This window comes from Acinetobacter terrestris, from assembly GCF_004331155.1.
GTDB lineage: Bacteria > Pseudomonadota > Gammaproteobacteria > Pseudomonadales > Moraxellaceae > Acinetobacter > Acinetobacter terrestris.
Window position 1 is genome coordinate 57672 of the sequence record NZ_SJNZ01000013.1, and the last position, 47351, is coordinate 105022.

The 47351-nt window shown below is 40.6% G+C and carries 47 protein-coding genes; 25 read left to right on the top strand and 22 right to left on the bottom strand.

The annotated features are described in order from the left end of the window. Positions 1-38 precede the first annotated feature (38 nt). Both E0H81_RS16405 and E0H81_RS08925 read right to left on the bottom strand, forming a co-directional pair. On the bottom strand, positions 39-185 hold the full coding sequence (locus tag E0H81_RS16405; RefSeq protein ID WP_131318283.1) for a hypothetical protein: 147 nt from the start codon (positions 183-185) through the stop codon (positions 39-41). Positions 186-467: 282 nt separating this feature from the next. Next, positions 468-917, bottom strand: coding sequence for a GNAT family N-acetyltransferase (locus tag E0H81_RS08925; protein WP_131318285.1), 450 nt, complete (start codon positions 915-917; stop codon positions 468-470). A 135-nt stretch (positions 918-1052) separates the two neighbouring features. Between E0H81_RS08925 and E0H81_RS08930 the strand changes: the two genes are divergently transcribed. The 3 genes from E0H81_RS08930 to E0H81_RS08940 are packed head-to-tail and all read left to right on the top strand — an operon-like array spanning position 1053 to position 3029. After that, positions 1053-2057: an adenosine kinase gene (locus tag E0H81_RS08930; RefSeq protein ID WP_131318362.1), complete on the top strand. Its 1005-nt coding sequence runs from the start codon at positions 1053-1055 to the stop codon at positions 2055-2057. Between the two features lie 14 nt (positions 2058-2071). Continuing rightward, on the top strand, positions 2072-2383 hold the full coding sequence (locus E0H81_RS08935; RefSeq protein WP_171458589.1) for a Rieske (2Fe-2S) protein: 312 nt from the start codon (positions 2072-2074) through the stop codon (positions 2381-2383). Positions 2384-2411: 28 nt separating this feature from the next. After that, positions 2412-3029, top strand: coding sequence for an OB-fold-containig protein (locus E0H81_RS08940; protein WP_131318289.1), 618 nt, complete (start codon positions 2412-2414; stop codon positions 3027-3029). Positions 3030-3155: 126 nt separating this feature from the next. On the opposite strand, the gene E0H81_RS08945 is transcribed toward E0H81_RS08940, so the two are convergent. Next, positions 3156-3857, bottom strand: coding sequence for a YidB family protein (locus E0H81_RS08945; RefSeq protein ID WP_131318291.1), 702 nt, complete (start codon positions 3855-3857; stop codon positions 3156-3158). Between the two features lie 110 nt (positions 3858-3967). Further along, the gene (locus tag E0H81_RS08950) at positions 3968-4438 is read right to left on the bottom strand and encodes a DUF6231 family protein (protein WP_131318293.1); all 471 of its coding nucleotides are present in this window, start codon (positions 4436-4438) and stop codon (positions 3968-3970) included. Positions 4439-4470: 32 nt separating this feature from the next. Between E0H81_RS08950 and E0H81_RS08955 the strand changes: the two genes are divergently transcribed. Next, positions 4471-5343: a DUF2797 domain-containing protein gene (locus tag E0H81_RS08955; RefSeq protein ID WP_131318295.1), complete on the top strand. Its 873-nt coding sequence runs from the start codon at positions 4471-4473 to the stop codon at positions 5341-5343. A 60-nt stretch (positions 5344-5403) separates the two neighbouring features. Here E0H81_RS08955 and E0H81_RS08960 read toward each other — a convergent pair whose 3' ends face one another. The 3 genes from E0H81_RS08960 to E0H81_RS08970 all read right to left on the bottom strand — a co-directional run bounded on the left by E0H81_RS08960 (position 5404) and on the right by E0H81_RS08970 (position 8304). Next, on the bottom strand, positions 5404-7272 hold the full coding sequence (locus E0H81_RS08960; protein ID WP_131318297.1) for a SurA N-terminal domain-containing protein: 1869 nt from the start codon (positions 7270-7272) through the stop codon (positions 5404-5406). A gap of 133 nt (positions 7273-7405) precedes the next feature. Next, on the bottom strand, positions 7406-7678 hold the full coding sequence (locus tag E0H81_RS08965; RefSeq protein WP_004651791.1) for an HU family DNA-binding protein: 273 nt from the start codon (positions 7676-7678) through the stop codon (positions 7406-7408). A 158-nt stretch (positions 7679-7836) separates the two neighbouring features. Further along, entirely contained in the window at positions 7837-8304 is a 468-nt protein-coding gene (locus tag E0H81_RS08970) for a phasin family protein (RefSeq protein WP_131318299.1), read from the bottom strand. A gap of 192 nt (positions 8305-8496) precedes the next feature. Between E0H81_RS08970 and E0H81_RS08975 the strand changes: the two genes are divergently transcribed. The 8 genes from E0H81_RS08975 to fdx all read left to right on the top strand — a co-directional run bounded on the left by E0H81_RS08975 (position 8497) and on the right by fdx (position 14657). After that, the gene (locus tag E0H81_RS08975; protein ID WP_131318301.1) at positions 8497-9144 is read left to right on the top strand and encodes a hypothetical protein; all 648 of its coding nucleotides are present in this window, start codon (positions 8497-8499) and stop codon (positions 9142-9144) included. A gap of 112 nt (positions 9145-9256) precedes the next feature. After that, on the top strand, positions 9257-9730 hold the full coding sequence (locus E0H81_RS08980) for an Rrf2 family transcriptional regulator (RefSeq protein WP_067865715.1): 474 nt from the start codon (positions 9257-9259) through the stop codon (positions 9728-9730). A gap of 1 nt (position 9731) precedes the next feature. Then, entirely contained in the window at positions 9732-10949 is a 1218-nt protein-coding gene (locus E0H81_RS08985) for an IscS subfamily cysteine desulfurase (protein WP_131318303.1), read from the top strand. An 86-nt stretch (positions 10950-11035) separates the two neighbouring features. After that, on the top strand, positions 11036-11422 hold the full coding sequence (gene iscU / locus E0H81_RS08990; RefSeq protein WP_004651785.1) for a Fe-S cluster assembly scaffold IscU: 387 nt from the start codon (positions 11036-11038) through the stop codon (positions 11420-11422). A gap of 37 nt (positions 11423-11459) precedes the next feature. Continuing rightward, complete coding sequence (gene iscA, locus E0H81_RS08995; protein ID WP_131318305.1) at positions 11460-11780, top strand: iron-sulfur cluster assembly protein IscA; 321 nt, start codon at positions 11460-11462, stop codon at positions 11778-11780. 108 nt (positions 11781-11888) lie between these two features. Continuing rightward, positions 11889-12404: a Fe-S protein assembly co-chaperone HscB gene (gene hscB / locus E0H81_RS09000; protein WP_131318307.1), complete on the top strand. Its 516-nt coding sequence runs from the start codon at positions 11889-11891 to the stop codon at positions 12402-12404. 38 nt (positions 12405-12442) lie between these two features. Next, complete coding sequence (hscA, locus tag E0H81_RS09005; protein ID WP_131318309.1) at positions 12443-14305, top strand: Fe-S protein assembly chaperone HscA; 1863 nt, start codon at positions 12443-12445, stop codon at positions 14303-14305. Between the two features lie 13 nt (positions 14306-14318). Then, complete coding sequence (gene fdx, locus E0H81_RS09010) at positions 14319-14657, top strand: ISC system 2Fe-2S type ferredoxin (RefSeq protein ID WP_131266446.1); 339 nt, start codon at positions 14319-14321, stop codon at positions 14655-14657. A 69-nt stretch (positions 14658-14726) separates the two neighbouring features. Here fdx and E0H81_RS09015 read toward each other — a convergent pair whose 3' ends face one another. From E0H81_RS09015 to aspA, 5 genes are all read right to left on the bottom strand, one after another. Continuing rightward, on the bottom strand, positions 14727-16190 hold the full coding sequence (locus E0H81_RS09015) for an adenylate/guanylate cyclase domain-containing protein (RefSeq protein WP_131318311.1): 1464 nt from the start codon (positions 16188-16190) through the stop codon (positions 14727-14729). A 66-nt stretch (positions 16191-16256) separates the two neighbouring features. Then, positions 16257-16691, bottom strand: coding sequence for an HIT domain-containing protein (locus tag E0H81_RS09020; protein WP_067865690.1), 435 nt, complete (start codon positions 16689-16691; stop codon positions 16257-16259). Between the two features lie 233 nt (positions 16692-16924). Next, positions 16925-20383, bottom strand: a complete 3459-nt coding sequence (gene mfd / locus E0H81_RS09025) for a transcription-repair coupling factor (RefSeq protein WP_131318314.1) — start codon at positions 20381-20383, stop codon at positions 16925-16927. Positions 20384-20538: 155 nt separating this feature from the next. Continuing rightward, positions 20539-20910: a hypothetical protein gene (locus E0H81_RS09030; RefSeq protein WP_131318316.1), complete on the bottom strand. Its 372-nt coding sequence runs from the start codon at positions 20908-20910 to the stop codon at positions 20539-20541. Positions 20911-21058: 148 nt separating this feature from the next. Further along, the gene (aspA, locus tag E0H81_RS09035; RefSeq protein WP_131318364.1) at positions 21059-22501 is read right to left on the bottom strand and encodes an aspartate ammonia-lyase; all 1443 of its coding nucleotides are present in this window, start codon (positions 22499-22501) and stop codon (positions 21059-21061) included. 477 nt (positions 22502-22978) lie between these two features. Here aspA and putP point away from each other — a divergent pair, with 477 nt between their 5' ends. Then, positions 22979-24514, top strand: a complete 1536-nt coding sequence (gene putP, locus E0H81_RS09040) for a sodium/proline symporter PutP (protein ID WP_131318318.1) — start codon at positions 22979-22981, stop codon at positions 24512-24514. Positions 24515-24581: 67 nt separating this feature from the next. On the opposite strand, the gene E0H81_RS09045 is transcribed toward putP, so the two are convergent. After that, positions 24582-25073: an Lrp/AsnC ligand binding domain-containing protein gene (locus E0H81_RS09045; protein WP_131266452.1), complete on the bottom strand. Its 492-nt coding sequence runs from the start codon at positions 25071-25073 to the stop codon at positions 24582-24584. 119 nt (positions 25074-25192) lie between these two features. Between E0H81_RS09045 and putA the strand changes: the two genes are divergently transcribed. The 4 genes from putA (at position 25193) to E0H81_RS09065 (ending at position 32291) form a co-directional block, all read left to right on the top strand. After that, positions 25193-28963: a trifunctional transcriptional regulator/proline dehydrogenase/L-glutamate gamma-semialdehyde dehydrogenase gene (putA, locus tag E0H81_RS09050; RefSeq protein WP_131318320.1), complete on the top strand. Its 3771-nt coding sequence runs from the start codon at positions 25193-25195 to the stop codon at positions 28961-28963. Between the two features lie 297 nt (positions 28964-29260). Then, positions 29261-30343: a tRNA (uridine(54)-C5)-methyltransferase TrmA gene (gene trmA / locus E0H81_RS09055; protein WP_131318322.1), complete on the top strand. Its 1083-nt coding sequence runs from the start codon at positions 29261-29263 to the stop codon at positions 30341-30343. A gap of 251 nt (positions 30344-30594) precedes the next feature. Continuing rightward, complete coding sequence (locus E0H81_RS09060) at positions 30595-30822, top strand: hypothetical protein (protein ID WP_131214408.1); 228 nt, start codon at positions 30595-30597, stop codon at positions 30820-30822. 224 nt (positions 30823-31046) lie between these two features. Then, complete coding sequence (locus E0H81_RS09065) at positions 31047-32291, top strand: outer membrane protein transport protein (protein ID WP_131318324.1); 1245 nt, start codon at positions 31047-31049, stop codon at positions 32289-32291. Positions 32292-32469: 178 nt separating this feature from the next. Here E0H81_RS09065 and E0H81_RS09070 read toward each other — a convergent pair whose 3' ends face one another. Further along, a complete protein-coding gene (locus E0H81_RS09070; protein WP_131318326.1) occupies positions 32470-33228 on the bottom strand; it encodes a phosphodiester glycosidase family protein in 759 nt (252 codons plus the stop codon). Between the two features lie 165 nt (positions 33229-33393). Here E0H81_RS09070 and E0H81_RS09075 point away from each other — a divergent pair, with 165 nt between their 5' ends. Then, positions 33394-33930 (top strand): lecithin retinol acyltransferase family protein, encoded by a 537-nt coding sequence (locus tag E0H81_RS09075; RefSeq protein WP_131318328.1) that lies wholly within the window; start codon positions 33394-33396, stop codon positions 33928-33930. Between the two features lie 182 nt (positions 33931-34112). On the opposite strand, the gene E0H81_RS09080 is transcribed toward E0H81_RS09075, so the two are convergent. Continuing rightward, positions 34113-34559, bottom strand: coding sequence for an SRPBCC domain-containing protein (locus E0H81_RS09080; RefSeq protein WP_131318330.1), 447 nt, complete (start codon positions 34557-34559; stop codon positions 34113-34115). A 282-nt stretch (positions 34560-34841) separates the two neighbouring features. After that, entirely contained in the window at positions 34842-36569 is a 1728-nt protein-coding gene (locus E0H81_RS09085; RefSeq protein WP_131318331.1) for a glutamine--tRNA ligase/YqeY domain fusion protein, read from the bottom strand. Positions 36570-36735: 166 nt separating this feature from the next. Here E0H81_RS09085 and E0H81_RS09090 point away from each other — a divergent pair, with 166 nt between their 5' ends. The 3 genes from E0H81_RS09090 (at position 36736) to E0H81_RS09100 (ending at position 38691) form a co-directional block, all read left to right on the top strand. Then, positions 36736-37245 (top strand): peptidylprolyl isomerase, encoded by a 510-nt coding sequence (locus E0H81_RS09090; RefSeq protein ID WP_131318333.1) that lies wholly within the window; start codon positions 36736-36738, stop codon positions 37243-37245. Between the two features lie 128 nt (positions 37246-37373). Continuing rightward, a complete protein-coding gene (locus tag E0H81_RS09095; RefSeq protein WP_131318335.1) occupies positions 37374-38093 on the top strand; it encodes a UDP-2,3-diacylglucosamine diphosphatase in 720 nt (239 codons plus the stop codon). A gap of 178 nt (positions 38094-38271) precedes the next feature. Then, positions 38272-38691: a hypothetical protein gene (locus E0H81_RS09100; protein ID WP_131318337.1), complete on the top strand. Its 420-nt coding sequence runs from the start codon at positions 38272-38274 to the stop codon at positions 38689-38691. A 76-nt stretch (positions 38692-38767) separates the two neighbouring features. Here E0H81_RS09100 and hpaI read toward each other — a convergent pair whose 3' ends face one another. Beyond that, complete coding sequence (gene hpaI / locus E0H81_RS09105) at positions 38768-39559, bottom strand: 4-hydroxy-2-oxoheptanedioate aldolase (RefSeq protein WP_131318339.1); 792 nt, start codon at positions 39557-39559, stop codon at positions 38768-38770. A gap of 345 nt (positions 39560-39904) precedes the next feature. Between hpaI and nfsB the strand changes: the two genes are divergently transcribed. Further along, positions 39905-40558, top strand: coding sequence for an oxygen-insensitive NAD(P)H nitroreductase (gene nfsB, locus E0H81_RS09110; protein WP_131318341.1), 654 nt, complete (start codon positions 39905-39907; stop codon positions 40556-40558). Between the two features lie 310 nt (positions 40559-40868). Here the strand turns inward: nfsB and E0H81_RS09120 are convergent, their stop codons facing one another. The 4 genes from E0H81_RS09120 to E0H81_RS09135 all read right to left on the bottom strand — a co-directional run bounded on the left by E0H81_RS09120 (position 40869) and on the right by E0H81_RS09135 (position 44614). Further along, positions 40869-41732 (bottom strand): EamA family transporter, encoded by an 864-nt coding sequence (locus tag E0H81_RS09120; RefSeq protein ID WP_131318343.1) that lies wholly within the window; start codon positions 41730-41732, stop codon positions 40869-40871. A 96-nt stretch (positions 41733-41828) separates the two neighbouring features. Further along, entirely contained in the window at positions 41829-42866 is a 1038-nt protein-coding gene (gene fba / locus E0H81_RS09125) for a class II fructose-bisphosphate aldolase (RefSeq protein ID WP_131266467.1), read from the bottom strand. A gap of 122 nt (positions 42867-42988) precedes the next feature. After that, the gene (locus E0H81_RS09130; RefSeq protein ID WP_131318346.1) at positions 42989-43261 is read right to left on the bottom strand and encodes a hypothetical protein; all 273 of its coding nucleotides are present in this window, start codon (positions 43259-43261) and stop codon (positions 42989-42991) included. A gap of 165 nt (positions 43262-43426) precedes the next feature. Next, a complete protein-coding gene (locus tag E0H81_RS09135) occupies positions 43427-44614 on the bottom strand; it encodes a phosphoglycerate kinase (RefSeq protein WP_131318348.1) in 1188 nt (395 codons plus the stop codon). A 140-nt stretch (positions 44615-44754) separates the two neighbouring features. Here E0H81_RS09135 and E0H81_RS09140 point away from each other — a divergent pair, with 140 nt between their 5' ends. From E0H81_RS09140 to E0H81_RS09150, 3 genes are read left to right on the top strand one after another with little or no spacing between them, the layout of a single operon-like run. Next, a complete protein-coding gene (locus E0H81_RS09140; RefSeq protein ID WP_131318350.1) occupies positions 44755-45138 on the top strand; it encodes a DUF2237 family protein in 384 nt (127 codons plus the stop codon). Beyond that, on the top strand, positions 45138-45731 hold the full coding sequence (locus E0H81_RS09145; RefSeq protein ID WP_131318352.1) for a Maf family protein: 594 nt from the start codon (positions 45138-45140) through the stop codon (positions 45729-45731). The genes E0H81_RS09140 and E0H81_RS09145 overlap by 1 nt, the downstream gene beginning before the upstream one ends. Positions 45732-45746: 15 nt before the next feature. After that, a complete protein-coding gene (locus E0H81_RS09150) occupies positions 45747-46916 on the top strand; it encodes a ribosomal protein uL16 3-hydroxylase (protein WP_131318354.1) in 1170 nt (389 codons plus the stop codon). A gap of 231 nt (positions 46917-47147) precedes the next feature. Here E0H81_RS09150 and E0H81_RS09155 read toward each other — a convergent pair. Next, positions 47148-47351, bottom strand: a 204-nt coding sequence (locus E0H81_RS09155; RefSeq protein ID WP_155519703.1) for an IS3 family transposase, incomplete at its 5' end; no start/stop codon positions are given.

Genomic DNA, 47351 nt, shown 5'->3' on the forward strand with positions numbered 1-47351 from the left:
TCCGATTGCCTAGTGGCTGACCATTATAAATATGGTCATTAAGTTTTAGAAGGGATTTGAATAACCAGTAAACCGATAAAGAATGCCGCGAAAATAAAGGTACTAATCAGGGATCGCAAATTTAAAGACCTCAATACTGCATCATCTCCTGTTTCACCAAAGATTATGGCAAAAATTTGAGTCATCCAAAAAAGTGAGGTTATTTGAGAAACTTTAGAAATGTGAGCGGCAATATTTTGTTATTGATTCATCAGTCTGACTCAAGCGAGATCTTTACTGAGATATTCAACTGATACACTTAACTCAAGATTAAAATTTAAAGCTTTTTTTTGATTTTATGGAATCTAATTAAAACAATTAAACACTCGTCCGTGAAATTTAAAAGTGAAGGTAGCTCATGACGCTGCTGAGTCTATATACACCCCCACAGCATCATGACCAAATGTAATCATTAACCAGAACAGAAACTAGAGCAGATATTTGAAGTAACTATAATTCGGATGGTTTTCAACACACACATAATTTTGTTTTTGATAAAAATTTGCTGCAGATTTTGTGTCTGTATTTAGACATAGTGCAGAAAAATTTGCGCGGGCATTTTTTTCCAGATGCTGCAAAAGCTGTTTACCGACACCATGCTTACGATATTTCGGCAATACATAAAAACGACGTACACGACCAATACGAGCATCAATTTCGTTTTCATTCCACTGCTGATTTAAGCCACCACAGGCGATCAGTTTCTCATCATCATAAACAAAAAGAAGAAATTCCCCGGGTTGATCAAACCTGTTTTTACCACTTTCATACTCTTCAATCAATTGATCAATAAGCTGGAATCCTTCTTTCTGAGCTTGCTTGGCTAATTCTGTGATTTGTGCAGGTAATTGTTCAGCTTTTGCAATCGTGATATTCATCTAACCTTCCTAATCCTTTCCTATAGTGCATTTTGTACGAGCATCAGTCATATATTGAATTTTATTCATCAATCTACAGCAATCATGAGCATTGGTGTAAACTTAGCGTTTTATTTTGAAATGTGAATGAAAGACATGACAACTGTTGATCTTTTTGCAATTGGTAATGCATTAATCGACCAAGAATTTAAAGTCTCTGACGATTTCCTGATTCAACAAAATTTGCAAAAAGGCACTATGCAGTTGACTGATGGTGAAACACAAGCAAATTTATATAATAATTTAAAAGAAACGCAAGTATACAAAGGTCAAGCATCAGGCGGATCTGCTGCAAATACCACCGTTGCTTTTAGTGCTTTAGGCAGTAAGGCATTTTATGGATGCCGTGTCGGCAATGACGAACTTGGCCGCATTTACCTTAAAGGCTTAAATGAAGCCGGCATTCAAACCACTGAAAAATCTGTCAGTGAAGGTGTAACCGGTACCTGTATGGTCCTGGTCAGCCCTGACTCTGAACGTACCATGCATACTTTCCTGGGTATTACTGCAGAACTCAGCGAAGCGCAAATCAATTTTGAACCTTTAAAAACAGCAAAATGGCTGTATATTGAAGGTTATTTATCGACCAGTGATACTGCACGTAAAGCAGTTAAACAGGCACGTGAAATTGCCAAAGCCAATGGGGTAAAAATTGCATTAACTTTATCAGATCCGGCGATGGTGCAATATGCGCGTCAAGGTTTGGATGAATTGCTTGATAATGGCGTGGATTTATTGCTGTGTAACCAGCATGAAGCCTTAATGTATACAGAAACTGATTCAATTGAAGCTGCATTGGCTAAATTGCAATTAAAAAGCAAATACACTGTCATTACATTATCTGCAGAAGGTGCTTTAATTTCTGATTCAGAGCAAACTTTTAAAGTTCCAGGTCGTGCGGTCACAGCAGTCGATGCCAATGGTGCCGGTGATGCCTTTGCGGGTGCTTTCCTGTATGCATTAAATGCAGGCTTAAGCCTTAAAACTGCTGCTGAATTGGCGATTTTGATTTCAAGTGAAGTCGTTTCCCAATTTGGTCCACGCCTGAGTGTAGAAAATTACGCCGAATTATTAAACAACTTCCAAAAGGAATGTGCATAATGATTAAAATTGCGATGACGGAAGAAATTCCTGAACGTGAAGCGCGTTCATATGAAACGCCGGATGGTGATACCATTTTCATTACCCAGCGTGATGGTACATTTTATGCCTATCAGAATGTCTGTCCACACTTGCAGGTCGAACTGGAATTTCTAGAAAACCAGTTCCTGGACCGCGATCAGGAATATATCGAATGCTCTACACACGGAGCACTATTTCTGGTTGAAACCGGTGAATGTATTTCTGGCCCTTGCCAGGGACAATCGCTTGAAAAAGTAGAGATTGATGTGCATTCTGATGGTGGAATCTACCTCAACGAAGAATAAATAGAATACACCCTACTGGAATCTTGCCATGCTTGAGTTTTTACAGAACTATGACTTAATCCCGTTTCATTTAAGTTTATTGGCTTTAGTTTTGCTCAGCATGGCAGAGACCATCGGCTATTACTTTAATATTCGACCTACGCAATATCTAAAGAAACTGTCTCCAAAGAAAATCTCTGAATCACCTTTGCTGAATGTTAAATTTTCTAAAACACTGATTGTGGTGTTTTTACTGATGAACTTCAGCTTTTCTGGGTACTTTCTTCAGCTTTGTGTTTATACCCAGCAACAGGAATTTCTGCCCGCGTTTTATTTGGTGATTCCTGCACTCATCATTGCAATCTTCTTCACTGTATTTATGATTCATTGTCTTGATCAAGTCATTAAACCTAGGCTCACCAGACAACAGGTGAGTTTGCTTGGACGTCTAGCCACAATATCAAGTGGCAATGCTCGTCCAGGCTTTTCTGCTCAGGCTCGGGTGAGAGATAGCTTCGGTCAATTGCATTATGTTCAGGTTGAGCCAGAATTTGGTGAACTCGAATTCCAGTCACAGATTATTTTAATCCGCTTAAAAAAGTCACACTATATTGCTAAAAAAATATCCAAATCCAATTCGCTCTTTAGCATGGAAAATCATCAATGACATTTAAGTCTTTTGGTTATAAGTTATTTAGGTTATAGGTTATTAGATTAATAACCATCAAAATTAAGTTTTGATATAAAAAGACCAGTCAAGTCAGCAACTCAACCGGTCTTAAAAGCGACAACATTAACGTTTAAGGAAGCCAGAAATCAAGTTCATGACTTGTTGAATATCTGCATTGGCTTCTTGTTTATTGGTTTGTTCACCTTGTGGGGTCAAGGAATCGATAATCTGCGGTAAAACCTTTGAAATCGCACCATAAATATCTTGCTTAGGCACTTGGGTTTCCTGAGCAACCTGTTCCACTTCCTGCTCATCAAACAAGCTTTGAACCTGTTGCTGATCCACACTGGCATTTTCACCCGGGCCTGTAGACACCCAGTCATCGACCTGTTTATTTAAGCCCATGCCTTTTAACTTATCCAAAGCACCTTGTATACCGCCTTGCTTTTGAATCCATGCCAGAACCAATGGCAATACGGCAATGAGTAAAGTTTTTGTGCCTCCACCGCCTAAACCGCCAGTTTGCTGCCTTGGCTGATTTTGTTGCGTGCCACTCAGATGCCCCAATACGGATCCTAAAATTCCGCCTAAACCGCCTTGTTGATGTTGCTGAGATTGCTGGTTAGGTTGAGATTGCTGGTTGGTTTGAGATTGTTGCTGCGTATTGTTACCGCCCAACTGCCCCAACACCGAAGCTAAAATCCCACCCAAACCGCCTTGTTGCGGTTGTTGTTGATGTTGGGATTGGGAGTGGGATTGATTTTGCTGGTTGCCGCCCAAAGCCTGTTTAGCCAGTATTTCTACAATATTACTCAGGTTTGTCATCGTATCGTCCTTTTATTGGCTTAAGAAAAGCATACGATGCTTTCAAATCCTGCAATGAGGGCAAATTGTTAAGTTTTGCAAGATTTGGAAAAGAAATAAAGGCTTGAGTTTTACCAGCGGAATTTATTCCAGTTTTCCGGGTTCGCCCAAAACTTGGAATTAAACCAGTCCGGCACATGCTTATAGGTCAGAATATTAAATTGCCACAAAGCAAAATCGCTATCGTGCTGGGTTTTATCAATCAGTTGGGTAAACCCTAACGAACGTAATAACTTCTCATCCTGCAATTGGCTGACCACCACAATGCGTTTCGCCATCAAATCACGTAATTTGACCAGCAATTGCGATTTTTGAATATTTGAAATCTCGAGTAATTCTGGTGAATTAAGTAATACTAAACCCAAGTCATATCGCTGTGTAAAAGGCAGACTTAAAAACTCAGTTACGGTAAAATAGTGCCATTGAATTGATTGATTGTTGTCGTATTGTGCAAGATTCTGGCCAATACACAATGCAGTTTGAATAGGCTGTTCCTTAGATAAATCGTCTAGCATTGAAGCAATGACATTTTGTTCAGCCATAACTGCATCCTTATTATTTGAGAGAGTATTTCATGGAACTACAAGGCATTTGCCATAAAATGCATGCCGGTCTAAAGGACCCTATTGTAACTGATCAACAGACCTGTAAGGCAAATGTAGAATATAAATTTGTGCTGGATCGCGCTGAAATCGACCTTCCATTTACTTTGGGACAAGAAGTCGAAATCGAATGGACAGGCAATATTTATTGTGTTTCATGCGGCAGTAAAACGCCCAAATCCTATGCGCAAGGCCACTGTTTTAAATGTTTTAAAACCCAAGCCTCATGCGATATGTGCATTATGAAGCCTGAGACCTGCCACTATCATCTGGGCACTTGTCGCCAAGATAGTTTTGCGCGTGAAGTCTGTTTCCAGCCGCATATTGTTTATCTGGCCAACTCCAGCGCATTAAAAGTAGGCATTACCCGTCAGGGACAAATGCCGACACGCTGGCTCGATCAAGGTGCAACCCAAGCCCTTCCGATTATGAAAGTGGGTTCCCGCCGTCTATCAGGCCAACTGGAAATCATGTTTGGAACACAAGTTGCAGATAAAACCGATTGGCGCAAACTGCTCAAAGGTGAAGCTGAGCCACTCAATTTGATTGAAGTTCGCGAGCAACTGATTGAAGAATTTGCTCCGAAAATTCAAACCATTCGTGATGAATTTAGTCAAAACCTCGAATTCAATGAAACCATTGAAGTGTTGGAAGATGAGCTTCCACGTGAGTTTGTTTACCCGGTCGATGAATATCCTGAAAAAATCAAATCACATAATCTGGACAAAACTCCGATTATTCGTGGCAAATTATTTGGGATTAAAGGTCAATACCTGATCTTGGATACTGGCGTGATTAATATTCGCAAATACTCAGGCTATGAACTTAAGCTACGTGCTGAATAGAAGTTTATTTAGCCCATAAAAAAACCTGCATCAATGCAGGTTTTTTTATTTCATAGAGAATTATTTAATTTTCGCATGTGCTTTTAAATATTCAGTGTAATCATCCAGTTCTTGTTGACCACGCAGCTGCTGGTACAACTTGGATAATTCATTCAACTGCTCATCAGTTAAAGCATTAGCTGTAGTCTTGTTTACATTCGACACGGCCACAACCACCAGCTCATTTGGCAATGAAGCTGTGGTGACTGACCACATGCCTGCTTTCGGTGCTGGAACACTGAATGCTGCACGTTCAATCTCACGCTTCAAACCTTGTGAACGGGTAAATACACCGGCACTTTCAAATGCGATGTTGCTTTGCGCCAAAACAGTTGCAGCAGGTTGCGATTTAAAGCCATTTAATGCAGTTTGAATTTTCGCTTTGGCAGCATCAATTGCTTTTTGTTCAATAAGTTTAGCTTTTACACGAGGCGTTGCCTCTGCCAAAGTTTGCACACCGGCAGCATGGTAATTACGTACTTTCACCCAAACGGTATCGCCATTGGCTAACTGGATACTGCTTGAGGCATTACGATCCCCATTTTTCACATCATCATTAAACAGCTTAACTTTTACATTCGCATCGCTCAGTACAGGATGTTGAGTCGCTAAAGTCATGCCTTTGATCGATTGAACAGTTACACCTTTCACTTCTTGTGCAACCACATCCAGTGCATCACTACCAATAACCATTTCATTCAGACCATTTACCGTATCTGAAAAGGCATTTGCATATTTGTTCTTTTGCAATTCCGCCAGCAAACGTGGTTTTTCAGTTTCGAATGAAGGAAGCTTAATAGAAGGCGCTTCTGTTTCAATTAAATGATAACCATATTGGGTTTTAACCGGAGCGGAGACTTGCGCTGATTTTAAAGAAGCCACAGCCTGGTCAAATGCATCACCAAATACACCTTTGGCATATGCGTCTACTACACCGCCTTTAGCTTTAGATTCAGTATCATCTGAATATTGTGCAGCTGCTTGAGCAAAGCTCATCCCCGCTTTAATTTTCGCAGCGACATCATTGGCCAATTTTTTCGCCTCTGCATCTGAACGCGTATCTGCTGCAATTAAAATATGCTTCACTAACGGTTTAGCATCTTTCTTTTGCGCCTCTACAAATGTTGCATAGGCTTGCTGTAATTCTGCCTCTGTCACTTGCGTATTCGCAGGCGCAATATTCGCTGGTGTCAATACCACATAATCCACATCCACGCTTGCAACTTGTTTAAATGAATTTTGATGCTTGTTGTAGTAAGACGCAATTTCTTGAGGAGTTACCTTTACATTTTTCTTATAGTCATCCAGTTTAATGCTTGCAAGATGCAATGTACGTTGTTCAGTTTGCAAATTCGCAATCTGTTCAATATCCAGTTTGCTCACCAAAGCATAATCCATAAATGTTGAAGTCAACATTTTTAAGGCATGGTCTTGACGCAAATTGGCAATTAGGGCTTGACTGGTCATCCCCACTGAACGCAAATAATTTGAATACAAGCTTTCAGAAAATTTACCGTTTTCTTGAAAACTCGGTTGTTGTGCAACCATCTGCTCAATCTGTGCATCACTTAAGGAGATACCCAGCTCTTCTGCTTGTTGCAATAACAAGGTACGAGCCACCAATGTATCCATCGCTTTATTTTGAATAAAAGATTGATTCAATAAGGTTTCGTCACCATTGGCATAAGCCAGATACTGTTCTTTAAATGTTTTGGTCAGTGTTTCTAGTTCTTTTTTAGAAATTTCTTGGCCATTGACTAATTTTGCTGTGTCTTCTGACTTCCCGCCACTAAAATATCCTTCAATACCTACAAGTGCTAAAGGGGTCAAAAACAATACAAGCAAAACTTTGCCTAACCAACCCTTAATAACTTTACGAAAAGATTCCATAAGTATTCCAATATTTTATTTGTGAGGGATTTTACCCGAAAACCCACAATGAATGAATGCGTTCAACTCGTAAATCGCCATTATTAATAAAAAAACGCGCCTAAGTCGGCGCGTTTATCGGCTTTAAAAAAGATTAAGCAACAGAATCTTTTAAACCTTTACCAGCTTTGAAGCTAGGAACCTTGCTTGCTTTAATTTCTAAAGCTGCACCAGTCTGTGGATTACGACCAGTACGTGCTGCACGTTCTTTTACGTTGAATGTACCAAAACCAACAAGTGTTACAGTATCACCAGATTTAAGTGCTTCAGTAATTGAAGCAATTGTCGCATCTAAGGCTTTACCTGCATCAGTCTTAGACAATCCCCCTTTCTCTGCAATTGCATCGATTAATTCTGATTTATTCATGAAGATTACGTCCTCTTAATATCGTTTATTTAAGGTCTAAGGATTCCATAACACCTTTATAGCAATGGTTCAGGGCAAAACGCAATACTCCGGATATCAATTTCTGCAAAATAAATGCGAAAAAAATTGTTGAAAAATGAAGAAAAAGCAAAATTGTTTCATTTTTTTACAATTTGCGCTTTTAAAAGCTTGTTTTCTTCAACCAAAAAATCGACCTTGCTATGTAGTTGTAATATGAGACTTTCTAAATGCTGAAGATCTTTTACCGTCACCAAACCAATCCGGTTTAAAGAATGGTTCACACTATGGTCAATCAGCTTCTCAACTTTATCTTTGGTGTCAGTAACTGACTCCCGGGCTTTCTCTGAGACTTTTTCTACAGTTTGATCAGCAATTTCCGTAGTTTTAGACTCCAGTTCCTCACCAACTTTGACTAAAGAGTCAAATAATTTATTTCCTTCTTCTTCTGCACGTGAAAAAGCACCTAAACCAGCCAGCCAGATTTGCTGAGTGTATTTACGGAAATCCAGCCCGGACTTACGCCCTACACGTAGTTTATTCTTTGTTTTATCAGTATTTTTCTCTAGTTGCTGTTCATCATCTTGATCTTTTATTTGCTTATCCATTCCTTCCTTCTCCTGGTTGTTTTATGTACTGCCAAACAAATTTATCCATAAAATACACTGATAATAGCAAATTAAATACTTGATCGATTTGCTAAACTGTTCTACAAAGCAAGATTATTATGTATTTGGTTTAAAGTCCTGAAACATATTTAACGAGCTAGGATGCTCTATTTCAGGTAAGGATTGATTTTTATGAGTGAATCGCAACAAAGTCAAAATCAAAAGCACTTGTTGCTCACAATGGCGATGATTGTTCTGGAAACAGTTTTTACACTCATCTTGAAGCATGATCGCGTTATTGGTTTACAGGCTAAAAAATTTATAGATCGAAAAGTTGCGATTAAAATTAACAGTTATTTGCCTTATTTTGATTTTTACATTCAATTTACCGAGAATGGTGTTTTATTTGATACCAAAGCGCCGGAACATGCCGTAGATCTGGATATCCGCACCACCTTCATGGATTTAATTAAAGTCTTTGTATTTGCAAGTCGTCCAAGTATCAAAAAAATGCGTATTGATGGCGACCTGACTTTAAAAGATGAATTTCGTGATTTAGCTTTACTTTTTAGTTTTCCAAAAGTTTTATCCGACTGGAAACAATGGCTGAGTGAGCCCACTGACGAGCAAGAGATTATTGCCTCGAAAAAGCGCATTGTACCTCTTTTGGAAAAAATTGACCTGCAACGCTCAAAAATCAACAGTTTGGAAGTTGAAGTCAAACAATATCAAAACCGTATTCGTCGTATTAAACAAAAACAGAAGAGAATCAATATTGTCTTTAGTATAACAACCGTGCTTTTGATTGCGTTATTAGTGTATAATTTATGGCTAGCATAAACATATAATTTTTCTTATAAAAAGAAACATTTTAAAGCCTCATAAAATACTTGACTATTTTAGTCAGGATTCTTAAAATCGATACATCTAGTCTTAACATGTGTATCGAATCATGCGTCTTACTACTCGCGGTCGCTACGCAGTGACTGCTCTACTTGATTTAGCTTTGCAGCCAACTGAACAAACGATCACGCTTGCTGAAATTGCAGCTCGTCAAACTATTTCTGTTGCTTATCTTGAGCAGTTATTTGCGAAATTAAAGCGTCACGGCTTAGTTTCTAGTGTACGAGGTGCCAACGGTGGCTACCATCTTGCTCGTCGCGCTGATGAAATCACCATGTTAGAAATTATTGAAGCTGTAAACGAAACAGTCGATGCAACGCGTTGTGACCATAAAGGCAACTGCCAAAATGGTGCAATGTGCTTGACTCATGATTTATGGCAAGAACTCTCCGACCACATCGCCGATTATTTAGCAAAAATTACGCTTGCTGATCTTGTAGCACGTGACAACGTACAAACCGTTGCAATTCGTCAAAATTCACCAAGTTTTGATTCAGCCCTTTTATCGGTTACAGGTATTTGACATGAAACGTCCGATTTATCTTGATTATGCAGCAACTACTCCTGTAGACCCTCAAGTTGCAGAACGTATGATGGAATGCTTAACATTCGATGGTACTTTCGGTAATGCTGCATCTCGTTCTCATGCTTATGGGTGGCAGGCGGAAGAAAAAGTAGAATATGCACGTGAACAAGTTGCCAATTTAATTAAAGCAGATCCACGTGAAATCGTGTGGACTTCTGGTGCAACTGAATCTGACAACCTTGCATTAAAAGGTGTTGCACAATTCTATGCCTCTAAAGGCAAGCACATCATTACCAGCAAAATTGAACATAAAGCAATTTTAGATCCTTGCCGTGAACTGGAAGAAGAAGGTTTTGAAATCACCTATATTGAGCCAGAACCAAAAACCGGTTTAATTACCGCTGATATGGTTAAAGCTGCGATTCGTCCAGATACCATTCTTGTTTCCCTGATGATGGTGAACAACGAAATTGGTACCGTGACTGATGTTGCTGCAATTGGTGAAATCACCCGTGCACATAAAATCTTTTTCCACGTCGATGCGGCTCAAGCTGCCGGTAAAGTTGAAATTGACCTTTCAACCATGAAAATTGATTTGATGAGTTTCTCTGCTCATAAAATTTATGGCCCTAAAGGCATGGGCGCGCTGTTTGTGCGTCGTAGTCCGCGTGTTCGCCTTAAAGCTCAAATGCAGGGCGGCGGTCATGAACGTGGTATGCGTTCAGGCACCCTTCCAACTCACCAAATCGTGGGTATGGGTGAAGCCTTTGAACTTGCAGGTAAAAATCTAGTATCTGAACAAAACCGTCTGCGTGTATTACGTGACAAACTTTGGAACGGCTTACAAGGTTTAGAACAAGTGTTCTTAAATGGCCACCCTGAATACAATGTTGCAAACTATCTCAATGTCAGCTTTAACTTTGTTGAAGGCGAATCATTGATGATGGCACTGAAAGATGCTGCGGTATCTTCTGGTTCTGCATGTACTTCTGCAACACTTGAGCCTTCTTATGTGCTTCGTGCATTAGGTCTGTCTGATGAGCTTGCTCACAGTTCGATTCGTTTCAGCTTCGGTAAATATACCACTGAAGCAGATATTGACCATGTACTTGAAGTGACCAAAGCTGCTGTACAAAAATTACGTGATCTTTCCCCTCTTTGGGATATGTACAAAGATGGCGTGGATTTGTCTACAGTCGAATGGGCTGAACACTAATTTATTCTTGGCATCTTATAGAATTTCATTAAGATGCCCCCATATTAATTCTTATCAAGGCTGACCCCGAGGTTTGGAGACGCATCATGGCTTATAGTGAAAAAGTAATTGATCATTACGAAAACCCCCGTAATGTTGGTGTTTTAGATAAAAACGCTGAAAATGTTGGTACAGGTATGGTCGGTGCACCCGCTTGTGGTGACGTTATGCGTCTTCAAATTCAAGTGGATGACAACGGTGTCATTGAACAGGCACGTTTCAAAACTTATGGTTGCGGATCTGCTATTGCTTCAAGCTCGCTTGTTACTGAATGGCTTAAAGGTAAAACTTTAGACCAAGCACAAGCAATCAAGAACATCGATATTGCAACTGAACTCGCGCTTCCTCCAGTAAAAGTACACTGTTCTGTACTTGCTGAAGATGCAATTAAAGCTGCTGTTGAAGACTACCGCAGCAAAAAAGCTAAAGCTTAATGGCTTTAAGTTTTGAATAAGGAATAATGGAGTTTTCATGATTCATTTAACTGAAAATGCTGCAACTCATATCAGCAATTACTTGAAAAATCGCGGTAAGGGTGAAGGCATTCGCGTTGGCGTGAAAACTTCAGGCTGTTCTGGCTTGGCATATGTACTCGAATTCGTTGATGAAATTGATACACATGACCAAGTATTTGAACAGTTTGGTGTTAAGGTTTTCGTTGACCCTAAAAGCAGTGTCTATTTAGAAGGTTTGGAAATGGACTATGTGAAGAATGGCTTAAACGAAGGCTTCGAATTTAACAATCCCAATAAAAAAGGTGAATGTGGTTGCGGTGAATCTTTCACAGTTTAATCAACCTCTTCCATCCTTTTAAAAAATTAAAACAGTGTAAAATACACTGTTTTAATTACATTTATATTTGCAGTTATTTTTATAGAACTTTCGCGGATCAAATCTCCCATGAATCATTTTGAGTTGTTCAATCTTCCTGTAGCACTCGATATTGATTTAGCAGCTTTAAAAAATGAATTTTTAAAATTGCAGCAACAATATCACCCCGATAAAGCTGAAGACAAAGATCAGGCATTGATCAAGTCAAGTGAAATTAATCAGGCGTTTAAAGTTTTATCTCAAGTTGATAGTCGTGCGGGATATCTGCTTTCGTTAAAAAAACAAGATCATCTGCTTGATCAATCCATCAGCGATTTTGATTTTTTACAATCTGCGCTGGAAATTCGTGAACAGTTGGATGAAGCCCACGCTGCCGACGATTTGATTTCACTTAAACAAGAAGTTCAACAATGGATTGACAGCTTGGTTCGTGAATTTAAAATTGACTACACTGAAGAAGACTGGGCTGAAGCGCGCGATACAGTGCGTAAGTTACGTTTTTTCCAGAAAGTCATGGCCGATATCGACAAAGCTGAAGATCGTTTTTTGGATGATGACTCTTTCGATCTTGACGATGATTATTAATTTATTTTTACTTTTAGACGTTCAAAGGATGTAACACAATGGCTCTCTTGCAAATTGCAGAACCTGGTCAATCAAGTGCGCCCCACGAACACCGTATTGCTATTGGTATCGATTTAGGTACAACACATTCTTTAGTGGCTACGGTTTTATCAGGCAAAGCCAAAGTTCTTAACGATGAACAAGGTCGCGTGTTACTCCCGTCGATTGTGCATTATGCAGATGACGCAACCCAATATGGTGATGAAGCAAAAGCCTTCATGACTAGCGATCCTAAAAATACCATTGTTTCTGTTAAGCGCTTTATGGGTCGTTCAAAAGCGGATATTAAATTCCAGCACCCGTATATATTGGCGGGTGAAGATCACCAGATGCCAGCTTTTGAAACCAGTCAAGGGCGTAAAACCCCTGTTGAAATTTCTGCTGAAATTTTAAAACAATTGAAAGAACGTGCTGAAGCAAGTTTAAAAAATCCAATTAATGGCGCGGTAATTACCGTTCCTGCCTATTTTGATGAAGCCCAACGTCAAGCAACCCGTGATGCAGCACAACTGGCCGGTTTAAATGTTCTACGCTTATTGAATGAACCGACTGCTGCTGCTGTTGCCTATGGTCTAGATCAAGAAAGCAATTTGGCCTCAAATCGCAACTATGTAATTTATGACTTGGGCGGTGGTACTTTTGACGTTTCTATCTTGCGTTTTACCCAAGGTGTATTCGAAGTTTTAGCGACGGGTGGTCATACTGCACTCGGTGGTGATGACTTAGACCGCTTAATTGTGAAATGGGCGAAGAAACAGCTTAATATTGAAACCTTGGATGATGCAGAACATGCACATCTGATGGTTGCTGCACGTAACGCCAAAGAAGCATTAACAGATTTAGAATCGGTTCAACTTCAAGCGCTAGATCAAGTTTTGACTTTAGATCGTGCAACCTTTGAAGACATCATTAAAATAGCTTTAGATAAAACCATTAGCGTATGCAAACGTGTGATGCGTGATGCCAAACTTGAACTGAATGATATTCAAAATGTCGTTCTAGTTGGTGGATCAACCCGTTCATATGCAGTACAAAAAGCAGTTCGCGATGTATTCAATCAAGAACCTTTATGCACTATTAACCCAGATGAAGTGGTTGCCATTGGTGCAGCCATTACTGCAGACCAGCTGATTGGTAACAATACAGATGGCTCATTGCTGCTGGATGTTACCCCACTCTCTTTAGGTTTAGAAACCATGGGTGGTTTGGTTGAGCGCCTCATTTCACGTAATACCGCTATCCCTGTGGCACGTCGCCAAGAGTTTACCACTTATCAAGATGGTCAAACTGCGATGCTGATTCATGTGGTACAAGGTGAACGTGATCTGGTTGAACACTGCCGTAGTCTAGGTCGTTTTGTCTTACATGGCATTCCACCGATGACTGCAGGTCAGGCACGTATTGAAGTGACCTTCCAGGTCGATGCAGATGGCTTACTGACCGTTGCAGCCAAAGAAACCACTTCTGGCGTGCATGCTCAAATTGATATTAAACCTTCTTATGGTTTGTCTGATTCCGATACGGAACGCTTATTGGTTGACGGTTTTAAATTTGCTGAAGAAGATAAAAATCTTCGCCACTTGCAAGAAACCAAAGTTGAAGCACAACGTGAACTTGAAGCACTAACCCAAGCATTAAAAGTAGATTCAGGCCTGCTTGGTGCTGAACAGCTTGCTGCTTTAGAACAAGCCAAAGTTCAACTTGAAAGCCAACTATCAACGACTGATATCAAGGCGATTGAACAGGCTGTAGAACAGCTTAAAATACATAGCGATGCCTTTGCCGCAGCCCGTATGAATCAACATATTGATGCTGCACTTAAAGGCACTCAACTTGATGACTGGTCAAACTCACCCGAATAAATAGGTAAAAATTATGCCACGTATTAAAGTTCTTCCACATGCGCAAATTTGCCCAACTGGTGCTGAGTTTGAAGTTGAACAGAATGCCAATCTTTGTGAAAGCTTATTGAAAAATGGCATCAAGATTGAGCATGCCTGTGACATGTCTTGTGCCTGTACCACCTGTCATGTTGTGGTTCGCAGAGGTTTTGACAGCCTGGAAGAAATGACCGATGTCGAAGCCGATTTACTTGATCGTGCCTGGGGTCTTGAACCCGACTCACGTCTTTCATGCCAGGTTAAAATTGTGGATGAAGATTTGGAAGTTGAAATTCCGAAATACACCATCAATCATGCTTCTGAAAATCACTGATTGATTCAATATTAAAAAAAAACCATGCTTAGCGTGGTTTTTTTATATTGAATTTAATAGCAATGATGCTCAGTGAAATTGCTCATCTTTCTGATCTTCGATGATTTCATCTTCTAAATTCAATTTTACAATGCCTTGAGAATTGGTCATTTTTTGCTGTTTTTGTATGCGCTTGATCATTTTTTCCAGAACATTGATTAGCTCTGGATATTCATAGTTTTGAACTTCATCCAGATTCAGCAATAAATGGAAACCTTTATATTCATAATCAAACCAGCGCTGATAATCCGATTTACGCGAAGTATATTTTTCCATGACTTGCCAGGTGTTTACCGGACCTTGAATACCCTTCAGCTTAATCGGTGCTTTAGGTGCACACAAATAATCATTTTTAATTAAATTATAAGTATCATCAGAAATTAAGATTTCATCCACTTCTGCCGCACTTTGCAAACGTGCCGCCAAATTTGCATCACGTCCGACAATGGTATACGCCATACGATGAGCCGCACCATAATTCCCAACGTGGCAATATCCGGTACTGATCCCCATACGAATATGTAACGCAGGATAGCCCATTTTAATCCATCGTTCTCTTAATAATTTCATTTGCTGACGCATATCAATCGCCATGTCTAAACAAGTTTTTGCATCTTGTTCAACACCTTGCGAAATGGGATCACCAAAGAAAATAAGAATCGCATCGCCCATAAACTTGTCGACAGTGGCTTCATACTGTTTCGCAATTTCTGTCATATGACTGAGATAGTCATTGAGCAAGTATGCCAAGTCATCCGGGATAAGGGTTTCGGAGAGCTCGGTAAAACCTTGAATATCTGAAAAGAAAATAGTCATTTTTTTTCGTTTATATTCAATTTTGGCTTCAGACTCACCCTTCATAATCGATTGCCACAATTGTACCGGCGCATAACGGCTGAGCTGGTTGGCAAACTCCATGTAACGATTCATCTGCTCATAATAATAAGCTTTACGATCGGTAATATATTGGATTTGGCTACGTTGATAAAAACTTCCCACACCCAAATAAGTGATGAGACAAATAAAGCCCAGAACGGTTAATTCACCTGTGGTTTGTTCAAAATATTCGCCAAATCCAAAAATAAAGATGTTACACAGATAGAAAATTGCGATTCCAATCAGACTCGCCAACGACACCATGAGAAATGAAATTTTATTACTGATTGCAGTATACAGAATGGCAAAAAGTGAAATAAACGTCAGCACCAGGTTTAAATGAATGGCAGATAAAATAACTGAAATGGCAATAACATCAACAAGAAACAGCAGACTGCGTTTTATTTTGGAATTATAACGATACAGCAGCCCATTCGATAACTTCGGGGTAATCAGCAGGACAAACAACAAGAATACAGGGACATAGATCTGATATTGCGTATCAGAAGAAGTGTAATGGTAGACGATGATGAGTAAAGACAACATGATATATCCCATCAAACGATGAAAATATTCAAATTGTCTCGGCTCTTTTCTAATCCAGTCGTCTAATGGCACTCAATCGCTCCTGGTCCCAGTATTCACAGCCAACATTCCCTGTTTGGCTTTTTAAATGGCTTGGAATTAATCCATACGCCAGTCAAATGGCATATCGCCTTGACCACGTAGTGCAAGCATTAAAGTTTGACGCATATGTGCAAGGACTTCATTGCTATAAGGAACAGCAGGTGTTCCCCAAACTGGTTTTGGCCAAGCCACGTCATTTTGGTAACGCACGACATGATGAAAATGTAATTGTGGAACCATATTTCCTAAAGCAGCAACATTCATTTTGTCTGCACGGAATACACGCGCCAACTGGCTTGATAACCAGCTAGATTCACGGAGGAACTGTTCTTGGTCAGCCTGACTTAATTCATATAATTCGCTAATACCCGGTACACGCGGAATTAATATGAGCCACGGAAATTGCATATCATTCATTAAACGACATGTTGACAGTGGAAAGTCGCCTACAAAAAAAGTGTCTTGAGCAAGTTGTGGATGCAAACTAAACATATCTTTATAAATTATGCAAAATTAGAATGATGGCTAATACTATCACATCCAATGGGACGTGAATATTCTATGCAATGTGTTTCATTACAAATAAACCACTATTTGCATTGAACACTGAAGCGCAGATAAATTTAATAAATTCCCTTAAAAAATCAAGTGCTTCTTTTCAGAAAATTTTAAATTATGCGCAGATGAAGCAGCGAGTGCATATTATTTACGCACCCACTTTCTGATCAGTGAATTTCTTTTAGCAAACTCGCCAGTAAATCGGAAATAAATTGAATTCTTTTTTGATAATCTTCCAGCATGACCATGATTTTTAAACGTTGTCCCCCATCCATACGGAAAAAAGTCGGATGTTTTTGCATCATTTGAATAATGCTCATGGCCTGAACCGGTGTATCGGGTGAAAACTCAATATGACCGCCATGTGAGCTGATATCAACTTTGGTAATGCCCAACTGCTCTGCTTTTAAACGCAGTTGATGCACCGCAAATAATTGCTTCACAGGTTGTGGTGGCACACCAAAACGGTCAATCAATTCCATACGGATATTATCAAGTTTTTCCTGACTGTCGGTATTACTGATGCGTTTATAAAACATCAGACGTTGATGCACATCCCCTAAATAGTCATCAGGAATCAAGGCCGGCATATGCAGATTAATTTCAGCGGTTAACGATAATGGCGCATCGAAATTCGGTGTTTTGCCTTTTTGAATGGCTTTAGTCGCTTTTTCAAGCATTTCCATATACAGGCTATAACCAATCGCATGCATCGAACCACTTTGTTGTTCACCCAAGAGTTCACCTGCACCACGAATCTCCAGATCTTCTGTGGCAAGCATAAAACCGGCACCTAAATTTGATGCACGCTGGATGGCATCCAGCCGTTTTTCTGCATCGCCTTTTAAGCCTTTAATGGAAGGTACAAGCAAGTAGGCATAGGCTTGATGATGCGAACGCCCGACACGACCACGTAATTGATGTAACTGCGCGAGACCCAGTTTGTCTGCACGTTCAATCAAGATAGTATTGGCATTTGGAACATCAATTCCGGTCTCAATGATGGTTGAACAGACCAGAACATTATATTCTTTATGATAGAACTGCTGCATTACCTGTTCTAGTTCACGTTCGCGCATTTGTCCATGCGCAACCGCGACACGTGCTTCAGGAACCAGCTCTCGAATACTGGCTGCGGCACGTTCAATCGAATCGACTTCATTATGTAAAAAGTAAACCTGACCACCACGCAGCAATTCACGCAAGATGGCTTCTTTTATCGAGTCACTGGTGTGTTCTTGCACAAAGGTTTTGACGGCCAAGCGACGCGCTGGTGGCGTGGCAATAATTGATAAATCACGCATACCGCTAAAGGCCATATTCAAGGTACGCGGAATTGGAGTTGCTGTCAGGGTCAGCATATCGACATCGGCACGCATGGCTTTAATGCGTTCTTTATCGCGTACCCCAAAGCGATGTTCTTCATCGACAATCATCAAACCCAAGTTTTTAAACTGAATACTTTCCTGCAGAATTTTATGCGTTCCAATCACAATATCGACTTTGCCATTGGCCAAATCTTCAGTCGTTTTAACATGCGTTTTATTAGAACCAAAACGGGACATTACTTCAATCCGAATCGGCCAATCGGCAAAACGGTCTTTAAAGGATTCATAATGCTGCTGTGCTAACAAGGTCGTCGGCACTAAAACAGCGACTTGCTTGTTGTTTTGCACCGCTAAAAATGCGGCTCGCATCGCGACTTCGGTCTTACCAAAACCAACATCACCACAGACCAGACGATCCATCGGTTTGGCCAATTGCATATCATGCAGGGTCGCTTCAATCGCATTGGCTTGATCTAGAGTTTCCTCATAAGCAAAGCCGCTGGCAAATTGCATATATGGGCTTTGCTCAAGCTCAAAACTAAAGCCGGGTTTTGCCTGACGACGCGCCTGAATATGCAACAGTTCAGCGGCGACATCGTGAATCTGTTCCAATGCTTTACGTTTGGCCTTGTTCCAAGCATCAGTGCCTAATTTATGTAATGGCGCCAAATCGGGATCGCCGCCACTATAACGGCTGATCAAATGCAGATTGGTGACCGGAACATACACTTTGGCAGCATCGGCATAATCTAGCTGTAAAAATTCGTGGTCTTGATCATCAATACTTAAAGTGACTAAACCTGCATAACGCCCCACGCCATAATCAATATGCACTACCGGTGCGCCAATACTTAGCTCGGTTAGACTACGGATTAAAAATTCTTCCGACACTTCTTGCTGACGTTTACGACGGCGCTGCACTACGCGATGTTCATAGAGCTGATTTTCAGAAATCACGGTCAGGTGATCAGGAATCACCAAACCACGATCAAGTGGCGCACTGGTAATGGCTATGGCATGGAGTGATTTTCTGAACTCTGCAAAATTTTCAACACTGGGAATATCACCTAAAGCAGGACGCAAAGCATCCTTTAAGGTTTCACGGCGACCTGCACTTTCAGCGACCAACAGTACTGGATGATTTGCAGCATCAATATACTTTTTAACCGCTGAAAAGGGTTTTTCCTGTTTCGGGTCAACCGGTAAACGCGGTGGCAATTCGGTATTGAGATTCAGAACCCCGGTTTTTTCGATAAATTCTTCGGGTGAGGCAATGATTCTGGCAAAGTGATTCAGCTGTTCCAAGACCTGATTCGGTTGCAGGAATATTTCTTCTGGCGACAAAATAGGATGATCGACATTATGGCGACGGTCTTCATAACGTCGAACCACATCCTTCCAAAAACTGGTTAAACCTTCATCCAGATGCTTATCTGTAATGACAATGCCATTCCGTGGTAAGTACGCCATCAGGGTACTTTGTGTTTCCATCGCTTCTTTGCTAAAGAATAACGGGAAATAAAACTCTAGCCCCGGAGAAGCAATACCCTCTAAAACGTCTTGATAAACTGGATTTTTCTTCGGATTAGCACTCGGAAAACTTTCTGCATAACGGTCACGGAAAGTTGAACGCCCCTCTTTGAGTGGAAATTCTTTGGCCGGCAATACCGAAAACTGTTGCAAATTTTGCGTGGTTCTTTGGGTTTCAGCATCAAAGAATTTCAAGCTTTCAATTTCATCGTCAAATAGATCAATACGGATCGGCGAATTTTGTCCAGACGCGTAAATATCCATAATACTGCCGCGTACCGCAAACTCGCCATGATCATAAACGGTATCGACCAGATGATAACCTGCTTGAATCAAGCGCAGTTTTTGTTGTTCTAATTCAAATTTTTGTCCAATTTCAATATCGAAATGTTCACCCAATACCCACGACGTCGGTGCGACACGCTGCACGAGCGTTGAGGCAGATAAAAGCAATACGCCCTGCTTGGGCATATTCGATAAAATTGAAAGACGCTCTGATACAATATCTTGATGAGGTGATAACCGGTCATAAGGCAGAATTTCCCAATCCGGGAAAATGGTCGGTTTTATCCCGTAAAATTCTAATTCACTTTCCAACTGTCCCAAATGCTGATTGTTTCTGGCAACCAATATGAATAACTGCTTATTTTGCGTCGCTATTTCTTTGAACAATAAAGATGCAGATGAGCCTTGTAAATTACCGACCCAGCGTTTTTCGCCTGCTTTTAATTGCTGCAGATTTAATTGGGAAATTTGTTGTTGGAACATGTATATAGCTTTTGGTCTAAATGACATGAGCAGTATATTAGCATGGGTTTTTTCTTGGTTGAGTTATTTTTCTATGCGACCGATTTTTCCATCTAAATCCTTTTAGATGTCAGGTCTTCAAGGCCTGTTTTCCAATTATAAGACCTGTGTCCCCATTATTTTTCACGCAAGAAGTTGCGATAATAGTCATTCAACTTTTGAATGATTTGCTTTAACTGCAACAAATTTTCTTCAGTATTGCCTAAACGCGCCACAAAGCGTTGACTGGCAATTTCCAGATCAATTTTTTCATTGATAATCATGGCAGTAAAATACAATTCTTTTAAATCATCAAACTGGGTTAATTTTCGATTCGAGAAATACGACAAACGCTCTGACCATTCATTGAGCACAATACCATCGACGATATAGCCCTGTTCTTGATGGAATTGGATATTATTTTCTTGAAGAAAAAGTTGTTCAGGAGATGGCTTGGAACTTTTAAACAGTCTTGAACTTGTAAATAGTCCGGCAAGTTTATTCAACATAAGCATTACATTTATTAAAAATATTAAAAATCCTGACCATTTTAACTCTGAGCGGCTTTATCTTCAGCATTATTTTTTTATAAAAAAGGCAGCAGCTTAAACTGCTGCCTTTTCGACACAATAATGATTAATTTTTGTACAGCTCGAATTAACTCACTTGTGCCAATAGCTGATGCTGTGCGGTCACTTCTGAAACCAGATTACTAAAGGCAAATATTTCATCTAGCTGTTCTTGGGTCAGTAATTCCTGCTCCAAGACAATCTGTTGAATGGTTTTGTTTTCCGCAATACATTGCTTGCCAATTTCATCACATTTGGCATGACCCAGAATCGGATCGAGCAAAGTTACAATGCCGACACTGCGCATCACAGCATCATAACACACCTGCTCATTGGCTTGAATGCCTTGAATACATTTACTATCCAGACTCGAAATTGCTTTTGTTAATAATTCAATTGATTCATTAATTGCAATCGCGATGACCGGTTCCATCACATTTAACTGTAATTGCCCCGCTTCTGCAGCCATAGTCACGGTTAAATCATTCCCGATCACCCTATAAGCAATTTGATTCACCACTTCAGGAATCACGGGATTAATTTTGGCAGGCATAATCGATGAGCCGGCTTGCAATTCAGGTAAGCGAATTTCGGCCAGACCGGTACGTGGGCCTGAACTCAACAAGCGCAAGTCATTACAGATTTTTGAAAGTTTTACCGCCAGACGTTTCAGCGTACTGGATAAAATAATAAATACGCCACAATCACTGGTGGCTTCGACATAATCTTCCGCCCCAATTAAATTCAGTCCGGTAATTTTGCTTAGAGACTGAATGGCTTCATGCGCATAGCCTTGTGGAGTGTTTATTCCCGTACCAATCGCGGTGGCACCCAAATTCACTTCCAGTAAAAGTTCACGTGTGCGTTGAATCAGCCGAATATCTTCTTTTAATAAGGTTGCAAAAGCACGAAATTCTTGTCCCAAAGTCATCGGAACAGCATCTTGTAATTGGGTACGTCCCATTTTTAACACAAACTGAAACTCTGCAACCTTTATATGCAGCGTATCAATCAATTTTTGAATCTGAAGCAGCAAATCGTCCAGACTATAATAAGTCGCTAAACGTAAAGCGGTTGGATATACGTCATTGGTCGATTGGGATTTATTGACATGATCATTCGGGTGAATATGATCATATTGCCCCTTATGAAAACCCAAATGCTCTAATGCAATATTGGCCAACACCTCGTTGGTATTCATATTAATAGAGGTACCTGCTCCGCCTTGATAAACATCTAAAGGAAAAGCATCACTCCATTTTTCTGGAGATTCGATTAACTGATTACAGGCCAGCTGAATCGCCTGGCTGACTTGTTCAGAAATTTTGCTAAATTTTAAATTGGTCTGTGCTGAAGCTTTTTTGACTTGAGCCAAGGCGCGAATAAAATGAGGCTGATTTCCGACTTTCTGATTAGAGATTTGAAAATTCTCTAAAGCCCGCACAGTATGAATACCGTAATAACATGCTGCCGGAACTTCCTTTGCTCCCAGCAAATCACGTTCTATTCTTGTATTATCGAGTTGAACCATAGACACTTTAAATATACTCACATTTATGCATTAGAATTGTGCAATGGAAAAAATATTAAACCTTTGCTGTATTTTAAATATTGTAAAAAGATATTTATTTGGCAATGCTCTATAACCAATTACCCCAGCTTTGTAGCTAGTGTAAGTACTTGTAAATTCCTTTTTCTGCCGCTTCTGCTTTCAATTTTTCTATTCAAAAAAATAAAACTCAAAAATATTTAGACAGATGTTTAAGTCACACTAAATCTTTGCAATAGCTTTATAAATGACATTAAGCACCATAGTTATATTTAATTAATTTTATTTACTTTTTATCAATTGTATCTAAAAGTACATTCCGCTACACAACCTCCCATTAAATCCCTTCGAAATGTAACAGAACGTAATTTGAATTTTATGTTTGAATCAGCGCCTTACCGAATATGTATAAAAATTCATCTTGGACAGATGTATCCATAAGGACAGAAGGATGAGCACATGAGTCAACTGAACCCGACATTAATCACATTTATTTTTTATATTCTCGCCATGGTTGGTATTGGACTATATGCCTATAAGGCGACGACCGATTTTTCAGATTATATTCTCGGTGGGCGAAGCTTGGGCAGTGTGGTCACCGCACTTTCGGCAGGTGCATCGGATATGAGTGGCTGGTTGTTGATGGGTCTGCCCGGCGCAATTTATCTGTCAGGCTTATCAGAAGCGTGGATTGCCATTGGACTGATTGTGGGTGCATGGCTGAATTGGCTATTGGTCGCAGGACGACTGCGTATGCATACAGAAGTTCAAAATAATGCATTAACCCTGCCTGATTATTTTACCAGCCGATTTGGTGACCGAAAACGTGTGCTACGGATTATTTCAGCTTTAGTGATTCTGGTGTTTTTCTCGATTTATTGTGCCTCTGGCATGGTGGCAGGCGCCCGATTATTTGAAAGTATTTTCGGTCTGTCTTACACCACTGCCCTCTGGATCAGCGCAATTGCAACCATCAGTTATGTGTGTATTGGCGGCTTTCTAGCGATTAGCTGGACAGATACTTTCCAGGCAGGATTGATGATTTTTGCCTTGATTCTGACTCCGATTATGGCTTACCTCGCACTCGGTGATCATAGTCAACATCTGGCAACCCTGATTGAGACTGCTCGTCCGCATGCCAGCAATATGCTTTCAGGTTTAAGCACGGTCGCGATTTTATCTTCCCTTGCATGGGGTTTAGGCTATTTTGGTCAGCCGCATATTCTGGTGCGCTTTATGGCAGCAGATTCGGTGAAGACTATTCCTGCTGCACGCCGTATTGGCATGAGCTGGATGATTCTATGTTTAGGTGGCGCAGTTGGTGCGGGTTTCATTGGCATTGCCTACTTCCAGCATCACCCGGAACTGGCAACAGTAGTATCCCAGAACCCGGAAACCATTTTTATGGAACTGACCAAAATCCTGTTTAATCCATGGATTGCAGGGATCATTTTGGCAGCTATTTTAGCGGCTGTGATGAGCACCCTCAGCTGTCAGCTTTTGGTCTGTTCAAGCACATTGACTGAAGATTTATATAAATCCTTCCTGCGTAAAAATGCCTCGCAAAAGGAATTGGTCTGGGTTGGACGCTTTATGGTGGTGGCCATTGCCATTCTCGCTATTGCACTTGCAAGTAATCCAAGCAGTAAAGTTTTAGGTCTGGTGGCTTATGCATGGGCAGGTTTTGGTGCTGCTTTTGGCCCGCTGATTATCCTGTCTTTATTCTGGAAACGCATGACCTTAAACGGCGCAATCATGGGGATTATTGTCGGTGCTGTGACGGTCATTTTATGGAAGAACACTATGGCGAGTACCGGACTATATGAAATTATTCCCGGTTTCATTCTGTCATTCATGAGTATTGTCGTGGTGAGCTTGCTCGAAAAAGAACCACCTCAAGAAGTGATTCAGCGTTTTGAGCAAGCAGATGAATTGTATAAAAAAGAAATGAATGAATTAAAAAATGGAATACCGGCTCAACCTGAAAATTTATGATAAATTTCGAATAAGTTATACCAAAATTTGACTGAGATATAAGGGGCTGATGCCCCTTTTATTGATGTCATTTTTGCACTTTGGTTTTCAGATAAATCTTGGAGCTTTCTTTAATCACTTCCATCACCGGATAGCTTCGGGTTTCTTTGACGCCCGGAAGTTGCCACAGCACCTGCCCTGAAATCTTGCGGAATTCTTCCATGCTGGCGCAGCGGATTTTCACCACAAAATCGAAACCGCCACTGATCATATGACATTCCACAATTTCAGGATATTGCATCACTGCATCTGAGAATTCATCCAAGACATTGGGTGTGGTTTTATCCAGTAAAATTTCCACAAACACCACAAAACTGGCATTCAACATGTCAGGATTCAGCTTGGCTTCATAGCCTAAAATAAAACCATCTTTGACTAATTTCTGTACCCGGGCCAACGCTGCAGTCGCGGATAAATTCACAGCTTCCGCCAATTTTATATTTGAAATTCGTCCATCATTTTGCAGAATATCTAAAATTTTGATATCTGTTCGGTCCAACGTAAAAATCGGGCTGGTCATCTGAATTATTCTCTAAAATGAATAAAAACTATAGTGAGTTATTCGGCGTTCTTTCTGTAATCATAAATTATATAAGGTATTTCACTCAACAAAAATATTGGCAGTCACAGGACGTTGGCATGAATATGATGGACACAGATACTCGCCTCAATACGGCAAAACCTCACTTTGAATATATTACTGAATTCAAAGAAAAGAATGATTATGAAGTTGAAATAAACACTGCCTGGCGTCGTGCTGAACCTGATTGTGTGGAACATTTACTTGAACATAGCCAAATTTCTGAACAGCTGAATCAGCGCATTTATGATCTGGCTTTCAATCTTGCGCATACCCTGCGTGAACGTAAAAGCTCGAACGGTAAAGCTGGAATTGTGCAAGGTTTATTGCAAGAATTTTCATTGTCTTCTCAAGAAGGTATTGCACTGATGTGTCTGGCAGAAGCCCTGCTTCGTATTCCAGACAGTGCGACACGTGACCTGCTGATTCGTGACAAGATCAATCAGGGCAACTGGAAAGAACATGTCGGGCAAAGCAGCCTGATGTTTGTCAATGCCGCTGCATGGGGCCTCATGCTGACCGGCAAATTGATGGAAACGCCAAAACAAAAAAGTTTATCCAGCGTACTGACCGGGCTTTTGGCACGCAGTGGTCGCGGTATTATTCGTAAAGCGGTAGATGTGGCAATGCGAATGATGGGCGAACAGTTTGTCACGGGCGAAACCATTCAAGAAGCGCTCGAACATGCAGAACCTTTGGAAGATAAAGGTTTCCGTTACTCTTACGATATGCTGGGTGAAGCGGCACTCACCGAACATGATGCTGAACGTTATTATCAGGATTATAGCGATGCCATCCATGCCATTGGTCAGGCATCCAAAGACAAAGATGTCTATGAAGGCCCGGGGATTTCAATCAAGCTTTCTGCCCTGCATCCGCGCTATCAACGTGCGCAGATTGATCGTGTGCATGAGGAGTTATATCCAAAAGTGCTGCAATTGGCGGAACTGTCAAAACGCTACAATATTGGTCTAAATATTGATGCTGAAGAATCTGAACGTCTGGAAATATCTTTAGAATTGTTGGAGCGTCTGTGTTTTGAGCCTAGCCTTGCCGACTGGAAAGGCATTGGCTTTGTGATTCAGGCTTATCAAAAGCGTTGTTTCAACGTGGTCGATTACGTGGTGGATCTGGCAAAACGCAGTCAAAAACGCTTGATGATTCGTCTGGTCAAAGGTGCGTACTGGGATAGTGAAATCAAGAAAGCCCAGATTGATGGCATGACGGATTATCCGGTGTTTACCCGTAAGGTGCATACTGACCTGTCTTATATTGCCTGCGCTAAAAAACTGTTGGCTGCCCCAGAGCAGATTTATCCGCAATTCGCGACGCATAATGCGCAAACACTTGCCACCATTTACCATTTGGCTAATCCAGAGCAATACTACGTCGGTCAATATGAGTTCCAGTGCCTGCATGGCATGGGCGAACCGCTATATGAACAGGTGGTAGGCCATAAAATAGACAATAAACTGGGTGTGCCGTGCCGTATCTATGCACCAGTCGGAAATCATGAAACTTTACTGGCTTATCTGGTGCGACGCTTATTGGAAAACGGCGCCAATACCTCTTTTGTCAATCGTATTGCAGATAAAACCTTAAAGATTGATGACTTGATTGAAAATCCACATTCAGAAATTTTAAAAAATGCCGCAAAAGAATCTCAAATAGGTCAGAAGCATCCGGCTATTCCTTTAGCCCCCGACCTATACGGTGATATTCGTCCGAACTCTATGGGCCTAGACTTAGCCAATGATCATGAGTTAATGCTGCTCAATCAAACTGCACAAAATTTCAGTCAGCAGCAATGGCAAGCCCAAGCTTTGGGTAAAAACCTAAATCATGAAAATTCGCTTGTGGATAATTATCCGCAGCCCATCGCAATTTTAAATCCTGCACATCATTCCGATATCGTCGGTTATGTCGAGGAAGCAAGCGTAGAACAAGTAAATCTGGCCTTAGAGAATGCCGTCAATGCCCAAGCTGAATGGAGCAATACACCGAAAAATACACGTGCCGCTTGTTTGCAACGCGCTGCGGATATCATGCAATCACGCTTGCAAGAACTGATGATTTTACTGTGCCGTGAAAGTGGTAAAATCTATGCCAACGCCATTGCCGAAGTTCGTGAAGCAATCGACTTCCTGCGTTATTATGCTGCTCAAATGATCGATCTGGATCAAAATACAGTGATTCAGCCACTGGGCACCGTGTTATGTATTAGTCCGTGGAATTTCCCTTTGGCCATTTTCACCGGACAAATTTCAGCTGCCCTCGTTGCCGGAAATACTGTCATTGCAAAACCTGCTGAGCAAACCCCACTGATTGCCGCGCAAGCAATTCAAATTTTATGGCAAGCCGGTATTCCTCAAGATGTGGTGCAACTTCTTCCGGGACAAGGTGAAACCGTCGGCGCGCAGTTAAGTGCTGATGCCCGTATTCAAGGCATCATGTTTACCGGTTCAACTGATGTGGCCAAAATTCTGCAAAAGACCCTTGCACAAAGACTAAGTCAATCTGGCCAGCCTATTCCACTGATTGCGGAAACCGGCGGTCAAAATGCCATGATTGTGGACTCGTCCGCATTAACCGAACAGGTCATTCTGGATGTTGTAAGCTCGGCTTATGATAGTGCCGGTCAACGCTGTTCAGCTTTACGTGTACTCTGCGTCCAAGAAGACAATGCCGATAGTGTCATCAATATGCTCAAAGGCGCGATGCAACAACTGCGGGTGGGTAATCCGTTCCTGTTAAAAACCGATATTGGTCCGGTGATTGATCTTGAGGCGCAAAGCAATATTCAAAAACATATTGATCAGATGCGCAGTAAAGGTCATCCCGTTCATCAACTAATGTTGAATGCGGCACAAGATCCATCCTTAAACCAAGGGACTTTTATTGCGCCAACCCTGATTGAATTGCCGAATTTAAATGATTTGCAGCGTGAAGTGTTTGGTCCGGTCTTGCATGTGATCCGTTATAAATATGGTCAATTGCAACAGTTACTTGAACAGATCAATAGCAAAGGTTATGGCCTCACCATGGGACTGCATACCCGTATTGATGAGACCGTTCAGACCGTGATTGCACATGCAGAAGTCGGCAACTTATATATCAACCGTAATATTGTTGGTGCTGTGGTCGGTGTGCAACCTTTTGGTGGTGAAGGTCTTTCAGGTACCGGCCCTAAAGCAGGCGGTCCGATTTATCTGTACCGTTTGATGCAGCACTGCTCTGCCAAGAAACTGGCAACACCTTTTGCAACGCAGTCGAATGCAACACAGCCCGCACATCACCCCTTATATGCACTGTTTTATCGTTGGGCAGAAAAGCACTTTCCTCACTATCAATTGAAACCGTGCCCTGCTTTTTGCTCTGGTCATCATTATGAATTGCAAGGCCCGACCGGTGAAAGTAACCAATATGTCGTGTTGCCAAGAAAACGTGTGCTGACTTTAGCCGATCAGGAACAGGATCAGATTCAGCAATTGGCTGCAATTTTTGCGGTCGGCAGTCAACCTACCGTACTGGCTGAAAATACCTTTGTACTCAAGTATCTGCCTAAGATGCCGAAAGAAATTGCAGACAGTTTCGCGATTATCCAAAGCATTGAAACAGATGATTTTGATGCAGTTCTCCATCATGGAAGCAAAGCTCAACTGCAAAAGTTGCAAACTCTGATTGCCTCGCGCCAAGGTGCAATTATTGGCATCACGCATTTAAAACCGCTTGAACACGAGATTCCTTTAGAGCGCCTGGTGATTGAACGCGCAATTAGTATTAACACCGCAGCTGCAGGAGGGAATGCCAGCCTGATGACATTAAGCTAAAAAATTTAACTAGAGCACTACAGCGCTTAATCCTATAACTGGATGTTTTTCCTCTTTACCAAGTCAACCACTCCCTAGTCAGGTTGGCTTGGTTTCTTTTTATATTTAGCCCTCATTCAACTCAGCATATCTATTTATGATGCAATCTAAAAACAGCCATAAATAAGGGATCTCCCTATCTAGCCAAAATTTCAATTGAAACGATATTTCTGCCGCTGAATGGGCAATAAGTTTAGTCATCTGATTCAAACTTTGTTACCATCCCTGTTTTCAATGTGTTTGTGATTTTTACTGCATATGACTTCAGCTTATCAGTTACAACTTGATGCCAAGATTGCACGTATTTCTGCTCAATTTGCCGAGTTTAATCCCCCTTCTCTAGAAGTATTTCAGTCGCCTGAACAAAACTTCCGTATGCGCGCAGAATTCCGGATTTGGCATACTGACGATGATATGTTCTATGCCATGTTTGAACGCAGCGAAGATAACCAAAAACAGGTCATTCGCATTGACGAATTTCCAATTGCAGATGCCAGCATTAATCAACTGATGCCTATTTTGCTGCAAGAACTGAAAAGCAATCCGGTCTTGTCTAAACGCTTATTTGAAGTTCATTTTCTGGCGACTTTAAAAGGTGAAATGCTGGTGTCAATGATTTATCGTTGCCCGCTGGATGCCGAATGGGAAAGCTTGGCCAAACAACTGGCTGAAAAACTGAATATCAAATTGATTGGTCGTAGCCGCGGTCAAAAAATGGTATTAAGCGATGAATTTGTGGTTGAAGAACTGCAAGTATTTGATCGTACTTACAAATACAAGCAAGTCGAAAGCAGCTTTACCCAACCGAATGCACAAGTCTGCCAAAAAATGCTGGAATGGGCATGCAATGCGGCTGAACAGTCAGATAAAGACTTACTTGAATTGTACTGTGGTAATGGTAACTTCACCCTGCCGCTGTCCACCAAATTCAATCGCGTACTGGCAACTGAACTGGCTAAATCATCTGTTTATGCAGCGCAGTGGAATATTGAGCAAAACCAGATTGACAATATTCAGGTGGCACGTTTATCCGCTGAAGATTTCACCCAAGCCTATAATGGTGAACGTGAATTCCGCCGTTTGCAGGAAGCAGAGATTGATATCTCAAGCTATGACTTCAACACTGTGTTTGTTGATCCACCGCGTGCAGGAATTGATGATGAAACTTTAAAACTGATTCAACGTTTTGAACGTATCATTTATATCTCATGTAATCCTGATACCCTAGAAGACAACTTGAAGACCTTATCAACTACGCATAAAGTGACCAAATTTGCGATGTTTGACCAGTTCCCTTATACCCATCATGTAGAATCGGGTGTATTACTGGAAAAGATTTAAACAATTTATTTCATTGTTAAGTTTGTAAGTGTGTTTGTTTTAATGAAGCTCCAATGAGCTTCATTTTTATTTCATTTAAAATTAATCATTTATAACTAATTCTGAATAGTAAATCTCATAATATCGTTAAAGTTAGTGCTTATCATCGGAAAATTTCACGTCCAAATGCTGTTTTTATCACTGACCTAGGCTTGTATTATTCAGGAAATTGGATATATTTCGAACTATGTTAAGTTGTGTATGAAGGCTCTATGAGTTTTTGGCAAAAGCTGTTTTCTGCTAATCAACAGCAAAACGAACACAAGAATCAAATCTCGTGTGTCGAAAATGATTGCTCTTGTAAATCGAATGAAGAACTGATTCAAGCTTTAGCGAAAGCCACTGATGAAGATGTCATCATTGGAATTAAAAAGGTTCTAGCTTCACGAGGTTATAGCCGTAAAGAGTTAAATGAATTACAGCATCTACCACTCCAATAGTAGAGTCTAATTCAAAGGCATTTAGTTCACTAAATGCCTTTTTATTTTCCTGCCCAAAACATATCTGCTTCGATTTTAATACTTAGAAACATACTTCTTCCTTTTTATCCAAAAATCTCTGTTCCCGTGTATTTAAAAGTGCTTTACTCATATGTGAAAAATTATAAAAAGTAAAATAAGAATGCCTTAAAAATAAAAAATTAGTCTGAGCAAAAGGAAAATATATGAAATCGTATTATCCTAGACTGGCAATATTATGCAGCCTGATCTCCAGTCACAGCATGGCCGCCGCAATGGACCAATCCGGACAATCCTTATTGCCTTTTCTCGAGACGGGGCATTATTTTGAAGCCTCCATTTCCGCAGCCGACCCTGAAGTTTCAGGACGAACTTTAGGCACACGACCAGACCTGGTCAGTTCAGAAAGTGATGACTATTCAACTGACAATATTCGCCAGAATTTCCAATACTACAGTGCAGCTCTTAAACTACAATTAAAACCGGAGCTCTCTTTCGGTATCCTTTACGATCAGCCATTTGGCTCAGACCTGCACTATCCGCTCAAAGACAATGGCAGTTTTTCTGATCCGGCACTCAGCAAACAAGGTACACAGATCAATGTGGATACCCAAAATCTCAGTCTGGTTTTAGGCTATCAACCTTTCAAAAACTTTAATCTTTATGCAGGACCTGCCTTTCAAAACATTAAAGGTGATGTTTCACTTCGCGGCTTGATTTATGCAGACTTGAATGGCTATAACGCCGTTTTCAAGGAAGATGCTGCCATTGGCTGGCTGGCGGGTTTCGCTTACCAGCTGCCTGATATTGCACTAAAAGCCGCATTAACCTATCACTCCAAAATTGATCACAACATCAATGTCTCTGAAAATATATTGGGCACACCGCTGCTTCTGCTTGATGAAACTGAAACTAAAATTTCCACGCCACAGTCGGTTAATCTCGATTTTCAAACCAGTGTTACAGTCAGCACTTTGCTTTACTCCAATATCCGTTGGGTCAACTGGAAAGATTTTGTGATTCGTCCCACCCAATTTGGTGCCTTATCAGAACGGACAACAACGACAATGAGTGGCGGAACGTATACGGGTGGATTCAATCTGGATGACTATCAAAAAGATCAGTGGAGTGCGTCTGTCGGTGTGGCAAAAAAATGGACTCAGCAATGGTCTAGTGCTTTTGACCTCAGCTGGGATTCCGGTACAGGTGATCCGGCATCCATCTTTAATCCAACCAAGGGCTATTGGGGAATAGGTTTAGCCATCCAGTACAGTCCCGAACCCGATTATTTTATTTCGGGCGGGGCTAAATACTTTTGGCTGGGAGATGTCACGGCGCAGGATGGAACTTATAATCTGCCGCTTCCAGGCATTTCAGAAGCTTCAAAAGTGGGTGAATTTAATGACAATCACGCCATAGGCTATGGTTTGAAAATTGGATATCATTTTTAACTTATCAATGATCTCATTTGGTTAAAAATTAAAAACTTCTCCACTTCTCGCTCTAAGTCAAAATTTACCCAATATAAATCATGCTTAAAATTATTCCAAATGAATAAATTAAATAAATCAGGATAAAAATATTTAAAATAATAGCGTACTTGAACAGATCGTTTTAAGACTTGGAAGATTAGTCTTTTTGACAGTTTTGCTCATCTATATACGCTACCATTGGACCAAGCTTAAAAAATGAATCTGCGCGTTTTAATTGCGGAATATATGCGCTTGAAATGGAGCCATCCAAATACAGCGCATTCGATACTTGTAATTCTTGTTGGAAAAATTGTGCAAATTGATAAAAACTCACTGCGGTATTGCTTATTACAAAATAGAGAGTTTGATCTTTAATCCCCACGCCATTACGAATTTTAAATGAGTCTGAATGTTGCAAAAAGTTTGGATTAATCTTTCCATTAATCACCAGCATTGGCCCAGATTGCGTCGCATAATCCGGATTAAACTTTATCTTAGCGTAGTCATCTGTGGTGCTAATCAGGCTTTTATCTTGATTCCAGGCCAGCACACCATTCGGCTGAATATGAAAATTGCCAAAGCCCTGTTTGATGGTATTTAATTTCTGCTTTTGTCGGGATGCTTCTACATATAAACCGACTGCAGAATAATCTGAATGATACATTCCGGCATTCATGGCAAATAATAACTTTTCACAAGACTTTAATTGCTTCTGGATAGCATCAAATTTATGCAGCGGTTGATTGGTTTTCGTATCATTTAAAAATAAACGTAAGTTTTGAGGCTGTTCAATCTTGACCACATCAACATCAAAAGCACCTTTTTTCCAATGCTCCGAGTAAACTTCTGCATAGCTGACTGAAACCAGATTTAAAGCAAAAATTAGCGCAGATTTTAATAAAAATTGATTCTTCATTTTTATCTTTCCCCCCAACGACTTAAGGATAGGTTGAAAATTTTATACAATGATGTAGTTTTTATAAAATAGTCATTAAGCTTAGTGAAATAGTCGATTCTTTCATAAAGAAGCAGTAAACTACATCAACAAAATACATGTGTAACTTTATTGATTAAACTTGGGATGCAACAGCAGAAAATCCGATTTCCTTTAGGAACACATCTTATTGTTAAACACTTAGGCTATTCCCATCATGGCATTTATGCAGGGCGTGGCCGGGTGATTCATTATTCGGGTTTTGCTCATCTCTTCAAAAAACGCCCGATTGAGATCACATCAATAGAAAAGTTCAGTTTCGGCAAAACTATTATTATTCAAAAATACAGCAACCCCAAGTTTACTGGGCGTAAAGTCATACGGCGCATGCGTTCCCGAATGAACGAAAACAACTATCATCTGATTATTAATAACTGTGAACATTTATGTACTTGGGCCATTACCGGCGTTGAAAGCAGTCCACAAGTGATTCACATGATGAACCGCCTGACCACGATTGGCTATGTCAGCTCAATCATGAGTTATATGAACAGCATGTTGCTGACCATCACCACAACCTGTTTTGCACTGGTGTTGTACATCAAGAAAAAACTGCGTGATAAAGCGAAAAAGCGGCTGCTCTCCTCTTTATTATTAAAAAAGCCTGAACAGAAAAACCCTTAATTTTGAGTTGCGCCATTTTACAATTTTAAAGATAAAAAGCCCCATTTGAATGGGGTATAAAAATTTTCTGCTCACCCGTTCTTAAGCAAAATTTTATGTCTAAATAAAATAGGTACACTTTAATTTTTGATGTTTGCTATTTTATTGGATAAATAGAGTCCACAACGTTTTAGAAAAATGATCTAAACAAAAGGCGGAAATTTATCATCGACTAAATTTAATAGCGCGCCATACTCCAAATATGCCTTACAACCATCCAGAACTGTGGTAAAGCCTGCGGTATGATCAATAATAAAAGCAATTAAGGCCGATCCTTCCAAGGGAATATCGTAATTTCGGATGCGAAGGTAGGTTTCTTGTTCTGCTATTTTCTCAAAAATAAAGTCTAGCGTCGTCTTGGGTTCTCCCCAGATGATCTGTATCAGTTCATTATTAATCATCTGTTCCACTAGAACTGGTGTAGTGACATCATATTTTTCCCAATACCAGTCTACGCTTTTGTTTTCAATTAACTGCCCGGTCGATGAAGTAAACCAAAACTTGCTAGTGATTTCAGGATCAATAAAGGCATTAAATACTTCTGCAACCGGTTTTCGAATTAACATCTGGGTTTCTATAACGACGCTCATTTTTATTACCTTCAGCTTTTTCTTATAGTGATAGCATAATTGCTTTCTGATTGAATATTATTTTTATGCTAATAGATGTAGCCAATCAATCAATATAAATAAAATCAAACAATAAAAATGACTGCTCAAAACTGGCTTCATTCAATAAAAAAGCCCAACCGAAGTTGAGCTTTTAGAACAGTTATTGCGATTACCTTTTACCTGTAGCACAGATGAAGTACAGCTTCATCTGTTGCGTTCAGGCAAATGAGCCATATATGGCGCAAGACGAAATGATTTTGCTTATCCTTGCTTAGGCTTAAAGCTGTCTTTTAAGTCCAAAATACGGTTAAACACCGGTTTATCGCTGCTGTGATCATGTTGATCTGCCACGAAGTAACCTTCACGTTCAAACTGGAAACGATCTTCAGGTTGAGCTTCTGCCAAAGCAGGTTCAATCATCGCCTGAAGCACAGTTAAAGATTCTGGGTTTAAGTGTGCCAAGAAATCATCATCTGCATCAGGAGCCGCTTCATTAAACAAACGGTCATAAACACGAACTTCAGCAGGAACACCTTTGGTTGCAGAAACCCAATGCACCACACCTTTGACTTTGCGGCCTTCAGGATTTTTACCTAAAGTTTCAGGGTCAATTGAACATTTCAGTTCAACCACTTCACCATTGGCATCTTTAATCACTTCGTCACATTTAATCACATAAGCATGACGTAAACGTACTTCACCTTGTGGAATTAAACGTTTAAAGCCTTTAGGCGGCACTTCTTCAAAGTCTTTACGATCAATATAAATTTCTTTAGATAAAGGAATAATACGATCGCCCATGTCTACGTTCGGATGACGTGCATGGGGCAAATCCATATCTTCAGGCAAGTTGGTCAAGGTCACTTTCAGTGGATTTAACACCGCCATACCACGCGCAGCGGTATTTTCCAAAGACTGACGGATACAGTATTCAAGCATTGCAACATCAACAATACTGCCATCAACTTTAGACACGCCTACACGCTTACAGAAATCACGCAGACCTTCAGGGGTAAAACCACGACGGCGCATACCGACTACGGTTGGCATACGTGGGTCATCCCAGCCATTAACATGATTGCCTTCAACCAATTTACGCAATTTACGTTTTGAGGTAATGGTGTAATCGACATTTAAACGGCTAGATTCGTACTGATGCGGAACAGATGGCGATTTAACTTTATCAACCACCCAGTCATAAAACGGACGGTGATCCTGGAATTCCAGAGTACAAAGTGAATGGGTAATACCTTCAATCGCATCGGATAATGGATGCGCATAATCGTACATTGGGTACATTTTCCATTTATCACCAGTTTGGTGATGTTCAGAATGCAGTACACGGTACAGAATAGGATCACGCATATGCACGTTTGGAGATGTCATATCAATTTTGGCACGAAGCACAGCTTGCCCTTCACCCAAACCGCCATTATTCATCTTTTCAAAGTTCGCCAGATTGTCTTCAACAGATGCTTCACGGTAAGGAGAGTTTTTACCTGGCTCTTTGAAATTACCGCGGTTTAACTTGATTTCTTCCGGCGTTTGCAAATCCACATAAGCATCGCCCTGTTGAATCAATTGAATTGCCCAGGCATGCAATTGATCAAAATAGCTTGATGCGTAGCGAGGTTCACCATTCCAGTTAAAACCTAACCATTTTACGTCGTTGGCAATACCATCTACATATTCTTGTTCTTCTGCATCTGGATTGGTATCGTCAAAACGCAGGTTACATACGCCATCAAATTCTTGGGCAATTCCAAAATTCAGACAAATGGCTTTTACGTGACCAATATGTAAATAACCATTCGGTTCTGGCGGGAAACGTGTCACCACTTGTTGTGTACGGCCTGCTGCTAGATCGTCAGTAATCACTTGGCGTACAAAGTCTAAGCCAGGCTGTTGTTCTTGCTGCGCAGCATCGACAGATTGATTTTGAGTTGTCGGGTTATTTGGCAGGGATGAAACAACATCATTCGGCTTCATAGTTGATAAATCACTTCTATAAGATAAAATAGGATAATTAAAACGCTTTTCTCAGTTTTTAACAAAGAAAGTAACGTTTTTGCTTGCCTTGTAGTTTACAGTTTGCTTATGCTTCTCTCAACCAAAAACCCATGGCTTTTTTTGTCCATGATTAGGAGATTATAGAATGAGTTTTCCTCAAGTCGAATTAAACACCAATAAAGGACGTATTGTTCTTGAATTAAACTCTGAAAAAGCACCTAAGACTGTTGCTAACTTTTTAGAATATGTACGTGACGGTTTTTATGATGGCGTGATTTTTCACCGTGTAATTGAAAACTTCATGATCCAGGGCGGCGGCATGGATGAAAACTTCAAAGAAAAAGCAACTCGCGATTCTATTGAAAATGAAGCTGACAACGGTTTAAGCAATGAAGAAGGTACGGTTGCAATGGCACGTACTCAAGCACCTCATTCTGCGTCTGCTCAATTCTTCATTAACGTGAAAAACAACTCTTTCCTTAACCATACTGGTAAAACAGCACAAGGCTGGGGTTATGCAGTATTTGGTAAAGTTGTTGAAGGCTTAGATGTGGTTGAAGCAATTAAAGGCGTTCGCACTGGTAACCGTGGTTACCACGCTGACGTTCCTTTAGAGAACGTCGTAATTGAATCTGCTAAAATTATTGCTGAGTAAGAATCCCTCCTAACCTCCCTTTAAGAAAGGGAGGAATTCCCACCTTTTAATGGGAGAAAGTCTCTCTTTATCAAAGATGGGTGAGGAGCATTGCTCCGCAAGAGAGATTAAACACACAAGGAAAATAAGTGACCTATCTGTTTATCGCTGATTTACATTTGTCACCTGAACACCCTCGACTCGTTCGGGGGTTTTTGGATTTATTAGAACACTATAAAAATAAAGATACCCAGCTGTATATTCTGGGTGACTGGTTTAACGCTTGGATTGGGGATGACTACTCTGCCCCATGGTTAGATGAAATTGTCAGCGCTCTACAACAATTTACTCAAGCCGGTAATCATGTTTATTTTCAAGTGGGCAACCGCGACTTTGCACTGGGTCAACGCTTTTTACAGCAGTTTAATGGTTCTATATTGCCTGATGTAGATACCTTAAAGATTGGTGAGCTTCAGATCCGTCTTGAACATGGCGACCTGCTTTGCACCGATGATGTGTCCTACCAAAAATTCCGTAAAATCATTCGTAATCCGCTAGTTCTAGGTTTTCTTAAAAGCATGCCATTAAGTTTTCGTCAAAAACTGGCAAATGGTTTCCGCAAAAAAAGCGCCCAAACCAAGCAAGTGAAGTCTTATCAGATTATGGATGTAAATCAACAAGCCGTTGAACAATCACTTCAAGCAGTGGATGTACTGATTCATGGACATACCCACCGCCCTAATATCCATAATGAAAATGGTAAATTACGAATTGTGTTAGGCGACTGGCGCGAACATGAAGCACAGATTTTAGAAATTGATTCTAAACAGGTTGATCAAACCTTAGAATTGAAGACCTGGACGTATTAATTTAAATTGCTCAAGCCTTGCGGTTAATATAAAAGCGAAATCCTTTTACGGCGCCTCACCCCTCTCATTCGTTGTTTATTTATACTGAATATCATCAACTGATCCAATCGTTTCTTGATTTGTAAAACAATTCAAACATAATCAGCATATATCATTTTATTTAACTTTAGAGATCTGCATGTCTGATTTTAGCAATATCGCAGTGACCCATCATGATGACGACAAAGTTTCACTTTTAGTCGATGGAAAACCTATTTCCGAGCGCTACGCTGTGCAATTTGAAAGTAATATTGTGGATGAATTAAAAGCACTGGAAGATGGTAAAGCACTTAAATTATTTGACCAGTTTATCTTTTCTCATAGCGATTTGAATTTTGAACATGCATATAGCTACGTGACTTGTATGGTTAAAGCGGATTCTGATTATAAAGTGGTGTGTAACTTCGTTTATAAAATTACTGCTGCCGGTCAAGCGCCTATGGAAAACGTGATTACCAAGCAAGGTCAGCCTATGAGCAGCGAAGATATCCGTGAATTCATTGACAAGCATGTTGCAATGTCATTGAACGAATATACCGATTTAAAATACGCTTATTAATAAAAAAGCCCCTGCTCGATAAAAAAGTAAGGGGCTTTTTTCAGTTGAAGCAATTAATCCACAACACTGTTTAAGATTAATACCCGCCCTCAGATTTCATCACTTCACCCCCTTTATATTTGGCCAAAAGTTCACGAAGCGAATTCATCAAGACACTGGTATCGACACCCACTGCCACAAACTCTGTACCAAGGTCTAAATATTGCTGCGTGGCTTCATGCTGTGTTGATAAAATCCCGGCTGCCTTACCCGCTGCACGAATACGTTGAATCGCATCCACCACAGCTTTTTGAACCTCTGGATGGTTTGGATTACCTTGATGGCCCATGGTTGCGGACAAATCCACAGCACCAATAAACACCCCATCTATGCCATCAACTTTTAAAATATCATCCAGGTTTTCTAGGCCTGTGACCGATTCAATCTGAATCAAAAGACTGATATTTTCATGGGCTGTTTGGTAATAATCCGGAATACTGTTCCAACGGGTTGCACGTGCCAGAGCCGCACCTACGCCACGGATGCCCTCAGGTGGATAACGCACGGCTTTGACCATGAGTTCTGCTTGTTCTACTGTTTCCACCATCGGAATCAATAAAGTTTGTGCGCCAATATCTAGCAATTGTTTAATCAGCTGCACACTGCCAATGGGTGGACGCACCACGGCTTGCGAGGGATATGCAGCGATACTTTGCAGTTGCGAAAGCGTGGTTCTCAAATCACTGGGCGCATGTTCACCGTCAATGAGTAGCCAGTCGTATCCGGCATTAGCTGCAATTTCTGTAGCGTAGGCATCTGCCAAACCGACCCATAGCCCAATTTGCTGTTGGGTTTTTAGTTTTCTTTTGAAGTGATTGCTAAAGTCCATACGCCTGCTCTCGGAATGGTCATACATTTTAATTAATATTGATTAAACGCCATTTTTCTAAAAGTACCAATATCGAAAAGGTATTTCTTGATCTGCTAAAACTCTTAATTTATTGCAAGATACCCACTCTTCATTTTATAAAATTATTGATGACATTTGAAATGCAGGCTAAACAGGATACAAATGCTGCTTTATATAAAGTGTAATAAATTGAGTGAAAAATGGTATTCACGATCAATACTTTTTATCATGCCAAAGTCTAAAGCGAGATCGATGTGTTATAAACTATTTGGATAGCGCTTCAGCTAAAATGACAAACATAATTTATAAGTGGAGTAATCATTCATGGATCTTTTAAACGTCTCGAAAACCCGTTATACCACTAAAGCCTATGATCCTATTCGAAAAATCCCCAAGGAACAGGTGGCACGTTTATTAGAAATCTTACGTTTGACTCCCTCTTCCATCAATATTCAACCTTGGCATTTTTTTATTGCTGACAATCAGGCAGCCAAAGAACGGATTGCCAAAGCCTTGGTTGGGAAATATGCCTATAACGCGCCTAAAGTGCTAGATTCTTCCCATACTATTTTGTTCTGTACCAAAGCGGATATCAGCGAACAGCATTTAGATAACTTGCTCACTCAAGATGACATTAGTGGTCGTTTTAAAGACTCAACCGCCAAACAAGGCCAAAAAGATAGCCGTAGCGGTTATGTCAATTATTATCGCAATGAAAAAGGTGATATTCAGCGCTGGGCAGAAAATCAAACCTTTATTGCCTTAGGTCAAATTCTTTTGGCTGCTGGAATTGAAGGCATTGATGCAACACCCATTGGTGGATTTGATGAACAAATTATCAATGATGAATTGCAGTTAACCGAAAAAGGCTTGGTGCCTTCGGTATTGTTGACACTCGGTTATCGTAGTGAAAATGATTTCAATGCCCAACTGCCAAAATCACGCCTAGACAAAGAACAGATTTTCACTCAGCTTTAATTAACGATTCATTACAATAAAAGGGGCCAATGTGCCCTTTTATTGTCATTTCAGGTCTTATTCTTGCAACAATATTGAGGTATATTTGCGCAAAAATAAAAGGTGGTTCACATCATGATTCCTGCTACAACTAAAATGCCAATGAAATTTGAATGCACACACTGCAATAAAATTTATATGCATCAATATTCCATAAATGCGATTTCCTTTTATCCAACCTGTCCAGACTGCAAGCAGGCTGGCTTGCTGCTCGGTACAGCCGACAGCATAGACATCGTGAAGCATCCAAAGACTTTTGCAAAAACACTTTTCAAGCAGATATCGCATAAGCTAGGCAAATCACACTAGCCAAACCTAATATCAAACCGGCAGCGGTAGCGGGTTTTAATTTTTCCTTAAAGATGATTAAGCCACTTAATGCACCAAATAGCACCACCAGAATATTCATACCTGCAAACACAATTGCAGGTGTGTCTTTCAATAAAATATGCGCTTTGACATACAGTGCGATATTGGCAAAATTCAGCACACCCAAGCCCAGTCCGGCCAGTATGTTGTTTTTGTTCCCCATGGTTTTCGTTGAAATTGCAATATAAGCCAATGACAATATAAAGGCACAGATAAACATCAAATTTAAGGCAACAGCGAACTGTACGCCTAATCCGGTGGTGTACTTGAGCAGTACATCAATCAAGGCATAGCCAAACCATACCAATGCAAGATATAACATCGCCTGTTTAGAAGAGGACTGCCCTGTTTCGGCTTTTTGATGTGAAAATAAAATACTGATGACTGCTGCAATACCCAAAGCAATCCCGATGATTTTCAGACTATTAAACTGTTCCTGAAAAATAAAAAATGCGGATAATAGCGATAAAACCACCGATAAACGCTGGGCAATTTCGGTTTTAATAATGCCGGCATATTGCAATGATTTGGCTAAGCATAAAAAAATACTCGGCAATAAAATCCCTAAGGCAACAATTAACCACCACGGCGTATTTGGTATGGAAATATGCTGCAAATCTGGCTTAAACCATAAAAAGCACAACACACTGGCAGAAGCATAGTTCCAGACAATCATCTGTAATGCATCAAAACCTTTGGCTTTAGCCAGCTTTAAAAGAATTGAAATGACCACACTACAGCATGCCGCAGCAAATATAAGTTCCATCTTTTGCCTTATTTTCCTGATTTATAATGGTTTAGGGTGAGATACAAAAAAGCCCACAAACAATGTGGGCTTTTTATTATAGATAATCTTTAACGATTATTTATAACGATTCACCATTTTCTCTAAAGAAATTGGACGAATCTGATCTGCATGACCGGCAGTGCCAAATGCTGTGTAACGATCTACACAGATTTGTTTCATTGCATCGACAGTTGCAGAGAAGAATTTACGTGGATCGAATTCGCTTGGTTTTTCTGCCATCATACGACGCATTGCACCAGTAGATGCCAAACGCAAGTCAGTATCGATATTAATTTTACGAACACCGTGTTTGATTGCTTCAACCAGCTGCTCAACAGGTACACCATAAGTTTCTTTGATGTCGCCGCCGAATTCATTGATCACAGCCAACCATTCTTGTGGCACAGAGCTTGAACCGTGCATAACAAGATGGGTATTTGGCAATGCCGCATGAATTTCTTTAATGCGGTCAATCGCTAAAATATCACCTGTAGGTGGACGTGTGAATTTGTACGCACCGTGTGAAGTACCCACTGCAATTGCCAAAGCATCGACATTGGTATCTGCTACAAACTGAGTCGCTTCTTCAACTGAAGTTAAAAGCTGAGAATGGTCAAGAACGCCTTCAGCGCCTACGCCATCTTCTTCACCCGCCATACCGGTTTCAAGGCTACCCAGACAACCAATTTCACCTTCAACTGAAACACCGCAAGCGTGCGCCATTTGAACTGTACGACGCGTTACATCAACATTGTATTCGTAACTTGTAGGCGTTTTACCGTCTGCACCCAATGAACCATCCATCATTACTGATGAAAAGCCCAACTGGATTGAGCGTTGGCATACATCAGGGTCAGTACCATGATCTTGATGCATAACCACTGGAATATGTGGCCACTCTTCAATTGCTGCCAAAATTAAATGACGTAAGAACGGAGCACCGGCATATTTACGAGCACCCGCAGATGCTTGAACAATAACAGGTGAATTCGTTTCGTCTGCGGCTAACATAATTGCGCGCATTTGTTCTAAGTTGTTTACGTTAAACGCTGGTACGCCGTAATTGTGTTCGCCGGCGTGATCCAAGAGCTGGCGCAATGAGATAAGTGCCATAATGTCCTCCCAGTTGATGCCCCATATTCTACATGCTGAATCATTTCAATTCAGTAATAAAAAACACTATTTCAAAAAAAATCCCTGCTTATGCAGGGACTTTTAAATAAAACACGAAAAACTTAAGGTGCAGTGGCTTCAGAAGCCGACTCGGAAGCTGCAGCTGTGGCTTCATCTGCATTTGCATTCGCTATTTCTGCCGGTACATCTGTATTTTTTTCATCCAGAATCGGTTGGTCAATTGAATCTATTGCTGCTTGTTGCTCAGGGCTAATTTTTTCTTCTACTGTTGCTGTTGTCGCTGCGTCATTTTTCGGAGCTTCATCTTTCTTGGCACAAGCAGTTAAAGCCAAAGGTGCAATAAGAAGTGCTGCAAGGGTTAATTTCAATTTCATCAGATTGTCCTGTGACAGGAGATTTAATGATGGTCATCTTATTGCAGTTATATTTCATTTTGATGACTGGAATATGTCCCCTAAAATGACAAAAGGCTGACCGTAGCCAACCTTTTGTTGTATTTAATGTATGCGTAATCTTATTTAAAGATTCCGATCTAAAGATTAAGCACGTTCAAGCAATACAGCAACTGCAGGAAGTGTTTTGCCTTCTACAAATTCAAGGAAAGCGCCACCACCAGTAGAGATATAACCAATTTTGTCAGCCACTTCATATTTGTCGATTGCAGCTAAAGTATCACCGCCACCCGCGATAGAGAAACCAGCCGATTCAGCGACTGCAATCGATAATGCTTTAGTGCCTTCACCGAACTGATCGACTTCAAATACACCCACTGGACCATTCCAAAGGATTGTTTTTGAAGTTTTGATAATTTCAGCAAATGCTTTAGCCGTTTCTGGACCCACATCTAAAATCATGTCGTTGTCGGTTACATCAGCAACGTTTTTAACTACAGCTTTTGCTTTGGCCAACGAACCCAAGAAATCAGCAAAATCGATTTCAGCTGCATCTGCAACCACAACATCTGTTGGAAGTGGAACTGATACTTTTGCAGCAATGGCTTTGGCTGTGTCGATCAAATCATTTTCACACAATGATTTACCCACATTGTAGCCAGCAGCAGCCAGGAATGTATTGGCAATACCACCACCTACGATGATTTGATCGCAAATATCTGAAAGTGAAGTTAACACATCCAGTTTAGTTGAAACTTTAGAACCGGCAACAATCGCAACCATTGGTTTTTCAGGGGTTTTAAGTGCACGACCTAAAGCATCCAGTTCAGCTGCAAGTAACGGCCCTGCTGCTGCAACAGCGGCAAAACGCGCTACGCCTTCAGTTGATGCTTCTGCACGGTGCGCAGTACCAAATGCATCCATCACGAATACATCGCAAAGTGCTGCATATTTTTGTGCAAGTTCAGGATTGTTTTTCTTTTCACCCGGGTTAAAACGCACGTTTTCAAGCAATACAACCTGACCTGGGGCAACTTCAACACCATCTAAGTAGTCAGTAAACAATTTAACGTCTTGACCCAAAGCTTGAGTCAAGTAAGCAGCAACAGGAGCTAAAGACTGTTCTGGTTTAGGTTCACCTTCAACGGGACGACCTAGGTGAGAACAAACCATTACCGCAGCGCCTTTTTCTACCGCTGCTTTAATTGTAGGAAGCGCGGCGCGTAAACGTGCATCACTTGTAATTTCACCATTTTTTACAGGTACGTTTAAATCTTCACGAATAAGAACACGTTTACCTGTTAAATCGAGGTCAGTCATACGCTGAAAATTCATGTATAGCTCTCTTTATAGATATAAAAACCGCCCGATTTTAAATGATTATGTAGAAAAAGGTTAGCTTCTTTTGCATAAAAGCTGTCGAAAGGCAAAGTTTTGATTATCATAGTCAAAAGCCACTCCATGATTTAGAGCTTATGTCTATTCACCCAGATCCAAATATCAATCGTTTAAACGTTTTAGGCGAACCTATGGCTAGCTGTTGCTATGCTCCTATTACCGGATATTTTCGTAACGGCTTTTGTCATACTGCTACAACAGATCTAGGTCAGCATACAATGTGTGTACAAATGACCGCTGAGTTTCTTAATTTTTCGCAAAAAGTAGGTAATGACTTGATCACACCATTACCAGAAGTCGATTTCCCGGGTTTAGAGCCGGGTGATTTTTGGTGTATTTGTGTGACCCGTTGGGTTGAAGCTTACCAGGCCGGTATCGCCCCTCCCATTAAAATTCAAGCTTGCCATCAAGCTGTGCTCTCCTACGTTCCGCTTGATGTGCTTATGGAATATGCAGTGTAATGAGTACTCCCCAAATTATTTTGGCTTCAAGCAGCCAAACCCGCAAAGACTTAATGAACCGCCTTCGCATCGATTATCAAAGCATCGTGCCTGATATTGATGAATCTCCCCGTGGTGAAAACCATGCCGATGATTTAGCCAAAAGGCTGGCCTTTGAAAAAGCCAAAGCCATTTCGGAACAGTATCCAGACGCGATTGTGATTGGATCAGACCAGGTGGCTTGGCGTGAAGGTGCACCGGACATTTTTATTGGCAAACCGCTGACTGTTGAAAAAGCCATAAAACAGTTACAGGCCAATTCCGATAAAATTGTCTATTTCAGTACCGCATTAAGTGTGCAACAGCAGTCAACCGGCTTTGAACGCACGCTGGTTGAACACTATAAGGTCAAATTCCGTAAACTCAGTCTTGCTGAAATTGAGCGTTATATTGAAGTTGAACAACCTTTGATGTGTGCCGGCAGTTTTAAATGCGAAAGCCTGGGGATTAGCCTGTTTGATCAAATGATTGGACAAGACCAAACTACGCTCATGGGCATGCCGATGATTCAGCTTTGCCATATCCTGCGTCAATTGAATATTTTAGTTCCTTAATTTTAGGCTGTATTTATGTCTCAACCTTTAGATGTCTTGGGCGGAATTACCGCTGAACAATTCCTTGCTGAATATTGGCAAAAAAAACCATTACTGGTCCGTAATGCGCTGCCTGAAATTGCGAATCTGTTAGAACCTAGCGACGTGATGGAACTTGCGCTGGATGAAAATGTCAGTGCCCGCCTCATCAAACAAAAAGATAAAGATCCAAACCAGTGGTCGGTGAAATCATCGCCTTTAATCAAAGCTGATTTCCAGAAGATGCCAAAACTTTGGACACTGCTTGTACAAGCTGTGGATCACTACTCTTTTGATCTGGCAGAACTGTGGAAAAAATTTCCGTTTATTCCGCAGTGGCGTCGTGATGACATTATGGTGTCATATGCGCCAAAAGGCGGTTCAGTCGGCAAGCATTTCGATTTTTACGATGTATTCTTGGTTCAGGGTCATGGGCAGCGCCGTTGGCAGTTAGGCCAAATGTGCGATGCCGAAAGCGAATTTGTTGCAGGTCAACCCTTAAAATTACTGCCAGAGATGGACGTTCATTTTGATGAAGTTTTAGCACCGGGCGACTTGCTTTATGTCCCACCAGGCTTGTCTCATTACGGCGTAGCGGAAGATGACTGTCTGACGTACTCGTTTGGTTTCCGTATGCCAAATGTGGCTGAAATGATGGATCGCGTAAGTGATAAATTCGCTGCGGATCAATTGCTTAAAAACCCACTGACTGACATTATTCGCGACAAAATCAGCCCGATTGGTCAAATCAGTCAAGCTGAACTTGAGTATTTAAAAGCAGAACTTCTAGCACAACTGCAAAATCCAACCGTGCTTGAAGATGCCCTCATGAGCCTGATGTCAGAACCGAAATATCCGGAAAATATTCCAGAGGCTGAAGCACTGGGTACAGGTGATTTAGAAGAAGCCTTGGATCAGGGTTATTCACTCATTCTTGAGCCAGCATCACGCCTGCTTTATACCGAAGATGAAGATGAGTTGCTGTTCTGGGCCAATGGCGAAGGGATCTGTATTTCAGATGCATTTGCACCGATTTTAAAACAGCTGGCTGATGGCAATCCGGTATTACTGGATGAAAATCTTTATGATCCAGATATGCTGGAAGACATCGTGAACTTGCTAAATGAATCAATTCTGATGTTATTACCTGCTGCAGATGAAGAATAAATAAAACAAAAAAGGGGAAATAATGATTTCCCCTTTTTTTAATATCAACTTGATACATGCATATAAAATTCCAGATTTAATAATGAATGATAATTTCTAATGTTCCCTACTTTTATTTAAATTTTAGAAAAATCAAAAGCAAAATAACTGACAAATTTTAATTTTTTACCCATTCGATAATATGAAGTTTGATATGTGCTGAATTAGCAGGAGACTTTCACTTGGGATATGCTAGGCAGCTAACCGATAAAAGTTCTCTGCTATTTGATTTGGCGTTTTAAAATCCAAACTCTTTTGAATTCTTCGCTGATTATAAAATAACACAATGTATTTTGTAATATCTGCTTTAGCTTCATCTCTGGTTTTATAGTTGCAATGATGCACTAATTCATTCTTGAGTATGCCCCAGAAACTTTCAATCGGTGCATTATCGTA

Excerpts from the sequence above, each read along its gene's own strand:
- fdx (WP_131266446.1), top strand. The coding sequence starts at position 14,319 with ATGCCACGTATTAAAGTTCTTCCACATGCGCAAATTTGCCCAACTGGT.
- E0H81_RS09140 (WP_131318350.1), top strand. The coding sequence starts at position 44,755 with ATGTCTATTCACCCAGATCCAAATATCAATCGTTTAAACGTTTTAGGC.
- E0H81_RS09070 (WP_131318326.1), bottom strand. The coding sequence starts at position 33,228 with ATGAAGAATCAATTTTTATTAAAATCTGCGCTAATTTTTGCTTTAAAT.
- E0H81_RS09100 (WP_131318337.1), top strand. The coding sequence starts at position 38,272 with ATGTCTGATTTTAGCAATATCGCAGTGACCCATCATGATGACGACAAA.
- E0H81_RS09060 (WP_131214408.1), top strand. The coding sequence starts at position 30,595 with ATGAGTTTTTGGCAAAAGCTGTTTTCTGCTAATCAACAGCAAAACGAA.
- E0H81_RS08950 (WP_131318293.1), bottom strand. The coding sequence starts at position 4,438 with ATGGCTGAACAAAATGTCATTGCTTCAATGCTAGACGATTTATCTAAG.
- E0H81_RS09065 (WP_131318324.1), top strand. The coding sequence starts at position 31,047 with ATGAAATCGTATTATCCTAGACTGGCAATATTATGCAGCCTGATCTCC.
- aspA (WP_131318364.1), bottom strand. The coding sequence starts at position 22,501 with ATGGTTCAACTCGATAATACAAGAATAGAACGTGATTTGCTGGGAGCA.
- E0H81_RS09130 (WP_131318346.1), bottom strand. The coding sequence starts at position 43,261 with ATGAAATTGAAATTAACCCTTGCAGCACTTCTTATTGCACCTTTGGCT.
- hpaI (WP_131318339.1), bottom strand. The coding sequence starts at position 39,559 with ATGGACTTTAGCAATCACTTCAAAAGAAAACTAAAAACCCAACAGCAA.
- E0H81_RS09090 (WP_131318333.1), top strand. The coding sequence starts at position 36,736 with ATGAGTTTTCCTCAAGTCGAATTAAACACCAATAAAGGACGTATTGTT.
- hscB (WP_131318307.1), top strand. The coding sequence starts at position 11,889 with ATGAATCATTTTGAGTTGTTCAATCTTCCTGTAGCACTCGATATTGAT.
- E0H81_RS09085 (WP_131318331.1), bottom strand. The coding sequence starts at position 36,569 with ATGAAGCCGAATGATGTTGTTTCATCCCTGCCAAATAACCCGACAACT.
- putP (WP_131318318.1), top strand. The coding sequence starts at position 22,979 with ATGAGTCAACTGAACCCGACATTAATCACATTTATTTTTTATATTCTC.
- E0H81_RS08930 (WP_131318362.1), top strand. The coding sequence starts at position 1,053 with ATGACAACTGTTGATCTTTTTGCAATTGGTAATGCATTAATCGACCAA.
- E0H81_RS09045 (WP_131266452.1), bottom strand. The coding sequence starts at position 25,073 with ATGACCAGCCCGATTTTTACGTTGGACCGAACAGATATCAAAATTTTA.
- E0H81_RS08980 (WP_067865715.1), top strand. The coding sequence starts at position 9,257 with ATGCGTCTTACTACTCGCGGTCGCTACGCAGTGACTGCTCTACTTGAT.
- E0H81_RS09145 (WP_131318352.1), top strand. The coding sequence starts at position 45,138 with ATGAGTACTCCCCAAATTATTTTGGCTTCAAGCAGCCAAACCCGCAAA.
- E0H81_RS09075 (WP_131318328.1), top strand. The coding sequence starts at position 33,394 with ATGCAACAGCAGAAAATCCGATTTCCTTTAGGAACACATCTTATTGTT.
- mfd (WP_131318314.1), bottom strand. The coding sequence starts at position 20,383 with ATGTTCCAACAACAAATTTCCCAATTAAATCTGCAGCAATTAAAAGCA.
- E0H81_RS08945 (WP_131318291.1), bottom strand. The coding sequence starts at position 3,857 with ATGACAAACCTGAGTAATATTGTAGAAATACTGGCTAAACAGGCTTTG.
- E0H81_RS09135 (WP_131318348.1), bottom strand. The coding sequence starts at position 44,614 with ATGAATTTTCAGCGTATGACTGACCTCGATTTAACAGGTAAACGTGTT.
- E0H81_RS09020 (WP_067865690.1), bottom strand. The coding sequence starts at position 16,691 with ATGTTTAGTTTGCATCCACAACTTGCTCAAGACACTTTTTTTGTAGGC.
- E0H81_RS09080 (WP_131318330.1), bottom strand. The coding sequence starts at position 34,559 with ATGAGCGTCGTTATAGAAACCCAGATGTTAATTCGAAAACCGGTTGCA.
- nfsB (WP_131318341.1), top strand. The coding sequence starts at position 39,905 with ATGGATCTTTTAAACGTCTCGAAAACCCGTTATACCACTAAAGCCTAT.
- E0H81_RS08925 (WP_131318285.1), bottom strand. The coding sequence starts at position 917 with ATGAATATCACGATTGCAAAAGCTGAACAATTACCTGCACAAATCACA.
- E0H81_RS08940 (WP_131318289.1), top strand. The coding sequence starts at position 2,412 with ATGCTTGAGTTTTTACAGAACTATGACTTAATCCCGTTTCATTTAAGT.
- E0H81_RS09120 (WP_131318343.1), bottom strand. The coding sequence starts at position 41,732 with ATGGAACTTATATTTGCTGCGGCATGCTGTAGTGTGGTCATTTCAATT.
- E0H81_RS08935 (WP_171458589.1), top strand. The coding sequence starts at position 2,072 with ATGACGGAAGAAATTCCTGAACGTGAAGCGCGTTCATATGAAACGCCG.
- putA (WP_131318320.1), top strand. The coding sequence starts at position 25,193 with ATGAATATGATGGACACAGATACTCGCCTCAATACGGCAAAACCTCAC.
- hscA (WP_131318309.1), top strand. The coding sequence starts at position 12,443 with ATGGCTCTCTTGCAAATTGCAGAACCTGGTCAATCAAGTGCGCCCCAC.
- iscA (WP_131318305.1), top strand. The coding sequence starts at position 11,460 with ATGATTCATTTAACTGAAAATGCTGCAACTCATATCAGCAATTACTTG.
- E0H81_RS08970 (WP_131318299.1), bottom strand. The coding sequence starts at position 8,304 with ATGGATAAGCAAATAAAAGATCAAGATGATGAACAGCAACTAGAGAAA.
- E0H81_RS08975 (WP_131318301.1), top strand. The coding sequence starts at position 8,497 with ATGAGTGAATCGCAACAAAGTCAAAATCAAAAGCACTTGTTGCTCACA.
- iscU (WP_004651785.1), top strand. The coding sequence starts at position 11,036 with ATGGCTTATAGTGAAAAAGTAATTGATCATTACGAAAACCCCCGTAAT.
- E0H81_RS16405 (WP_131318283.1), bottom strand. The coding sequence starts at position 185 with ATGACTCAAATTTTTGCCATAATCTTTGGTGAAACAGGAGATGATGCA.
- trmA (WP_131318322.1), top strand. The coding sequence starts at position 29,261 with ATGACTTCAGCTTATCAGTTACAACTTGATGCCAAGATTGCACGTATT.
- E0H81_RS09150 (WP_131318354.1), top strand. The coding sequence starts at position 45,747 with ATGTCTCAACCTTTAGATGTCTTGGGCGGAATTACCGCTGAACAATTC.
- E0H81_RS08965 (WP_004651791.1), bottom strand. The coding sequence starts at position 7,678 with ATGAATAAATCAGAATTAATCGATGCAATTGCAGAGAAAGGGGGATTG.
- E0H81_RS08960 (WP_131318297.1), bottom strand. The coding sequence starts at position 7,272 with ATGGAATCTTTTCGTAAAGTTATTAAGGGTTGGTTAGGCAAAGTTTTG.
- E0H81_RS08985 (WP_131318303.1), top strand. The coding sequence starts at position 9,732 with ATGAAACGTCCGATTTATCTTGATTATGCAGCAACTACTCCTGTAGAC.
- E0H81_RS08955 (WP_131318295.1), top strand. The coding sequence starts at position 4,471 with ATGGAACTACAAGGCATTTGCCATAAAATGCATGCCGGTCTAAAGGAC.
- E0H81_RS09030 (WP_131318316.1), bottom strand. The coding sequence starts at position 20,910 with ATGTTGAATAAACTTGCCGGACTATTTACAAGTTCAAGACTGTTTAAA.
- fba (WP_131266467.1), bottom strand. The coding sequence starts at position 42,866 with ATGGCACTTATCTCATTGCGCCAGCTCTTGGATCACGCCGGCGAACAC.